The organism is Flavobacterium sp. FlaQc-30, assembly GCF_044005885.1.
Lineage (GTDB): Bacteria > Bacteroidota > Bacteroidia > Flavobacteriales > Flavobacteriaceae > Flavobacterium.
Genome location: NZ_JBIPCO010000002.1, coordinates 115,344 through 173,014, shown reverse-complemented (window position 1 = coordinate 173,014; position 57,671 = coordinate 115,344). Strand labels below are relative to the sequence as shown.

General features: G+C 32.9%; 50 protein-coding genes and 3 tRNA genes (2 of these 53 cut by a window edge). 29 read left to right on the top strand and 24 right to left on the bottom strand.

Annotation, left to right across the window (positions count from 1 at the left end; translation table 11 throughout):
• The 4 genes in view from ACHRV0_RS06110 to ACHRV0_RS06095 are tightly spaced (at most 12 nt apart) and all read left to right on the top strand, a layout consistent with a single transcriptional unit that may run on beyond the window.
• Positions 1 to 586 carry the 3' portion of a TetR/AcrR family transcriptional regulator gene (locus ACHRV0_RS06110; protein WP_089052992.1) on the top strand. The gene continues 44 nt to the left of window position 1, outside the view, so the window shows 586 of its 630 coding nt (coding positions 45-630); its start codon lies off the left edge, out of view; the stop codon is at positions 584 to 586.
• Positions 576 to 1,895, top strand: coding sequence for a TolC family protein (locus tag ACHRV0_RS06105; RefSeq protein WP_129024273.1), 1,320 nt, complete (start codon positions 576 to 578; stop codon positions 1,893 to 1,895). The genes ACHRV0_RS06110 and ACHRV0_RS06105 overlap by 11 nt, the downstream gene beginning before the upstream one ends.
• 12 nt (positions 1,896 to 1,907) lie before the next feature.
• Positions 1,908 to 2,987 (top strand): HlyD family secretion protein, encoded by a 1,080-nt coding sequence (locus tag ACHRV0_RS06100; protein ID WP_089052990.1) that lies wholly within the window; start codon positions 1,908 to 1,910, stop codon positions 2,985 to 2,987.
• A gap of 3 nt (positions 2,988 to 2,990) precedes the next feature.
• Entirely contained in the window at positions 2,991 to 4,580 is a 1,590-nt protein-coding gene (locus tag ACHRV0_RS06095; RefSeq protein WP_129024272.1) for an MDR family MFS transporter, read from the top strand.
• 243 nt (positions 4,581 to 4,823) lie between these two features.
• Here ACHRV0_RS06095 and yaaA read toward each other — a convergent pair whose 3' ends face one another.
• The gene (gene yaaA / locus ACHRV0_RS06090) at positions 4,824 to 5,582 is read right to left on the bottom strand and encodes a peroxide stress protein YaaA (protein ID WP_089056188.1); all 759 of its coding nucleotides are present in this window, start codon (positions 5,580 to 5,582) and stop codon (positions 4,824 to 4,826) included.
• A 411-nt stretch (positions 5,583 to 5,993) separates the two neighbouring features.
• Between yaaA and ACHRV0_RS06085 the strand changes: the two genes are divergently transcribed.
• Together ACHRV0_RS06085 and ACHRV0_RS06080 are read left to right on the top strand one after the other, a co-directional pair.
• Positions 5,994 to 7,451 carry a CCA tRNA nucleotidyltransferase gene (locus tag ACHRV0_RS06085; protein WP_129024270.1) on the top strand — a complete coding sequence of 486 codons (1,458 nt, stop codon included), beginning with the start codon at positions 5,994 to 5,996 and terminating at the stop codon, positions 7,449 to 7,451.
• A gap of 18 nt (positions 7,452 to 7,469) precedes the next feature.
• The gene (locus ACHRV0_RS06080) at positions 7,470 to 8,495 is read left to right on the top strand and encodes a COX15/CtaA family protein (RefSeq protein WP_089052987.1); all 1,026 of its coding nucleotides are present in this window, start codon (positions 7,470 to 7,472) and stop codon (positions 8,493 to 8,495) included.
• Positions 8,496 to 8,773: 278 nt separating this feature from the next.
• Here the strand turns inward: ACHRV0_RS06080 and ACHRV0_RS06075 are convergent, their stop codons facing one another.
• The 8 genes from ACHRV0_RS06075 to ACHRV0_RS06040 all read right to left on the bottom strand — a co-directional run bounded on the left by ACHRV0_RS06075 (position 8,774) and on the right by ACHRV0_RS06040 (position 15,473).
• Positions 8,774 to 9,541: a LytR/AlgR family response regulator transcription factor gene (locus tag ACHRV0_RS06075; protein ID WP_395440213.1), complete on the bottom strand. Its 768-nt coding sequence runs from the start codon at positions 9,539 to 9,541 to the stop codon at positions 8,774 to 8,776.
• Positions 9,542 to 9,578: 37 nt separating this feature from the next.
• The gene (locus ACHRV0_RS06070) at positions 9,579 to 9,947 is read right to left on the bottom strand and encodes a 2TM domain-containing protein (RefSeq protein ID WP_089052985.1); all 369 of its coding nucleotides are present in this window, start codon (positions 9,945 to 9,947) and stop codon (positions 9,579 to 9,581) included.
• An 18-nt stretch (positions 9,948 to 9,965) separates the two neighbouring features.
• Entirely contained in the window at positions 9,966 to 10,271 is a 306-nt protein-coding gene (locus ACHRV0_RS06065; RefSeq protein ID WP_395440212.1) for a 2TM domain-containing protein, read from the bottom strand.
• Positions 10,272 to 10,273: 2 nt separating this feature from the next.
• The gene (locus tag ACHRV0_RS06060; RefSeq protein ID WP_129024266.1) at positions 10,274 to 10,603 is read right to left on the bottom strand and encodes a 2TM domain-containing protein; all 330 of its coding nucleotides are present in this window, start codon (positions 10,601 to 10,603) and stop codon (positions 10,274 to 10,276) included.
• Positions 10,604 to 10,605: 2 nt separating this feature from the next.
• Positions 10,606 to 10,908: a 2TM domain-containing protein gene (locus tag ACHRV0_RS06055; RefSeq protein ID WP_129024265.1), complete on the bottom strand. Its 303-nt coding sequence runs from the start codon at positions 10,906 to 10,908 to the stop codon at positions 10,606 to 10,608.
• Positions 10,909 to 10,910: 2 nt separating this feature from the next.
• On the bottom strand, positions 10,911 to 12,269 hold the full coding sequence (locus tag ACHRV0_RS06050; RefSeq protein WP_129024264.1) for a histidine kinase: 1,359 nt from the start codon (positions 12,267 to 12,269) through the stop codon (positions 10,911 to 10,913).
• 28 nt (positions 12,270 to 12,297) lie between these two features.
• Positions 12,298 to 12,918 (bottom strand): hypothetical protein, encoded by a 621-nt coding sequence (locus ACHRV0_RS06045; protein ID WP_129024263.1) that lies wholly within the window; start codon positions 12,916 to 12,918, stop codon positions 12,298 to 12,300.
• A gap of 389 nt (positions 12,919 to 13,307) precedes the next feature.
• On the bottom strand, positions 13,308 to 15,473 hold the full coding sequence (locus ACHRV0_RS06040) for a TonB-dependent receptor domain-containing protein (RefSeq protein ID WP_395440211.1): 2,166 nt from the start codon (positions 15,471 to 15,473) through the stop codon (positions 13,308 to 13,310).
• Between the two features lie 138 nt (positions 15,474 to 15,611).
• Between ACHRV0_RS06040 and ACHRV0_RS06035 the strand changes: the two genes are divergently transcribed.
• The 10 genes from ACHRV0_RS06035 (at position 15,612) to ACHRV0_RS05990 (ending at position 24,639) form a co-directional block, all read left to right on the top strand.
• On the top strand, positions 15,612 to 16,070 hold the full coding sequence (locus tag ACHRV0_RS06035) for a DinB family protein (protein ID WP_129024261.1): 459 nt from the start codon (positions 15,612 to 15,614) through the stop codon (positions 16,068 to 16,070).
• Positions 16,071 to 16,080: 10 nt separating this feature from the next.
• On the top strand, positions 16,081 to 16,539 hold the full coding sequence (locus ACHRV0_RS06030) for a YciI family protein (RefSeq protein ID WP_395440210.1): 459 nt from the start codon (positions 16,081 to 16,083) through the stop codon (positions 16,537 to 16,539).
• Positions 16,540 to 16,548: 9 nt separating this feature from the next.
• Entirely contained in the window at positions 16,549 to 17,124 is a 576-nt protein-coding gene (locus ACHRV0_RS06025; RefSeq protein WP_089052976.1) for a sugar O-acetyltransferase, read from the top strand.
• Complete coding sequence (locus tag ACHRV0_RS06020; protein ID WP_129024259.1) at positions 17,124 to 17,513, top strand: VOC family protein; 390 nt, start codon at positions 17,124 to 17,126, stop codon at positions 17,511 to 17,513. The genes ACHRV0_RS06025 and ACHRV0_RS06020 overlap by 1 nt, the downstream gene beginning before the upstream one ends.
• A gap of 266 nt (positions 17,514 to 17,779) precedes the next feature.
• On the top strand, positions 17,780 to 19,057 hold the full coding sequence (locus ACHRV0_RS06015; RefSeq protein ID WP_129024258.1) for a chloride channel protein: 1,278 nt from the start codon (positions 17,780 to 17,782) through the stop codon (positions 19,055 to 19,057).
• Positions 19,058 to 19,144: 87 nt separating this feature from the next.
• Entirely contained in the window at positions 19,145 to 19,747 is a 603-nt protein-coding gene (locus tag ACHRV0_RS06010; RefSeq protein ID WP_129024257.1) for an HPP family protein, read from the top strand.
• A 213-nt stretch (positions 19,748 to 19,960) separates the two neighbouring features.
• Positions 19,961 to 20,500 carry a hypothetical protein gene (locus ACHRV0_RS06005; RefSeq protein WP_089052972.1) on the top strand — a complete coding sequence of 180 codons (540 nt, stop codon included), beginning with the start codon at positions 19,961 to 19,963 and terminating at the stop codon, positions 20,498 to 20,500.
• Positions 20,501 to 20,602: 102 nt separating this feature from the next.
• Entirely contained in the window at positions 20,603 to 20,968 is a 366-nt protein-coding gene (locus ACHRV0_RS06000; protein ID WP_395440209.1) for a four helix bundle protein, read from the top strand.
• 38 nt (positions 20,969 to 21,006) lie between these two features.
• Positions 21,007 to 22,065 (top strand): nucleoid-associated protein, encoded by a 1,059-nt coding sequence (locus ACHRV0_RS05995; protein ID WP_089056207.1) that lies wholly within the window; start codon positions 21,007 to 21,009, stop codon positions 22,063 to 22,065.
• Between the two features lie 204 nt (positions 22,066 to 22,269).
• Positions 22,270 to 24,639 (top strand): GAF domain-containing protein, encoded by a 2,370-nt coding sequence (locus ACHRV0_RS05990; protein WP_129024256.1) that lies wholly within the window; start codon positions 22,270 to 22,272, stop codon positions 24,637 to 24,639.
• 172 nt (positions 24,640 to 24,811) lie between these two features.
• On the opposite strand, the gene ACHRV0_RS05985 is transcribed toward ACHRV0_RS05990, so the two are convergent.
• Positions 24,812 to 25,990, bottom strand: coding sequence for a Pycsar system effector family protein (locus ACHRV0_RS05985; protein ID WP_395440208.1), 1,179 nt, complete (start codon positions 25,988 to 25,990; stop codon positions 24,812 to 24,814).
• Between the two features lie 26 nt (positions 25,991 to 26,016).
• On the opposite strand from ACHRV0_RS05985, the gene ACHRV0_RS05980 reads away from it, so the two are divergent.
• On the top strand, positions 26,017 to 29,751 hold the full coding sequence (locus ACHRV0_RS05980; RefSeq protein WP_395440207.1) for a metallophosphoesterase: 3,735 nt from the start codon (positions 26,017 to 26,019) through the stop codon (positions 29,749 to 29,751).
• Positions 29,752 to 29,914: 163 nt separating this feature from the next.
• On the opposite strand, the gene ACHRV0_RS05975 is transcribed toward ACHRV0_RS05980, so the two are convergent.
• Together ACHRV0_RS05975 and ACHRV0_RS05970 are read right to left on the bottom strand one after the other, a co-directional pair.
• Positions 29,915 to 30,772, bottom strand: coding sequence for an SdiA-regulated domain-containing protein (locus ACHRV0_RS05975; protein ID WP_395440206.1), 858 nt, complete (start codon positions 30,770 to 30,772; stop codon positions 29,915 to 29,917).
• Positions 30,773 to 30,851: 79 nt separating this feature from the next.
• Positions 30,852 to 31,904 (bottom strand): hypothetical protein, encoded by a 1,053-nt coding sequence (locus tag ACHRV0_RS05970; protein WP_089052965.1) that lies wholly within the window; start codon positions 31,902 to 31,904, stop codon positions 30,852 to 30,854.
• 108 nt (positions 31,905 to 32,012) lie between these two features.
• Here ACHRV0_RS05970 and ACHRV0_RS05965 point away from each other — a divergent pair, with 108 nt between their 5' ends.
• The 3 genes from ACHRV0_RS05965 to ACHRV0_RS05955 are packed head-to-tail and all read left to right on the top strand — an operon-like array spanning position 32,013 to position 36,125.
• Entirely contained in the window at positions 32,013 to 32,924 is a 912-nt protein-coding gene (locus ACHRV0_RS05965) for an ABC transporter ATP-binding protein (RefSeq protein ID WP_129025886.1), read from the top strand.
• A gap of 3 nt (positions 32,925 to 32,927) precedes the next feature.
• The gene (locus ACHRV0_RS05960; protein ID WP_395414410.1) at positions 32,928 to 33,764 is read left to right on the top strand and encodes an ABC transporter permease; all 837 of its coding nucleotides are present in this window, start codon (positions 32,928 to 32,930) and stop codon (positions 33,762 to 33,764) included.
• A 15-nt stretch (positions 33,765 to 33,779) separates the two neighbouring features.
• Positions 33,780 to 36,125 (top strand): choice-of-anchor L domain-containing protein, encoded by a 2,346-nt coding sequence (locus tag ACHRV0_RS05955; RefSeq protein ID WP_395440205.1) that lies wholly within the window; start codon positions 33,780 to 33,782, stop codon positions 36,123 to 36,125.
• A gap of 158 nt (positions 36,126 to 36,283) precedes the next feature.
• Here ACHRV0_RS05955 and typA read toward each other — a convergent pair whose 3' ends face one another.
• Positions 36,284 to 38,080: a translational GTPase TypA gene (typA, locus tag ACHRV0_RS05950; protein WP_089052960.1), complete on the bottom strand. Its 1,797-nt coding sequence runs from the start codon at positions 38,078 to 38,080 to the stop codon at positions 36,284 to 36,286.
• Between the two features lie 168 nt (positions 38,081 to 38,248).
• Between typA and ACHRV0_RS05945 the strand changes: the two genes are divergently transcribed.
• Together ACHRV0_RS05945 and ACHRV0_RS05940 are read left to right on the top strand one after the other, a co-directional pair.
• Positions 38,249 to 39,958 (top strand): PAS domain-containing protein, encoded by a 1,710-nt coding sequence (locus ACHRV0_RS05945; protein WP_395440204.1) that lies wholly within the window; start codon positions 38,249 to 38,251, stop codon positions 39,956 to 39,958.
• Positions 39,959 to 39,963: 5 nt separating this feature from the next.
• On the top strand, positions 39,964 to 40,380 hold the full coding sequence (locus ACHRV0_RS05940; protein WP_129025878.1) for a response regulator: 417 nt from the start codon (positions 39,964 to 39,966) through the stop codon (positions 40,378 to 40,380).
• A 159-nt stretch (positions 40,381 to 40,539) separates the two neighbouring features.
• Here the strand turns inward: ACHRV0_RS05940 and rpsT are convergent, their stop codons facing one another.
• The 5 genes from rpsT to proS form a co-directional block, all read right to left on the bottom strand.
• A complete protein-coding gene (gene rpsT / locus ACHRV0_RS05935; RefSeq protein ID WP_089052957.1) occupies positions 40,540 to 40,791 on the bottom strand; it encodes a 30S ribosomal protein S20 in 252 nt (83 codons plus the stop codon).
• Positions 40,792 to 40,945: 154 nt separating this feature from the next.
• A tRNA-Glu gene (locus tag ACHRV0_RS05930) sits at positions 40,946 to 41,017 on the bottom strand.
• Between the two features lie 44 nt (positions 41,018 to 41,061).
• Positions 41,062 to 41,133 (bottom strand) — tRNA-Glu (locus ACHRV0_RS05925).
• Positions 41,134 to 41,171: 38 nt separating this feature from the next.
• Positions 41,172 to 41,243 (bottom strand) — tRNA-Glu (locus tag ACHRV0_RS05920).
• A gap of 80 nt (positions 41,244 to 41,323) precedes the next feature.
• A complete protein-coding gene (gene proS, locus ACHRV0_RS05915) occupies positions 41,324 to 42,802 on the bottom strand; it encodes a proline--tRNA ligase (protein ID WP_395440203.1) in 1,479 nt (492 codons plus the stop codon).
• Positions 42,803 to 42,903: 101 nt separating this feature from the next.
• On the opposite strand from proS, the gene ACHRV0_RS05910 reads away from it, so the two are divergent.
• From ACHRV0_RS05910 to ACHRV0_RS05890, 5 genes are all read left to right on the top strand, one after another.
• The gene (locus ACHRV0_RS05910; RefSeq protein WP_395440202.1) at positions 42,904 to 43,908 is read left to right on the top strand and encodes a hypothetical protein; all 1,005 of its coding nucleotides are present in this window, start codon (positions 42,904 to 42,906) and stop codon (positions 43,906 to 43,908) included.
• 48 nt (positions 43,909 to 43,956) lie between these two features.
• Positions 43,957 to 45,459: an OmpP1/FadL family transporter gene (locus tag ACHRV0_RS05905; protein ID WP_395440201.1), complete on the top strand. Its 1,503-nt coding sequence runs from the start codon at positions 43,957 to 43,959 to the stop codon at positions 45,457 to 45,459.
• Between the two features lie 200 nt (positions 45,460 to 45,659).
• The gene (gene rimO / locus ACHRV0_RS05900; RefSeq protein WP_089056222.1) at positions 45,660 to 46,970 is read left to right on the top strand and encodes a 30S ribosomal protein S12 methylthiotransferase RimO; all 1,311 of its coding nucleotides are present in this window, start codon (positions 45,660 to 45,662) and stop codon (positions 46,968 to 46,970) included.
• Positions 46,971 to 47,013: 43 nt separating this feature from the next.
• The gene (locus ACHRV0_RS05895; protein ID WP_395440200.1) at positions 47,014 to 47,580 is read left to right on the top strand and encodes a hypothetical protein; all 567 of its coding nucleotides are present in this window, start codon (positions 47,014 to 47,016) and stop codon (positions 47,578 to 47,580) included.
• Positions 47,581 to 47,613: 33 nt separating this feature from the next.
• A complete protein-coding gene (locus tag ACHRV0_RS05890) occupies positions 47,614 to 48,519 on the top strand; it encodes an N-acetylmuramoyl-L-alanine amidase (protein ID WP_395440199.1) in 906 nt (301 codons plus the stop codon).
• Between the two features lie 330 nt (positions 48,520 to 48,849).
• Here ACHRV0_RS05890 and ACHRV0_RS05885 read toward each other — a convergent pair whose 3' ends face one another.
• From ACHRV0_RS05885 to ACHRV0_RS05870, 4 genes are all read right to left on the bottom strand, one after another.
• The gene (locus ACHRV0_RS05885; protein WP_089052950.1) at positions 48,850 to 49,920 is read right to left on the bottom strand and encodes an outer membrane beta-barrel protein; all 1,071 of its coding nucleotides are present in this window, start codon (positions 49,918 to 49,920) and stop codon (positions 48,850 to 48,852) included.
• Positions 49,921 to 50,721: 801 nt separating this feature from the next.
• Positions 50,722 to 51,678, bottom strand: coding sequence for an aldo/keto reductase (locus ACHRV0_RS05880; RefSeq protein ID WP_395440198.1), 957 nt, complete (start codon positions 51,676 to 51,678; stop codon positions 50,722 to 50,724).
• Between the two features lie 170 nt (positions 51,679 to 51,848).
• Positions 51,849 to 52,415, bottom strand: coding sequence for an HdeD family acid-resistance protein (locus ACHRV0_RS05875; protein ID WP_395440197.1), 567 nt, complete (start codon positions 52,413 to 52,415; stop codon positions 51,849 to 51,851).
• 218 nt (positions 52,416 to 52,633) lie between these two features.
• A complete protein-coding gene (locus tag ACHRV0_RS05870) occupies positions 52,634 to 53,965 on the bottom strand; it encodes a sialate O-acetylesterase (protein ID WP_395440196.1) in 1,332 nt (443 codons plus the stop codon).
• A gap of 280 nt (positions 53,966 to 54,245) precedes the next feature.
• Here ACHRV0_RS05870 and ACHRV0_RS05865 point away from each other — a divergent pair, with 280 nt between their 5' ends.
• Positions 54,246 to 54,755, top strand: a complete 510-nt coding sequence (locus ACHRV0_RS05865) for a C40 family peptidase (protein ID WP_395440195.1) — start codon at positions 54,246 to 54,248, stop codon at positions 54,753 to 54,755.
• Between the two features lie 78 nt (positions 54,756 to 54,833).
• Here the strand turns inward: ACHRV0_RS05865 and ACHRV0_RS05860 are convergent, their stop codons facing one another.
• Positions 54,834 to 56,414 (bottom strand): murein L,D-transpeptidase, encoded by a 1,581-nt coding sequence (locus ACHRV0_RS05860; RefSeq protein ID WP_395440194.1) that lies wholly within the window; start codon positions 56,412 to 56,414, stop codon positions 54,834 to 54,836.
• Between the two features lie 184 nt (positions 56,415 to 56,598).
• On the bottom strand, positions 56,599 to 57,012 hold the full coding sequence (locus tag ACHRV0_RS05855; protein WP_129022965.1) for a DUF1573 domain-containing protein: 414 nt from the start codon (positions 57,010 to 57,012) through the stop codon (positions 56,599 to 56,601).
• Between the two features lie 164 nt (positions 57,013 to 57,176).
• Between ACHRV0_RS05855 and ACHRV0_RS05850 the strand changes: the two genes are divergently transcribed.
• Positions 57,177 to 57,671: the start of a sensor histidine kinase gene (locus ACHRV0_RS05850; RefSeq protein WP_395440193.1), read on the top strand. The gene runs 768 nt beyond the window's last position; only the first 495 of its 1,263 coding nucleotides appear in the window; its start codon is at positions 57,177 to 57,179; its stop codon lies off the right edge, out of view.

Below are 57,671 nucleotides of genomic sequence, written 5' to 3'. Positions count from 1 at the left end.
CGTTGCCGAAAGGTTGTTTTCTGAAAAAGGATTTGAAGGGACGTCAATACGGGATATTTCGAAAGAAGCAAAAATCAACATTGCAATGATTTCGTATTATTTTGGGTCCAAAGAAAGATTACTAGAATCTTTAATTATTTACAAAACTTCTGATTTAAAATTACAACTCGAAAATTTATTACAAGAAAATCTGGAACCGATTGAAAAAGTCAATAAATTAATCGAAATTTACATTAACAGAATCAGTTGTAACAAAGGGATTTTCAGAGTTTTACATTTTGAAATTAACGCAAAAAAAAGAGAAAAAAGTTTTATTGCATTTACAGAATTAAAAAAAGGGAATCTAAAATCTGTTGAGAGTATTATTACTCAAGGTCAGGAAAAAGGGGTTTTTAGGAAAGATGTAATCATTCCGCTTATTACGCCAACGATCATAGGAACGTATTTTCACTTTCATATGAATAAACCTTTCTTCGTAGAGTTACTAAACTTAAACACCGAAGCATTGTACAATGATTACATTAAAACCAGTCTCACAAAGCACATTCAACAAACTATAAAAGCGCTACTTGTTTATGAAAATTAGTCAATTAATGCTCTTTGGAGTATTCTTTATCGGAATATCTTCAATAGAAGCACAAGAAAAAACAAGTTTAACCTTAGACGAAGCCGTAAAAATGGCTTGGGAAAAAAGCAACGAAGTTACGCTTGCCAATACTAAGGTAAACACAAAAAAACACGAGCTTACAGCCGTAAAAAACAATCAATATCCTGATTTAAAAGTTTCTGGTCAATATCAGCGTCTTACAAAAGCATCTATTGATATGCCTAATCAGGATAAAAGTGCTTCTTTAGCATCTCCTGATCGTGCAATGCTTGGAATGGCGAACTTGAGTTTACCTATTTTTGCAGGATTCAAAATTCAAAGCAGTATTGATGCTTACGATAACTTATACGAAGCGGAAACTGCCAATGCAGCAAAAACTAAAGAAGATGTTGCATTAAGAGTAATCACTTATTACACGGCATTATACAAAGCTCAAAAAACACTTGATGTTTTAAATGAGAATCAAAAAAGTGCGAAACAGCGTGTTACTGATTTTATTGAATTGGAGAAAAACGGAATTATTCCGAGAAACGATTTGTTGAAAGCACAGTTATTAGTTTCAAAAACACAATTATCTATTGATGAAGCTACAAACAACTTAAACAACATCAATTTTTATCTGACCACTTTATTGAAATTAGCTCCAGAAACAAAACTTCAGGTTAATGAGGATGATTTCTTTAATTTAAAAACAAACAATGCACCAACATCTGATGCAATTGCTTTGGAGAGTAGAAAAGATCTTGAGGCTGTTCGTTTGCAGCAAAAAGCTTCTGAAGCAAGTATTAGAGTAGCAAAAGCGGGATATTATCCTTCTATTTCTTTACTTGGAGGTTACACTGCTTTTGATCTTAAAGATATTATAACGGTAAAATACGCTATGAACTTTGGATTAGGTTTATCGTATGATTTATCAGGAATCTTAAAAAACAGCGCACACGTTAAGGAAGCTGAAAGCAGAGCTCTAGAAGTAAAAAATACTGAGGCAATTATGACTGATCGTATTAAGGTAGAAGTTCAAAAATCTATTGAAGATTATGATTTAGCGATCAATCAAAGTGTGGTTTATAATGAGGCATTACAGCAGGCTGCGGAAAACTACAGACTTGTAAAGGATAAGTTCGACAATGGTTTAGCAGATACCAATGATTTGGTTGAAGCTGATGTTGAGCAATTAAGTGCCAAAATTAACACCGCTGTTTCTAAAGCAGCAATTATTCAAAAATATTACGAATTACTTTCAGTATCAGGACAATTATCACAATCATTCAATCTTTCTAAAATATAATCGACAGCTCTCATGGAAAAGAAAAAGACAAATAAAAAATTCATCATCATACTAACCGTATTGGTTTTAGTGGGCGGAACGTATGGAATATCAAAATATATTCACTCACAAGCTCACGAAGAAACAGATGATGCTCAAATCGAGAAAAAAATGAACCCGATTATTCCGAGAGTTTCAGGATATATCAGCAAAGTTTATGTGAAAGATAATGATTATGTAAAAAAAGGAGATACTTTATTTACTATCGATAAGAGAGACTATCAATTAAAAATTGATGAAGCAAACGCTGCTTTGTTAGGAGCTGAAGGACAATACGAAGCTGCAAAAGCAGATATAGGAAGTGCATATGCAAGTATTTCTGTTTCTGATGCCAACATGAAATCGGCTAGCGGTTCTATCGAAAGCGCAAAAATTAGATTGAGACAACTTACAAACGATTATAACCGTTATAATAATTTGTATAAAACACATACTATTACAAAACAACAATATGAGCAAGCTTTGACTGCAAAGGAAGAAGCAGAAAATCAAGTACGTGTTTTACAACAACAACAAAGAGCAAGTTCTTACCAAAAATCGGTAATTGAATCTAAATCTAAAGCTTCTGATAAACAAACAGAAGTTGCTGCTGCAAACATTAAAAAAGCAAAAACAATGCTTGATGTTGCTCACTTGAACCTTTCTTATACAGTAGTTACTGCTGCAATTGATGGTCAGGTTTCAAAAGTTGATATTCAGCCGGGGCAATTGGTACAACCGGGACAATCTTTGTTTTACATTATCAATAATAACGAAGCTTGGGTTGTAGCAAACTTTAAAGAAACACAATTAAACAAAATGATTGTGGGTCAAAAAGTGAGTTTAAAAGTTGATGCTTACCCTAACTATGAATTTAAAGGTACAGTAACTTCTTTCTCTCCAGCAACAGGATCTCGTTTTTCATTATTACCTCCTGATAATGCTACAGGAAACTTCGTAAAAACAATTCAGAGATTACCAGTAAAAATTAGTTTAGATGAATCAAACGATCCTGAAAAAGTAAAACTTTTAAGACCAGGAATGAATGTTGACGTAGACGTACATTTAAAATAAAACATGGCAGGAGCAGTACAAGCAGACGACGATTTAGTAGAATACGGTTATAGACGTGTTATCATTACGATTACGGCAGTACTTTGTGCACTGTTGGAAATTGTTGACACGACGATTGTAAACGTAGCGCTGACAGACATGCGCGGAAGTCTTGGTGCTACCTTGACTGATGTGGCGTGGGTAATTACAGCATACGCAATTGCGAATGTTATTGTAATACCGATGACAAGCTGGCTATCACAGCAATTTGGAAGACGTAATTATTTTGTGGCTTCTATCATTATATTTACGGTCTGTTCTTTTTTGTGTGGTAATGCCACCAATATTTGGGAACTTGTAGCTTTCCGATTCGTACAAGGTATGGGCGGAGGAGCACTACTAGTAACAGCTCAAACGATTATTACCGAAAGTTATCCAGTTGCAAAACGTGGAATGGCACAAGCTATTTATGGAATGGGTGTAATTGTTGGACCTACTCTTGGACCGCCTTTGGGAGGTTATTTGGTAGATAATTATTCTTGGCCTTATATTTTCTATATCAATATTCCGTTAGGGATTATCGCTACTATTTTGGCTATAACTTTTGTGAGAAGTCCGAAGTATGGCGAAAAATTGAAAGCCAATCAGGTTGACTGGTGGGGAATTATTTTGTTGAGTGCCTTTATTGGTTCTTTACAATTCGTACTAGAACACGGACAGCAAGATGACTGGTTTAATGATCCACTTATTGTAACTTTAAGTGTTGTTACAGTTCTTGGATTAATATTATTTATTTGGAGAGAGCTAACCTATAAATATCCAATCGTAAACTTAAGTGTTTTAAAAGATGGGAATTTAAGAATTGGAACTGTAATGTGTTTTATTCTTGGTTTTGGTTTGTACGGATCAACTTTAATTATTCCTATTTATACGCAGTCGATTTTAGGATGGACAGCTACTGATGCAGGATTATTATTAATTCCAGGATCTATTACCACAGCTCTTATGATGCCATTTGTAGGTAATATGATTCAGAAAGGTGTTCCTCAAGGGTATATGGTGGGAGTAGGATTCTTTATTTTCTTCTTGTTTACCTTTATGATGTACAGCCGTATGACTCCAGACACTGGTGTTGAACATATGTACTGGCCTTTAATTTTAAGAGGAATTGGTTTAGGATTACTTTTCGTTCCTATTACCACACTTTCGCTTTCGACTTTAAAAGGAAAACATATTGGTGAAGGAGCTGCATTTACTGGGATGATGCGTCAATTGGGTGGATCTTTTGGTATTGCGATTATTACCACTTTTATCACACGTTTTAGTCAGACACACAGAGTAGATCTAATTAACAATTTAGATCCTGCAAAATATGATGTGCAGCAACGTATTGCAGGAATGCAGCACGCTTTTATGGCAAAAGGATACAGCGCAGATGTTGCTTTAAAGAAAGCGTATCAAGCTATAGAATATTCAGTAATGAAGCAAAGTACCGTAATGGCGTACATGGATATTTTCTTGTATCTTGGAGTCATGTTTTTATGTTGTATACCGATTATTCTCTTTATCAAAAAAGGGAAGAACAAAATTAGTGCAGCCGACGCAATGCATTAATAATAATAATTTTATAATACGCAGAAACGCCGAATTCATCATTTAGAATTCGGCGTTTATTTTTTTCTTTCATTTATCTTATAATCTGCAGGGATTGAAATCCCTGCCTACAATATGTTCCGAGCCTTCGGTTCTCTAGTAGAAGACCTTAGTCCCTATAGCTATTGAGATAGCTTCTTAGCTACTGAGAACCTAAAAAAACCTCTGAACCTTTGTATCTTTGAACCTTTGTCCCTATAAAACCTACCTTGTAAAAACCAAGTGATTTCCTTTTGAAAGATTAGCATCAAACTGATATCCTTCGTAATTAAACCCTTTTAAGTCATCGATAGTTTCTGCATTGGTATCAATTATATAACGTACCATCATGCCTCTCGCCTTTTTTGCAAAGAAACTGATCATTTTTAATTTCCCATCTTTATAATCTTTAAAATCTGGTGTAATTACAGGAACTTTCAAAGCTTTTACATCAACTGCCGAAAAATATTCATTACTTGCTAAATTCACGAACAATTCGTCTTTTTTCAATTCTTTATTTAAAGCTTTTGTAACCACAGGTTTCCAAAACTCATGAAGATTTTTATATTCACCAACCGGCATTTTTGTTCCCATTTCTAAACGATACGCCTGCATTAAATCAAGCGGTTTTAAAAGCCCGTAAAGTCCAGATAAGATTCTAAGTTTATCTTGAAGTACCTCTAATTTTTCTAATGGTATTGTATAAGCGTCTAAACCAGTGTAAACATCTCCGTCAAAAGTAAAAACCGCAGGACGTGCATTTTCAGGCGTAAAAGGGGTTTTCCATTCTTGATTTCGTTTCCAGTTTAAATCGGCAAGTTTGCTTGAAATTGACATTAGCTCCGATAATTCGGCAGGCTTTTTTTGTTTAACAACTTTATGAACCACTCTTGCTTCTTTTAAAAATGATGGTTCTGTATATTGAGAAGTTGGTAATTCTTTTTCAAAATTTAAAGACTTCGCTGGCGATATAACTATTTTCATTTGTGCTTTTTTGTATGATTCAAAAATACAAATTGCATTTCTAAAAATTGATTATCGCAATTGATTTGTTTTATGGAGGTATAATTTTTTTCGCCACGACCCGAGCGATAGCGAACTGGCGAAGCAATTGCACTAATTTCCACGAATTATCTTTTTTTGAGCCACAGATTACAGGATTAAAAGGATTAAAAAAATCTGTGTAAATCTTTTTAATCTGTGGCAAAAAATCTTCACAATCTGCGTAAAAGAAAAATAATTCGTGGAAATTAGTGTGATTTGTAGCAAACCTTTCCCAATTCATAAAAATCGGCACTACAAAATGTGAAATTGTTCAAAAAAGTGAGCGATAGATTGTAATAGGCATTTTCTATGTTGTAAATTTGCATGCGTTTCATTTCTTAGAAATTTGAAATGTGTTTTTATTCAAAAATTAGTGAATTCGTGGCTATACAAACAAATTATAAAACAGCTTTACAAAATAAAATTTTCGATATCATCTCGAAAGCGTCTCAGGAACTAAATGTTGACAGTTATGTTATTGGCGGTTTTGTTAGAGATTTACTTTTAAATCGAGGTTCTAAAAAAGATATTGATGTTGTAGCGGTTGGCAGCGGAATCGAATTGGCTTTAAAAGTTTCTGAATTACTTCCTAACAAACCAAAGGTTCAGGTTTTTAAAACTTATGGAACTGCAATGCTGCGTTTTGAAGATACTGATATTGAATTTGTCGGCGCCCGAAAAGAATCTTATAATTTCGACAGCCGAAATCCGATTGTAGAAAACGGAACACTTCAGGATGATCAAAACCGTCGTGATTTTACAATCAATGCATTGGCTTTATCTTTAAACGAAAACAATTTTGGAGATCTTTTAGATCCTTTTGACGGCTTAAAAGATTTAGAAAATAAAACGATAAAAACTCCCTTGGATCCGGATATTACTTATTCTGATGATCCGCTTCGAATGCTTCGCGCGATTCGTTTTGCAACACAATTGAATTTTGAGATTGAAGAAAATTCATTGAATGCAATTACCAAAAATGCTGATCGTATTAAAATTATTTCGGGCGAGAGAATTGTTGACGAATTAAATAAAATTCTTTCGACAGATAAACCTTCAACTGGATTTTTACTTTTATACAAAACGGGACTTTTAGATTTGATTTTACCTGAACTAACGGCACTGAATCAGGTTGAAGAAATAGAAGGTCATACACATAAAAACAACTTTTATCATACGCTTGAAGTAGTTGATAATATTTGTCCAAATACAGATGATGTCTGGCTGCGCTGGTCGGCATTATTACATGATATTGGAAAAGCGCCAACAAAACGTTTCAGCAAAAAGCAAGGCTGGACTTTTCATGGACATGAATTTTTGGGCGGAAAAATGGCGAAGAAAATCTTCGAACGCCTGCACATGCCTTTGAACCATAAAATGAAATTTGTTCAAAAAATGGTTATTATGAGTTCTCGTCCAATTGTTTTGGCACAGGATATTGTTACCGACAGTGCAGTTCGTCGTTTAGTTTTTGATGCCGGCGAAGATGTCGAGAATTTAATGACTTTGTGCGAGGCTGATATTACAACCAAAAACCCATCGAAATTCAAGAAATATCATAAAAACTTTGAGATCGTTCGCAAGAAAATTGTAGAAGTGGAAGAGCGCGATCATGTTCGTAATTTTCAACCGCCAATTTCCGGTGAAGAAATTATGGCAATTTTCAATTTACAGCCATCACGTGAAATTGGAGTTTTGAAAGAAGCGGTGAAAGAAGCAATTCTAGAAGGCGACATTCCGAATGAATATCAGGCGGCTTACGATTTTGTAATTAAAAGAGCCGAAAAAATGGGCTTAAAAAAAGTATAAGAATAAGTATTTAATAAAATGAAAAAAGAGAATAAATCAGTAATCATTTGGTTGCTTTCAGGCTGTGTTTTATTGTTTTTAATGGTTGTTGTAGGCGGTATCACACGTCTGACCAATTCAGGTTTATCAATGACGGATTGGCATTTGGTAACCGATACTTTCCCGCCTTTAACGGAAGCCAAATGGAATGAGGCTTTTGAGCAGTACAAGAAGTTTCCTGAATATCAAAAGATTAATATACACAATGATTTTCAGCTTTCAGACTATAAGTTTATTTATTTCTGGGAATGGTTTCACCGTTTCATCGGTCGTATTATTGGTTTAGTATTTTTTGTTCCTTTTGTTTATTTCTTAATCAAAAAGAAATTAGATACAGCAACGATTAAAAAGTGTATCGTACTTTTGGCAATGGGCGGTTTTCAAGGTTTTCTTGGATGGTTTATGGTTAGAAGCGGTTTAATCGACAATCCAGATGTAAGTCATTTTAGACTTTCGCTGCATTTAACTTTTGCTTTTATAACTTTTGCTTATACACTTTGGGTGGCGCTGGATTTGATTTATCCAGAAAGAAATATCAACAAAATATTACCGTTGCGTACTATTGCACGTTATGCTTTGGCGGCTTTATTAATTCAAATTATTTATGGCGGGTTTGTTGCTGGATTAAATGCAGGATTAATTCACAATCACTGGCCTTTAATGAGTGACGGAGAATTTATGCATGAATCTGTTCTTATTGAACAATCAAGTTTAATAAAAAATTTAATTGAAGGTAAAAGTGGTGTTCAATTTGTACACAGAACTTTTGCTTACGTAGTAGTTGCGATTATACTTTTCCTATATTTTAGAAGTAAAAAATATACGCTTACTAATACACAATCAAACGGAATTAAAACTTTGGTGGTATTTGTATTTATACAGTTTCTTCTAGGAGTTTTCACTTTATTATACAGCGTGCCTTTGGCTTTAGGATTAATTCATCAGATTATGGCATTTTTCCTTTTAAGTGCTATGACTTTTACATTGCATCGATTGAGTAAATAATGTTTTGAATAAAATAAAAAATGAGCTGAAATTGTCGGCTCTTTTTTTATTTTATGTATTTTGGTCAATATTCGTTTGAAAATTTACGTTTCGTTAAACTGGATTAAAATCTGGCCCTGCAAAATGAATCGAGCCTACGGCCCTTTATATGGAATAATCATACGTCACGAAAAGTTCCGAAGGAACGATCTATATTGTAGAGACGGATTTCAATCCGTCAGATATGTTAATCATAAACACATACGTTCTGGTGGAACATTTGATAAAATTTAAATCTATTACCCCAGCCAGCTCTTAAAATCCTGCACTTTTTCTCGGCTTACTATTACCTCATCTTCTTTGTAAGTTGGTAAAATAACTTTCAAACGAGAATTTGTATATACCTGAATTTCTTTAATTGCCTGCAGCGGTACAATAAATTTTCTGCTTACGCGAAAGAAATCCTTTTTATCTAGTTCCTGTTCTAAAATTTCTAAAGTCGAATCGATTAAGTAGTTTCGATTATCAAAAGTATGTATATAGGTTCCTTTATTTTCGCTAAAAAAACATTCAATTTCTTCTGTCATTATTACTTTTAAGTGCTGTCCTATTTTAACGGTAAATCTCTTTTTGAAACTCTTTTCAAAAGGATTTGACAGCATTTGACGTATCTGCTCAAAGTCTAGCTGCAGATTATGATTTCCCTCATCAACTTTAGGCATTCGTGCTTTATACTTTACTACTGCGGCCTCTAGATCATCTTCATCAATTGGTTTCAAAAGATAATCAATACTATTTAGTTTAAAAGCTTTCAAAGCATACTCATCATAAGCGGTGGTAAAAATTATGGCGCTTTGAATATTTATTTTTTCAAAAATCTCAAACGATAAACCATCTGATAACTGAATATCCAGAAAAATCAAATCTGGATGTTCATTATTTGTAAACCAATGAAGTGATTCTTCTACAGAATGCAGCATTGTTTTTACAGTTATATCTAATTTTTCAAGTTTTCGCTGCAATAAACGTGCAGCTGGTTTTTCGTCTTCTATAATTAATGTGGTCATTTAATACAATACAAAGTTTAAAATATACAAGTTAAAATTACTCCCATTTTTTCTTATTCTGAGCTTCTTTTTCCATATATTTTTGGATTTTTCTATCTTCCCAATCTTTATTAAAAAAAATATCCGGGCCAAAAACAGTAAAAGCATGAATGGCTAAAGCTATCCCCCAATAAAATGCGGTTGAATAAACTTCCCAATCTCGAAAGCCTCTAATTTCGATACGATTGCCTATAAAACCATTATTCAAATTTGAAATAATGATAATAATATTTACTATAATGTAAACCTTAAGATGCGAATAAAATCCTTTTATTCTTCTTACCTTTCTATAGGCAGCATTAAAGTTTTCATCTGTACTAAATTCATCTCCGTATTCTTCATACATACGTCTTCTAAATCGTCCCATTTTATTTTGATTTAAAAATTATTGCCATTTACTTTTATTCGATTTTTCCTTTTCCATAAACTCTTTGATTTTTCTTTCTTCCCAGTCTTTTCCTAAAGCTGGAAATACTTCAAAAACCCTTAATCCATGAAAAACTACTCCAATTCCCCACCACAACAAAGGCCAAAAAAACCATAAATATTCTGGTGATGTGTACAAATTAACGAAAATCAAAATTGCATTTACAAATACATAAGATGCCAAGTTTCCATAAAATCCTTTAATATCTCCGACTTTCTTTTTAGCCAAAAAATATTTATCCTCTTCACTATATTTCATTTCCATGATTACTCCCATTTTTGTTTTTTTTCTCTTTTTTCTAAAATACTTTCCATTTTACGTTTCTCCCATTTATCTCCAAAAATTTTAGCAGAGACAAATAAATCAATCGCTGAACCAAAAAATACGGTTGACCAAAGAATCATTACAACTCCATTTAAAAATTTAGCAGGAAACACATCCAAAGGCAATTTATAATACTCTTTTAAAACAAAAAGTACCAGCGCTATAATGTAAAAAATTGAATGAATATAAAATGATTTAAGCTTTACAACCTTTTTGCTGGCTAACTGCTGTAATTCATATTCTTCCTGATCACTATTATAATTCGTTTTCATCTTTAGTTTGAAGTTTTTTGATTTTTATCTTTTTCTAAAATTTCTTGAATCTTTCGCTCTTCCCATTCTTTATTAAAAAACGGCGAGTATCCAAAAACTTTCAATCCATGAAAAACCACTCCTATCCCCCAGCCTCCAATACACCAAATGAACCATAAATATTCTGGTGAAGTCACAAGGTTGATAACAACTAAAACTATGGTTACGAAAATAAAAACTGCCAAATGCTCATAAAATCCTCTAATTTCTTTTACTTTTTTCTGAGCCTGGTAATAGCGTTCCGCTTCTGTATAATTTGGCTTCATGATTATTTCCAAGTTTGCTTGTTTTTTTCTTTCTCTAAAATCTCTCTAATCTTTCTTTCCTCCCAACCTGTGCTGTAACCATATACTTTAAAAGCATGCATTACAACTCCAAATCCCCAGCCTAAAGCTGAAAACCAAAACCATTGAAATCCTGGTGAATATCTTAAATTAACAAAAGCTAATATTGGAATTACACAGCAATATGAAATTACATTTCCATAAAACCCTTTTAATTCTTCTACTCTTTTTTTAGCTCTAAAATAAGCTTTAGTTTCATCGTTATAATCTGCATTTGTTTCCATAACATTAATTTGTTTTGTTAAAATTGGAATCTTAACCGTGAAATTTTTCTCATCTTGTTCGATCATCACATTTCTGTTGGTCACGATTGCATATCGATTTACAATATTCTGTAATCCAACTCCTTGCCTGTCCTGAAGAACTTCTTTTTTCTGAAGATCATTTTGAATTGCTAAGTAATCTCCATCAATGAAAATTCGAATATGAAGTGGTTTTTGCTCACTTACAACATTATGTTTTACTGTATTTTCAAGCAAAAGCTGTAGTGAAAGCGGAACTACCTTTGCGTCTGGATTTATGTTCTCGGCTGGCAATTCGTAGAATAAACTATTCTCAAAACGCATTTTCAACAGATTCATATAGGTTTTTGCAAATGATAATTCATCTTCTACAGAAACCAATTCTTTATCTTTCTGCTCTAAAACATAGCGGTAAATTTTTGACAAAGAAGTCGTAAAACGCTGTGCATTATCAGGATTTTCTTCGATCAAGGAACTTAAAACATTTAAACTGTTGAACAGAAAATGCGGATCGATCTGATTTTTTAAACTCTCAAATTGTGCATTTGCCGTTCCTGCAATAATTTTTTGCTGCGTTATTTCAATTTTAGAAGCTTGTTTCCATTTTACCATAAAACTTCTGGCTTGCATGAAAGTAGAAACTCCAAATGATAAAACAATATAAAAAACATGATTCCAAATCATTCTATTGCCAAAAAACTGATCTATAGGAAGCTTCTGCACGACAACAAAAATGATATAATTAATTCCTAACACTGCAGGAACTGTATATAAAACAGTTACTAAAATTCCGTAATATACTCTTAAATTAGTCTGTTCCAGCCAATCCCATTTTCGATCTAAGAGAACACTGATAAACCCATTTCCAAAACCAAGTCCAAACGAATAAAGACAGCTTAAAAGAAATGTTAGTACAACATTTTTTAGATTTAAATCAGTACCTAAAAGAGCGCAGAATATTACTGTAAAGATCATAGAAATCTTGAAACACACTATGGTTCCACTTTTCAAATCAGCAAATGCATTTCTATGGTCTTTCATTATAATTAACTTAATTTATTACTATTTTTTATTTACACGTTTTTTGAATTTCCAACGCTCTTTCTAAACCCCATTTAGGAGAAAAAGGCGTTTCAGGCTTAAAAGTACCAAAAAGTTCGATAGATCTGTTAACTTGTTCGCAAAGTGGTTTTGTATCAACCCCTGTCCATTTTGCTCCTCCCAACTGATAATCAGCTTCGCCAAAAACAGCTCTCGGATTATTTGGATCTAATGCTTTAGCAGTTGCATAAGCTTCCATCACTTTAGCCGAATACTTCATTCCGTTTGTCATTGGATCAGACGCTACATAAGCCGTGTAAATTAATGCTTGCATTACGTACAACTCTGAATTGTTTAGATCTTTTAACATTTCAGCATCAACAGCATCTTGCGCTTTTGTTAACAATAAATCTATTTTAGTTTTATCTTTTTCGCTAAAAGCCGATGTCGTGTTGATTAAAGCGACATAATAATTTGGCAGATAACTATTTTTTTCGGCCGCTGCAATTCTTTCAAACAATGCCGAAGCATCAGCATTTTTTCCTTCTTTCCAAAGCCCGAAAGCTTTTGTCATTCCTTGTTCAAACTGTGTTTGCGCAGATAATAAGCTGCAGATAAATAATGTGATAATCGTAATAATCTTGGTCATGATTTCTTTTTTTTTTAGTTAATACGGTTCTAAATTTTTGTTAATGATTAAAACTCTTTTTTTTAGGTTCAAAGCTTCAGAGTTGCAAAGGCTCAAAGGTTTGATTTTCTCATTATTATATTTTAAAAACATTGAACCTTTGTCGCTTTACTTCTTTGCTTCCTTGTTCCTTTTAATTTACACTTCAAAAGTATGTTGGATTTTACTGTTTTAAAATTAAATGATACTGAGTTGTTGATTTTTGCTGCTGAATTGTTTCTTTCTTGAGGTTCAAAGGTTCATAGCAGCAAAGGGGCAAAGTTTTTCCTTTTTTGAACTCAAAGCAACAACGGTTTTTTACATTTTAGAAGACTCTGAACCTTTGATCCTTTGTAACTCTGAACCTCAAATTATAAGTTCTTCAACTGATTCTCATTTTTATTTTGGCTAATCGTCCAAAAGAAACCTAAAAAGAAAAATCGATCTGCGGTTGGCACTACGGCTTGTCTTTGATACACTCCGTTTGGATCTGGTAATTTTGCATAATCATATCCAAAAACATTCTGTGTTCCTAAAACGTTCGAAACGGAGAAATAAAGGATTTTTTGTGTTGTTAATATATAAGCCCAGTTGAAACTCAAACTATTGTATGACTTTGTTTTTCCGCTCATAAATTGTGTCTGATTCGGGTCATTATAAGGGCGTCCTGAACTGTAGTTGTTTGTAAAACCTATTTGTGATTTCCAATCTGTAATAAAATATTTTGTTACTACAGATAAAGTATGATTTGCAATAAAACTTGGCGTAGCCATTGTTGGATAATTCTTGTATTGTCGCTCAGAATCGATATAAGAATACGAAATCCAATATTCTAAGTTTTTGTACAAATTACTGTCTCTCCAATATAATTCTAAACCTTTTGCATAACCTGAACCGTTATTATTGAATACTGAATTGTATCTAATATCTTTTGTATCGTATTGAACTAAATTTCTATAATCTTTATAATAAAGATCTGCTCTAAAAATCTGTCCCGGTTTTGTAAATTGATAATTCAAAATATAATGACTTGCTTTTTCGCTTTCAAACTGATGGTATTTTGAATATTTAATATAATCTACAACTGGTGTTTGCGAAAAATCTCCGTAAGCAAATGAAAGCTGGCTGGTTTTTGAAAACTTGTAGGCAATTGAAGCTCTTGGCGCAATATTATTTTCATTTAATAAACTGTTGTTTGAATATCTTAAACCAACTTTCATTGCTAACCTTTTAGAAAATAAAATATCTCCTTCTGTATAAGCAGCAAAAATGTTTGAATCATATCCGTTTGTAACATCGATTGAAATATTGTCATTAAAATTTTCATCGAATTTTGTAATGAAATAATCCGCTCCAAAAGATACTTTAAAATAATTCGAAACTTTTTTACCAAACTTCAATTTCAATTGCGCGGCATTTTCATCTGCATCAATATCATTTATATCATATTTTGTTTTGTTTTTACTGTATCCGTAACTAATTCCTGTAGTTAGCTGCCATCCAGTTCCAAAAGTTCCTTTGTAAGAAGAATTCAAATAAAAATTATTGTTATTCAAATCTGTTCTAATAGGATTCTCGAAATTGATATTTTTCTGATTCAAATCAAATTTCTCTGAATCAAAAGCGGCATAAAGTTTAAAGATTCCGTTTGTAAAATTATATCTGTAAACCGTTTCACCTCCAAGAGACTGATACGGATTATTCCAATCTACATTTTGAGGAATTACCGCCTGATATGGAGCTAAGTTTATATAAGCCATGTTTACACTCAACGAACTCTTTTTCATTTTTTGAGTATGTCCTAAACTCAAACCTACAGTCATTAAACCAATATCTGTTTTATTATGATCTACTTCATCTTGCGTATTTAAAAGCAAAACACTTGATAATGCTTCACCATATTCTGCAGAATAACCTCCAGTCGAAAAAGAGATTCCGCTAAACAAAAAAGGAGAAAATCGGCTTCGAGTTGGCAAATTATTTGTTGTTGCGCCATAAGGCTGTGCAACCCTAATTCCGTCTACAAAAGTCTGTGTTTCGTTTGCTTCTCCACCACGAACAAACAAACGCCCGTCTTCACCCACAGATTGTGTTCCTGGTAAAGTCTGCAAAGCCGCAATGATATTTCCAGCTGAACCCGCCGTTGTTACAATATCTAAAGGCTTTAAAACTGAAACTCTTGCTTTATCTCCAGATTCTAAAGTTCCTGCTGTGATTACAACGGCATCAAGTGTATTTATATTTTCTCTAAGTTTAACCGTTTGCTCTTTATAATTAGTAACATCAATTTCTTTTTTATAGGTTTCAAAAAGCAAAAAACTCACTACAAGAAATTGATTTCCAGTCGCACTTGTTTCAAAAGAAAACTCACCCGTTGCAGAGCTAGTTGCTCCGTCATATGTTCCGTCTAGGTAAATATTAGCGCCTTGAACTGGTCTTCCTTTTTGGTCAAGCACTTTTCCAGAAATCGTATTTTGAGCAAAAATAAAAACGGTAAAAAGTAAAAAAGTAATTGTAAAAAATAACTTGGTTTTCATAACATTGGTTTTTATTGAAGCAAATGTATTTTAACATTCAGCGTTAAAAAATATATAATAACTGAACTGTAGAAATTTATGACTGAGTTGTAATTTACTTTATTTGTATATTAGCTTTGAATTGCAAAACTATCAATTATGTCAGAAAGCAAGAGAATTTCAAATCTATATCAATCCATTTATAATGGAAATCCATGGCTGGAGGTTACTTTAGCACATACTTTAGAAAATGTAAGTGCTGAACAGGCTTATAAAAAAGCAAATCCTAATTTAAACACGATTTGGGAAATTGTAAATCACCTGATACAATGGAGAAGAAACATTTTAGAACGTGTTCAGGGAGAAACGGTCGTAACGCCAGATCATAATTATTTTGTTCCCGTTTTAGATCCGTCTGAAGCCGCTTGGGAACAATCACTTCAAAATTTGGCTAAATCACAAGAATCATGGAATTCATTTTTTGAGGATTTTGACGATGCTGATCTGGCAAAAATATATGCGGCGAACAATCACACGTTCTACGAACATATACACGGCATAATTCAGCACGATGTTTATCATTTAGGGCAGATTGTTATTTTGAAAAAACTTCTTTAAAAATAGTGTTATGAAAAACTCTTTCTTTTTATTCGCTTTCTTGTTAATAAATGCAATTGAATTCGCTCAGGAAACGGAAGTTAAATTTGATGAAAATTTAGCTAAATCGTTGAATGCAGATGAATATGGAATGAAAAAATATGTTTTCTGTTTATTGAAATCTGGAACAAACAAAACAGCTTCAAAAGAAGAAACTAAAAAACTTTTTGAAGGTCATATGGCAAATATCAACAAACTAGCCAAAGAAGGAAAACTAGTTGTTGCCGGACCTTTTATGAAAAATGATCGAAATTATCGCGGTATATATATTTTTAATGTAGAAACTGTTGACGAAGCAAAAGCACTAGTTGCAACAGACCCAGCCATAAAAGCTAATTTGCTTGAAGCCGAATTAACACCGTGGTATTCGAGCGCAGCTTTGCAGGAAACAGTAAAAATACATGAGAAAATTGCCAAGAATAAAATGTAATCTCTTTATATGAAAACAGAAAAAGAAAAAATGATTGCGGGAGAATATTACTTACCAGGAGATCCTGTTTTAGTAAAAGACCGCCGAAAAGCAAAAATATTATTACATACATTAAATGTAAAAGAATACCGCTTGACCAAAAAAGCAAAAGAAATTTTAAAAGAATTAATCCCTAATTCTGGCAGCAATTTTTATATCGAACCTCCTTTTCATTGCGATTATGGATACAATATAACTTGTGGCGATAATGTTTATTTTAATGTTAACTGTGTTGTTCTTGATAGTTGTCCAGTAAATATTGGATCAAATGTTTTTTTTGCCCCAAATGTTCAAATCTACACCGCAACGCATCCGCTTGATGCTGAATTGAGAAAATCTTTAGAAAACGCAGAACCAATTACAATTGGCGACGATTGCTGGATTGGCGGAAACTCCGTTATTTGTCCTGGCGTAACAATTGGCAAAGGCTGTGTTATTGGAGCGGGATCTGTTGTAGCAAAAGATATTCCTGATAATTCACTTGCCGTTGGAAATCCTGCTAAAGTAATTCGAAAATTAAATCAAGAACCTCAACAAAAAAACTAATGCTTACCTTAAACAAAATCCATCATATTGCCATTTTATGCTCGGATTATCAAAAATCTAAAACTTTTTATACAGAAGTTTTAGGACTTACCATTATTAGAGAAATCTATCGTGAGGAACGCCAATCGTACAAACTTGATTTGGCATTAAATGGCAGTTATGTAGTAGAACTATTCTCTTTTCCAAATCCGCCGCAGCGTCCATCGAGACCTGAAGCAGTTGGTTTACGACACTTGGCATTTGAAGTAATTAATTTAGAAGAAACTATTGCTTTTTTAACTTCAAAAAATATAGAAGCGGAACCTATCAGAATAGATGAAACAACTGAAAAACGTTTTACATTTATTGCTGATCCTGATTTATTGCCAATTGAGTTTTATGAAAGATAGAAACTAAGGTTCAAAGGTACAGAGGCTCAAAGGAACAAAGATTTTTCTCATTTTTTTTATTTTATAGAACGGCTTGAAATAAGAATCTTTGAACCTTTGCTACTTTGTACCTTTGCCCCTAAATAACCGATATACAAAGAAAAACACACTGAAAGAATTTTCTTGTTTATATACATTTTAACACACTATATTGAAGATTTTCTATTAAAAACCGATTTTGATGCTTAATTTTGTAATCCGCATAAAAAAGCTGCGACTTACTTCTGATGAACAAAACGGCGAAAATCAAAAAAAATCATCAATTTATCAAATTCCGAAAATTAGTTATTGTATCTGTTTTAATTGGCTTTTTATCAGCCTTTTTGGGAATTTCACTTAAAAAAATCACTGAATATTACGAGGAAATCTTCTTTCATGAAGTATCGGTTCATCCAATATTCTATATTATTTTTCCAGTTTTCGGATTGTCTGTAATTTATTTCCTGAGACAATATCTCTTTAAGAAAAAAGAAAACAAAGGAATCAAAGAGGTTTTTGAAAGTACAAAAACAAAAAAAAATCTTCCTTCTTATAAAATCCCATCGCATTTTATAAATGGTTTAATCACAGTTATTTTTGGCGGATCAACAGGAATAGAGGTTTCTACAGTTGTAGCTACTGCAACTATTGGATCTGTTGCTCATGAAAAAGAAAATGTCTTCCGTCAATACAAAACCGAATTAATTTGTGCGGGTGTTGCTGCTGGTGTTACTGCTCTTTTCAGTAGTCCAATAGCAGGAATTCTGTTCGCTTTTGAAGTTATTTCAAGAAAAGTAACTCGTGCATTTATTATTTCAAATGTAATTGCCGTTTCTATTGCATTCGGTTTGCTTTCGATTTTAAAAGAAGAACCTTTATTTGCCGTTTCTATTACAACTTGGCATCTAAAAGCAATTCCGTATTTTATTCTTTTAGGAATTTTAGCTGGAATGAATTCTGTGTATTTAACACGATGTGTATTGTTTTTTAAATCTCAATTTGGAAAAATAGATACGCATTATTATAAAATCCTTATCGGTTCTGTGGTTTTAAGCATCTCATTATTTGCTTTCCCTCAATTGTACGGGGAAGGCTATCATGCAATAAAAGGTATTTTTGGAAATTCGGCAGAAATCCCTTTAACCCTGACATTAGCTTTTACCTTTATTGGTGTTTTAATTCTAAAACCTATCGTTACCTCAATTACATTAGCTTCTGGCGGTGATGGCGGTGTTTTTGCGCCAAGTCTTTTTATTGGTGCCTTTTTAGGATTATTGCTTGCATCAGTTTTAAATACCTTTTTCAATCTGCATGTAATTCCAGTAAACTTTATGATTATTGGTATGGCTGCGGTATTAAGCGCAAGCATTCATGCCCCATTTACTGCAATATTTTTAGTATGCGGTTTAACAAACGATTACACGTTGTTTTTACCAATTCTTGTAGTATGTTTAATTTCTAAATACACCGCAAAAATGATTTATCCGCATACCGTTTATACATATGCTCCAAGTTTAACAAAATAACAGTTCCGAAACCAACTCACAAATCTCACAGATTTAAATATTAATCTTTAACCCTTTCGCTCTAAAATACACAAATATTAAATAATTATGCCCACTCCTAGAATTAAAAGAAGCTATCGCAAAACTCGTTATATTCTTTATAAAGAAACTTTAATTGACTATAAAGAACATTTTTGGTCGTTTCTCGGATCATTTGTTGGTATTGGTATTTTAGCTTATGTACAATCTATACATTTTACAGGAAATGATGCTGTTTATTTAATTGGTTCTTTTGGAGCCTCAAGCGTTTTGGTTTACGGAATTATTCAAAGTCCATTTTCACAGCCTAGAAACTTAGTTGGCGGGCACGTAATCTCGGCTTTCATAGGCGTTACAGTTCATAAACTAGCACCGGATATTATCTGGATTGCAGCACCTTTGGCAGTTTCACTTGCGATAATTTTTATGCAGATTACTAAAACCCTGCATCCACCAGGAGGCGCAACAGCATTGATTGCTATTATTGGTTCAGATAAAATTAAAGCTTTGGGATATTTTTATGTGATTTCGCCGGTTCTTGTGGGAACTCTTATTTTACTTTTGACTGCTCTGCTTTTTAATAATATGACATCAAGCAGAAGTTATCCAAGCCACAGCACATACCACAAACATTATCATAAAATCAAAAAGAGATTAACTGGTAAGCAGTAATTGCTTCAACTGTTCCTGTACTGTTTTCATGAACTTACAGCTATAATTTTAGGAATCATTGAAAAATAAATGATTCTGAAAATTCGGCAAATTCACAAAACAGACTAAATCACAGGAAAACAATAGTTTAAAATCTTTTCAACAAATCGTAATTCACAATTCGTATTTTGTTTTTTATATTTTACCTTTGACCTCTCAATAAAAACAAAGATTATGGTTTATAAATTTAGAGTAATTCTAGACGCCGAAGAAGATATTTTTAGAGACATTGCTATTCTTGAAGAAGATACTCTTGAAGATTTACACAATGCAATCTTCAACGCTTTTGGTTTTGACGGAATGGAAGTAGCTTCGTTCTACACCTGCGATGAAACTTGGAATCAAGAAGATGAAATTCCGCTTTTTGATACTGGCGACGTTCCTGGTGAGCAAAGAACTATGGGCGATTATCCATTATCTTCTATCTTAGATAAAGAAAATACCAAAATCATTTATGTTTACGATTTCATTCATATGTGGACTTTCTTAGTTGAATTGGCTGCTATTGAAGATCAATCTGTTGGAGCTGTTTACCCAGAAACTTTATTCTCTCATGGAGAAATGCCTGATGATTCTGGCGAGAAAAATTTTGAAGCTGATATGCACGACGATATCTACGGCGAATTTGAAGATGATCTAGACGAAGACGATCTAGATATGTTTGAAGGCGATGACAGCTTTGAAGATTTTGGATTTGAGGAGAATTGGAATTAGTTTTTTTTTAGGTTCTGAGGTTCTGAGATGCTAAGGTTCTGAGTTTTTTATTTTGAAAGTTTTTTCTTATTTTTAATTTCTTAAATTAAAAATAAATTAAACATGGGTAATTTTAGAAACCTACTTATCTGGCAGAAATCAATAGCCTTGACAACCAAAATTTATTCATCAACAAACAATTTTCCAAAAGAAGAAATCTTCGGATTAACTTCACAAATTAGACGCAGTTCGGTTTCTATTCCAAGTAATATTGCAGAAGGATTTGGCAGAGAAAGTGATAAAGATCTTTTACGCTTTTTAAACATTTCTATTGGCTCTTTATTCGAAATGCAGACTCAATTAGAAATTGCAAAAAACATTTATTACTTAAAAGAAAACGATTTTAACAACTTATATGAGGACAGTCGCGAAGTAGAAAGAATGTTAGTTTCTTTTATAAAAAAAATAAAAGACAGAACTAAACCTTAGTACCTTAGCATCTCAGAACCTCAGCACCTTAAAAAAATATGATCAACTTATTCAACACCCACATCGAGACGCTTTCGATACACCGCGTAGGGAACAAAAGCCGTAACGAAGCTATTTTTTTATCAGAACAGCCATTTAATTTAAATGACGAAATTGTGCCTTTGATAAAAGAGTATTTCTTTAAACCTTTTAGAGAAAAGGAAGAAAACTATTATCAGTTTGCGCATGAAGTGGATTTGGATTACAATGATATGTTTAAATATGCAACTGAAATTTTTACAAATCCAGCTAATGTTCAGGAGATTTCAAAAAAAATTACGACGCATTTATTTGAGCAGTCTAACCATCCGCATATTAAAAACGGAGAGGTTTATGTTACGTACTTAACCAACTTAAGTATCGACAATAATGTAGTTGATGCTATCGGAATTTTTAAAAGTGAGTTACAGGCTGACTTTTTACAATTTGAAGAAAAAGACAGCAATCTTGAAATGATTTTACAACAAGGTATCAACTTGAGTAAACTAGACAAAGGATGTTTGATTTTTAATTATAAAAAAGAAGAAGGATATAAAATTCTAACTGTAGACAGCAACCGTTATGATGCACGTTATTGGTTAGAGCACTTTTTATCTGTTGATGCTTTTGAAGATGAAAACTTCATCACTAAAAAGTACTTGAAATTCTGCCAAAACTTCGCAAAAGATGTTGTTTTACCTGCAGAAGACAAAAAAGAAGAGGTTATGTTTATGAACCGTTCAGTGAATTATTTCGCTAAAAACGATCAGTTTGAAGAGCAAAATTTCTTGAATGAAGTACTTGACAATCCAGACTTAATTCCTGAATTCAAAAACTACAAAGTGGATAAAGGAGAAAAATACAGCATCGAAGATGTAACCTCATTCCCAATTGCAAATGCAGCCGTTTCTGACGCTAGAAAATCGATTAAAAACGTTATTAATCTAGATACACATATTCAGATTAAAATGGATTTTATCAATCCTGAAAGTGCAGAGAAATTTGTTGAAAAAGGCTGGGATGAAGAAAAACAAATGTATTACTACTTAGTATACTTCAATAAAGAAGAAAAAAGCTAAGAGTTATTCATTTTCTATTACTTACTTAAAACGAAAAACGGCAGTTGCAACTTGTAACTGCCGTTTTTTATTGAACGTTTCCCTCTATAAAACATTTTTATTTCAAAACATCAATTAAACTTGATAGCACTATAAGCGAAAGAAATCGCAAAATGCAAAAGATTCTTAATTTATGCTTAATTTTGCATATTAAAACCAAAACAGATGGATCGTCTTTTACACAACGAAAGTCCTTTCGAAACGATAATCTCATTTCATAAGCTGATTGAATCTTTTGAAGAAATTGCTTTATCTGATGTTGATTATCGATCTAATTATGCCAAAGCCATTTTAAAAGAGGTTGAAGCATATCCGGAATTTAGAACCGGAATTCACGACTACTCTATTATTAAAAACAACGAAGGTTTAATTAAAAATCTAGTTGCCGATTTATTTCCAACTGCACTTACACATAACGAGATAAAGGCAATTACGATTCCTTTTCAAAACGTTTCATTCAATTATACCGAACGTTTCAAGAAAATTTTGCGTAACGCCGGCGACGAATTTTATATGGAAATTCGTGATTTTGATGAACATCAATTTTACATCAACAATTGCTGTTTGATTTTAGGCGATTATTACAAACAAAATCTCGATTTCAACAGACCTTTTTTCTATGATATTCCAGACGAAAACGGCATCGAAAAGCATTATAGAATTTTGTATAATGCCGATTTTATGGAAATTACTCCAACAGAAAAAGCAATACATCTAACACAGGATGATATTGACCTTCTTATTGATAATTATAATGATATCGATTTATGGAAATCTAAATTTCCTAAAGGAAGCTGGATTCTAAAAGGCTTTGGTATTGTTTCTTTGTTTGATGCAACGACAGAAAGTGCTATTTCGAACTTAAAAAGTAATTTATTAAAACCCGAAACAACAAGAGTTGCTTCGACAGAAATAATTGAAAACATTTTTAAATCGATCTTTAAAATTTCGAATCTAAAAGTGGGATTTATAATCTATAATCCTGAAGAAGAAAAATTCATCAGACCCATAAAGTTTGACAATCAGCTTACCAGTTTTTTATTAAAATCAGATCAGGAAGTAGATTGCAAAAACGCTTTTTTTGGATGTTCTTTTGAAAATTTATTAGACAAAAAAGAACCGCTTGTTATTTCTAATGTTAAAAAATTCATCGAAGATTCTTCAAACAAAAAACTAGGTGAACATCTTTTAAAACAAGGAATTCAAAGCTGTGTTTTTGCTCCGGTTATAAAAGATGGTCATTTATTGGGTGTAGTCGAACTAGTTTCTGAAAATGCACGAGAACTAAACAGCGTAAATGCTACAAAACTAGAATTAGTTTTACCGTATTTAACAGATACTATCGATCGTTATAATACCGATATGCAGCATCAGGTTGAAGCCATTATTCAACGTGAGTATACAACAATTCACCCAAGTGTTTATTGGAAATTCAAAAAAGAATCTCAAAATTACTTTCAAAATATAAATCATACAAAAGACTATATTTTTAAAGAAATTGTGTTTAAAAATGTATTCCCTTTATACGGACAAATTGATATTAAAAGTTCATCTGAACATCGAAATGAAACTGTAAAAATAGATCTTCAAAATCAGCTTACAGCGCTATTAGAAATTTTTAATAATCAAAAACCCAACTCTAATTTGGTTCTTTTAGAGCAGAGAAAATTTGAGTTAGAATCGCTTCGAGACGAGTTAGAATTTCCTTTGAAAGCAGATACTGAACAGCATATTCAACGCTATATCGAAGAAGAAATTCATCCGATATTGAAAAATACAAAAGACAATGCTAAAAATGTAAAATTAGAAGAATTGTACTTTGAAACTCTAGACGAAAAAACAGGAATGTTTTATCAGGAAAGAAAGAAGTTTGACAATGCGATGTCGATTATCAACAAAAGATTAGCTTCTGTTCTAGATAAAAAGCAAATCGAGGCACAGCAAATTTATCCACATTATTACGAGCGTTTTAAAACGGACGGTGTTGAACATAATTTATATATTGGAGCTTCAATTGCACCAACAAAACCGTTTGATATAATGTATCTGCATAATTTACGTTTGTGGCAGCTGCAAACGTTATGCGAAATGGAATTGGCACATCATCAGTTAAAAGAATCATTGCCATACGAATTAGATGTTACTTCGTTGATTTTGGTATTTAGTTCTCCGCTTTCGATACGTTTTAGAATGGATGAAAAACGTTTTGATGTTGATGGAACTTATAATGCCAGATATGAAGTTGTTAAAAAACGAATCGACAAAGCAAATATTAAAGGAACTAACGAACGTATTACCGAAAAGGAAAAAATAACGATTGTGTATTCGCAAAACGGAGAAGAAGCGGAGTATTTAAAATATATAAAATACTTGCAGCATACTAAAGTTCTTGAACCTGCAATAGAACAATTTGAGGTCGAAGATCTTCAAGGAGTTTCAGGCTTAAGAGCGATTCGAGTAAAAGTGATTAACAATACTTCGAATTCAGAGGTAAAAAAAATAACCTATCAAGATTTATTAGACGAGCTCAACTAATTAGTTGAGCTTTTTCTTTTATTATATATTGAACGCAGATCGAGCGGATTCGCTATCGCGAAAACACAGATGAACACAGATTGAAAAGTTTTTTAATTTATTCCAAAATCCGATTTTATCAGCGTTTTCGCGATAGCGAATCCGTAAAATCAGCGTCTAAATACGTACTAAATTAAATAGACTTAAAAGCGATTACAAACGCAATTACCGTAATAATTATACCTACCATGAAAAAATTGTAGGCAATACGTAGTAAATTGTACTTTCGCTGTAAAACCAATCCTAGGTAATATAGATCTTTGATCATTGTTGAATACAAATAATCACGATCTTTCATCATTTCATTCATTGCCCAGTCATAATCTTCAAGAGGCATTTTATAGAAATTCCCAAAGAACATTAAATTCACTTTTTTCTCTTCAACATCGGCACGAGTAAAAAAACCAGAAGTTACTTTTGGCCGCGTAGAAAGTATTGCAAAAATAATGGTAACTACACTAGACATCAACATAATGAATGTTGGCAATACTAAATGTGCATTTTTGGGGCTGTCCAGTTTTGGAATAATAGACGAAAGTGCAATCGAAATAATAATAGCGTTAACAGATAACAGAATATTCGCTTTACTATCGGCAATACCGCTTAAACGTGTGTGATTTCCAAGAGTAACACGAAATAAAGTGTCAATACCACGGTCTGGTTTTTCGAGTTTTTCTTTCTTTTTATTCTCCTCCTCTATTGTTTCGGCAGCTTTTAATTCTTGTTTATCTATTTTTTTTCGAACAAGAACTAAATTTTTCTCTTTAAGCGGCTGCCATTTTCGCAAGGCATAATCTGTGTAAAAGCGGTGTTTATTCAATAAAAAGTTCAAATTCTCTTTTGCCCATTCCGCATTTGAGAACGATATTTTTCCAGTATTTTTTAATTCTAAACGCAGCAGCTCGCACGTGGTCACGTATTCCGTTCCCATAAGATGAGCATAATCTGCATCTTTAATAATTTTTTCTAAATGCGTTTTAGGAACATATTCTTTCTGTGTTGCCAAAATCAAACCGGCAACAGTGGCAATAAACTCTTCTGACTGTCCTTTTTCTTTCAAAAAAGCAGTTGCAATTTTAACGCTTTCCTTCTCATGATTATCATAACCATTAATGTAACCTGTATCGTGAAACCAAGCCGCAATTATAAGAGCCTCTTTATCGCCATCACTTACTTCCTCTTTCTTACATAGTTCTTTAACCGCAGTAACTACCGTTAATGTATGGTTAAAATTATGGTAAGAATATAAATTAGAAAGTTTATCTTTGAGTAAATTACTGACGAAATCTTCGGATTGATCTATTAGATTCATAAAGAATATTTTTATACCACTAAATTATGAAATTGTTTTTGGAAAATCATTTCATTGCTAAGATTAAAAACTATTTATTAGCAATTGCAACTCTTATATTAATTAGCTCTTGTGCTACGCATAAACCTCAATACGGAAAAAATGTAAGCGCTAATGAAACAGAAAACGCAACTGATACTATAAAAATTGCCCAAACATTCTATCTTGTTGGAGATGCTGGAAATGCTGACGAAGAACAGGCACAGCAAACTTTGGAGCTTTTACATCAAAGATTAAAAAAAGCCAGTAAAAAGTCAACTTTGCTTTTTTTAGGAGACAATATTTATCCAAAAGGTTTTCCGAGCGATAAAAACCCTAATGATAAAGCACTTGCAGAAACTAAACTTACCAATCAATTAAAATTGACTAAAGGATTTAAGGGAAAAACTATTTTTATTCCCGGCAATCACGATTGGTACAGCGGCATAAAAGGTTTAGAACGACAAGCTGATTTTGTGACTAATTATTTAAATGATAAAAAAGCTTTTTTACCAAGAAAATCATGCCCTATTGAAGGCGTAAAAATTGACAGTACAACAACTTTAGTAACAATTGACAGCGAATGGTTTCTAGAAAACTGGGACGATCACCCGACTATCAATGACAATTGTTCTATAAAAACAAGAGAAGATTTTTTTGATGAGCTGGAAAGTATTTTAAATAAAAATCAAGAAAAAACAGTTGTCTTGGCAATTCACCATCCTTTGTTGAGCAATGGAACCCATGGCGGACAATTCTCTATGGAAAAGCAATTATTCCCTCTTGAGAATAAAATTCCGCTTCCAATTATTGGATCTTTTATTAATTTACTTCGAAAAACATCTGGTGTAAGTCCGCAGGATATTCAAAATAAGCAATATACTATTTACGCCAAAAGAATTAAAACGCTGCTGCAGAAACAGAAAAATGTAATTGTTGTTTCTGGACACGATCACAATCTGCAATACATCAGCAAAGAAAATATTCAGCAGATTATTAGCGGAGCTGGATCAAAATCTGAAGCCGCCAGAGCTGTAAATCCTTACGATTTCTCGTATGGCGGAAATGGTTATGCGACTTTAACTTTGTTTAAAAGTGGTGATGCTAAAGTTTCTTTTTATGGAAATGAAAACAATAAAGAAAAACTGCTTTTTGAACGCGAAATAATCAAAGCTAAAGAAATTAACTGGGCGGCAGATATTCCGAATAACTTCCCTCCAAAAATAACAACTTCGATCTATCCGCCGAAAATGACTGAAAAAAGTATCTTTCATAAATTCTTGTTCGGACAGCATTACAGAAAATATTACAGCATGCCAATCGAAGTAAAAACGGCTACAGTTGATACTTTAATGGGAGGATTAAAACCTATTCGAGAAGGCGGCGGGCACCAATCTGTTTCACTTAGAATGTCAGATCCAAAAGGCCGTGAATATGTAATGCGCGCCATGAAAAAAAGTGCTACAGCATTTTTACAGTCAGTTGCTTTTAAAGATCAATATGTTGTAAACGATTTTGCTGATACTTATGCAGAGAATTTCTTATTAGATTTTTACACTACATCTCACCCGTATACAAGTTTTGCAGTTGGTCATCTATCAGATAAAATAGGATTATCGCACACCAATCCTGTTTTATACTATATTCCCAGACAAAATGGTTTAAAAGAATTTAATGCAAGTTTTGGTGACGGATTATACATGGTAGAAGAAAGACCTGCCGACAATCATATCGATGCTAAAAACTTTGGAAATCCTACAGACATAATAAGCACGGGCGATATGATGGCTAATCTTCATAAAGATGAAAAATATTCGGTAGATGAAAAAGAGTATATAAAAGCGCGTTTGTTTGATATGCTGATTGGCGACTGGGACAGACACAGCGACCAATGGCGTTGGGGCGAACATAAAAAAAACGGAAAAATAATTTACAAACCAATTCCGAGAGATCGTGATCAGGCGTTTGTAAAATATGACGGAACTTTACTTTCACTTTTAATGAATATTCCCGCATTGCGTCATATGCGTACTTTTAAAAGTTCAATCGATAATGTAAAATGGCTTAATCGAGAACCTTATCCTTTAGATTTGGCATTTTTAAAAACTGCCGAAGAAAAAAACTGGATTGCACAGGCAAAATTTATTCAAGAAAATTTATCTGACAGCGATATTGATAATGCTTTTAAAAGTCTGCCAAAAGAAGTTCAGGACGAAACGATTGACGAAATTAAGCAAAAGCTAAAAAGCAGAAAAAAAGAGCTTCAAAAATATGCAATACGCTATTCTGATGTTTTAAGTAAAACAATTATGATTGCGGGAACTGATAAAAAAGACAAATTTGTTTTGAACCATATTGCTAAAAACAAAATTGAACTTCAGGTTATCAGAATGAAGAAAGATGGCGACGAATTACAATACACAAAAATGATAAGTGATGCTAAAACCAAAAATTTATGGATTTATGGTTTAGATGACAATGATGTTTTTGAAGTAAAAGGCGATCATAAATCGAACGTTAAAATTCGTTTAATTGGTGGTCAAAATAATGATGTTTATAATATTGAAAATGGTCGAAAAGTTATTGTTTACGATTTTAAATCAAAAGAAAACACGTATAACTTGGACTCAAAAACCCAAACTCAGTTAACTGACAATTACGATGTTAACTTATACAATTACGAAAAACCAAAATACAATGTAGTTTCTGGTCTGCCAAATATTGGATATAATCCTGATGATGGTGTAAAATTAGGTTTTAATGTAAATTACACCGTTAACAATTTTAAACAGAATCCTTATACACAAAAACATGTATTAAATGGTTTTTACTATTTTGCTACTGGTGGTTTAGAATTTAATTATGCGGCACATTTTCCTGGATTACTGGGTAAATGGGTTATTGATGTTGAATCGCAGTATACTACTCCAAATTTTGCCATGAACTATTTTGGATATGGTAACGAAAGTCAGAACAATGACGAGGAATTTGGAATGGATTATAACAGGGTTCGTATTCGAAAATTTAATGTATCAGGCGCTATTAGACACGTTGGACGATACGGAAGTGAATTCAGTGTTCAGCCTATTTTTCAAAAAATGACAGTTGAAGAAACCGAAAACAGATATATTGATATTCCAAACATCGTAAACCCAATGGTATTTGACAGCCAAACATTTGGAGGTTTGAAAGTAAAATATCAATTTAAAAATTCTGATTTCGCTGCAAAACCCACTTTAGGAATGGCATTTATGATTGCCGCTACTTGGACGACAAATTTGAGTGACACGAAACAAAATTTCCCAACAATGGAAAGTATTTTAGGTTTTACTCATAAAATCGATCATAACGGAAAACTGGTTTTAGCCACATACTTAAAAGGAAAAGCAATCCTTAATAACAATTATGAGTTTTATCAAGGTGCTGCTTTAGGAGGCGACACTGATTTAAGAGGGTATAGAAACGATCGCTTTTTAGGTAATTCGTATTTCTCTCAAAGCTCTGATCTTCGATTAAGTCTTGGTAAAATCGAACGTACGGTTGCTCCTTTGACTTACGGAATTTTAGGTGGTTTTGATTATGGAAGAATCTGGCTTGATGGAGAAAATTCAAGAAAATGGCATCAGGATTACGGCGGAGGTCTTTGGCTGAATGCAATAAATGTTTTAACGGCTAGAATCTCTTATTTTAAATCTCCTGACGAAGTAGGAAGAGTAATTTTTGGGGCTGCATATAGTTTCTAGAAAAAGGCGCTAAGGTTCTGAGATGCTAAGGCTTTTAAGCCACGAATTGCACTAATTACCACTAATTTTTATTAAAATATAATTCTTGGCAATTAGTGCAATTCGTGGCTAACTTTTTTTTTGCTAAAGCCTCAGTTTCTTAGAATCTTAGCATCTCAGAACCTCATAGCTTAAATTCATAAACATTTCCTCCAGTCTTGTTTGCTTTTTCATCGGCAATAAGCAAAGTATTATTGTCTTTAAAAACAACGGCTTCTTTTTGAGAAAAATGATTGAGTTCAATTTCAGTCTGAGTTCCTTTGTGAAATAAATCTCCCTTAAAATCTTTAAATAGAACAATTTTGTCATGGCTTAACAAAACCACTTTTTTTCCATCAGGGCTAATTGTTGCGCTGGTTAGCACACAATGATTATAGTTATCGCAGGTTTTAAACTCCCCTATTTTAACTGCTTTTTGAGTTCCTTCTGCATTTTTTATTTTATATATAAAAGCAGTTCCGTCAAAACCTTTACTTCGATTTTTGGTAAAAAGATAAAAGTAACCGTCGTGTTCAAAAAAACCTTCAACATCATAAAACATTTCCTTTTTCTTTGGAGGAAATTCAGTTTGTTCTGGATAAGAAAATGAAATTTTATATTCGGCAGAAGCCACATCTTTATCCAATTGCGTTTTATCTACTTTATAAATGCATAAATCTTTACGTTCGTTATCGTTATTTCCAAAATCGCCAATATAAAGATTTCCTTTTTTGTCTTTTGTTATGTCTTCCCAATCCACATTTACGGCATTTGAAATCGTAATTGTTTTGGCCAATTTCCCTTCGGCATTTAATGCATAAACCGCATTTTTATTTCCGCTGTCTTCTAAAGTATAAAGCAAATTTGTCTCAGGAAAATAAGTTATTCCCGAAACTTCTTTCAACTTTTTTGGAAGTGAATAAAGTGTTTTTAAATCACTATTTGATTGTTGCTGGCATGCTAATAAAACAATAGAAGCGGCTACTAAAAAAGACTTTTTCATAAGGTTATTTTTTTTTGAACCATATAAGTAATATGAGAAAATTTAAGTTTTGCTTTGTGAACTTATCTGATTTATCCTTTTAAACTAAGTTTGTATTTTTAAAATTACGCGTTATAAATTCGAATGCTGCATGCATAATATGCCCCATTGATTTAGCATTTTTAAATTTCATATCGTTTGTATATCGATACAATTCCATTTTCAATTGATTCAAATGTTCTTCAGTCGAAATGGTATCATGACACATTATATTCAGTAATTTATGTATTCTCGTTTCGGCTGAATGTATACGTTTTGCTAAAATCGCTCTTTCTTCATCTTTGTACTGAATAATGGATCGATCTTCTAATTTCTCTTTTATGAGCTGTATCATTGGATAATTTTCTTTAAAAAACTGCGGACGATACACTTTAAAATTTCCCTCATAACACTGCTGATCAAAATCGATAGGACGAATTTTATAAACTACTTGATCAAAATCGTGAATAGGTACAATTACATAATTATAAGCACGCATATCGCCCAAAAGCCTGATCATACAACGTTCATTAAACTTTACAAACTCCTTTGCAATCTGAGATTTTTCGGTTTCAGTACAATTGTGCAGTAAAGTATCCATAAAAACATCGCCTGGAATACCTATAATATGCTCTTCGATCAACGTGTCTTTGTAGACCAAAAAGTTAATTTTATCAGGCGAAAGAATATCTTCCAATTCAAGTCCGTAAATCCTTGAAGCATCTGCTTTTTTTATATAAAAATGAACATAATTGTCGTTCAGAATATTTCGCACCTTAATTCTAAACGGTTTTGAATTTCCAAAAGTACAATAGTCAATTGCATCAATATTTAGAAACTGAATAATATCACTATTTCCATCAGAATGTAAAAGCGAATAAATTTTCTTTAGGTTCAAATCGATTTCATTTCTTTCGAACTCGCTGTAATAAACCCGAATCCACAAAGTATCTGTTTCATTTTTATCATATACATTGACCGAGCCGGAAAAACGCAATAAGTCATCATAGAACACAGATACTTTCGAAATTCGTTCGTATCGTTCTAAATAACTTAATAATGGACGTGTTAAAGGGTAAGTAGGTTTCTTTAGCACCATTAATGGTTCGCTCATTTTGAATATCTTTATTACAAATTTACACGAATAAGATGATAAAAATAAATTTGGCGTAACAATATCCCACTTGCTTCGTCTTACTAAAAAACTAAAACCACAATTAACTTGGAAACCATATTAACTATCGAGAATCTCAGCAAAAGATACGGACGCATTCATGCGCTTCAAAATGTATCTTTTAGCATAAAAAAAGGACATGTTTACGGAATTTTAGGTCCAAACGGAAGCGGAAAATCAACCACTTTAGGAATCGTTTTGAATGTTGTAAATAAAACTTCAGGCGATTACAAATGGTTTGACGGTAAAGTGCAAACGCACGAAGCTTTAAAAAAGGTTGGCGCTATTATAGAACGTCCCAACTTTTACCCGTACATGACTGCGGAAGAAAACCTGAAACTGGTTTGTAAAATAAAAAGCATTGATTATTCTAAAATAAATGAAAAACTGACTCTTGTGGGTTTAACCGAAAGAAAAGACAGTAAATTCAGTACTTTTTCTTTAGGAATGAAGCAACGCCTTGCAATTGCATCGGCACTATTAAATGATCCCGAAATTCTAATTTTAGATGAACCTACAAATGGTTTAGATCCGCAGGGAATTCATCAAATTAGAGATATTATTAAAGAAATTGCATCGCACGGAACAACCATTTTACTGGCTTCGCATTTACTAGACGAAGTCGAAAAAGTTTGCTCGCACGTTGTTGTTCTGCGCAAAGGCGAAATTTTGTATTCAGGTTCAGTTGATGGCATGTCTGCCAATGAAAGTTTCTTCGAATTACAGGCAAATGATAATTTAGCTTTAAAATCAGTTCTAACAGAGCATCCTGCTGTAGATAAAATCAAAGAATCAGATGGAAAAATTTTGGTACATCTGAAATCTGATTTATCAGCTTCTGAACTGAATTTGTACTTGTTCTCTAAAAATATTGCTTTGAGCCATTTAGTAAAACGCAAAAATAGTTTAGAAGCACAATTTTTAGAACTAACTCAAAAAGCCACCATCAAAAATAACTAAGCCATGAACAGACTTGTCTCTATAGAATTACAAAAAATCTGGAAAAATAAAGCCAGCAAGATTCTTACTTTAACCTATTTTATTCTTCTTTCATTTATTGCATTAATTGCATCTATAAAATTTGATCTCGGTGTTTTTAAATTTCATTTGGCCGAAATGGGAATCTTTAACTTTCCTTTTATCTGGCATTTCAACACTTATATCGCAGCATGGCTGAAATTTTTTCTAGCTATTGTAATTGTTTCAATGATGGCAAATGAATACAGCTACGGCACATTAAAACAAAACTTAATTGATGGTTTAAGTAAAAAAGAGTTTATTCTGTCTAAGTTTCTTACGGTTGTACTTTTTGCATTATGCTCTACCATTTTTGTTTTTGTAATGAGTTTATTACTTGGATTAAGCTTTTCTTCGTATACTGAATTTGATGTCATTTTCATGGATTTAGATTATTTGCTTGCCTTTTTTGTAAAACTAGTAGGATTCTTTTCTTTCTGTTTGTTTTTAGGAATCTTGGTAAAACGATCTGCATTTGCTTTAGGATTTTTATTAGTTTGGAGTATCCTTGAAGGTATTGCAAAAGGTTTACTAGTTTTCAAAATATTTCCTGAAAGCACGACAGGATATACTATAATGAAGTTTTTCCCGCTGGAAGCAATGTCAAATTTAATTATAGAACCCTTTTCAAGGCTTTCAGTTATCAAAAATATCGGAGCACAAATGGGTGTAAATGATGTTAAAGATTACAGCGTAAGTTATACTTCGATATTGATTGTCTTAATCTGGACTTTCTTGTTTATTTACTTTTCTTACAAACTATTAAAAAATCGAGATTTATAGTATATTTGTTATACTATGATTCCAGCAAAACGTTTTTTATTTATTCTATTTTTATGCTGTTTATCCGCAAAGATGAATGCGCAGGTCATAACTATTGACGATACAAAAACACCAACACAGCTTATTCAAGATATTTTAGTTAATAGTTCTTGCGCCAATGCATCGAATTCAACAGGTCGCGGTGATAATTTTAGACCTGGAAAACAGAGTTTTGCTTATTTTAATAGTAACGGAAGTAGTTTCCCTTTTAGAGAAGGAATCGTTTTAGCAACATCAACAGCTCAAAGCGCAGTCGGTCCCTTTGTCAGTAATCCAAATGACGGTTCTGATGATAGTGCTTCATGGGGTCGTGACACCGATCTCGATCAGACACTTGGTATTAATTCAATAAATACAACAGTGCTAGAATTTGATTTCATCGCTAACACAAGTTCCTTGAGCTTTAATTATATTTTCGCTTCTAATGAATATCAATATGATTTTCCATGCCGATATTCTGACGGATTTGCTTTCTTAATCAAAGAAGTTGGAACTGCAGACCCTTATAAAAATTTAGCAGTAATACCTAATACAAATACGCCGGTTTCTTCTGTAAATATTCATCCAAAAATTGACCCCGGATCAAGTGTTGGAGGCATTAGTTATCCTGGTTGCGCTGCTTCAAATGAAAGTTACTTTAACGGGCGAAATACAAATACAAGTCCAATAAATTTTGCTGGACAAACTATCGTAATGACCGCTAGCAGCACAGTAACTGCTGGAAAAAAATATCACGTAAAACTTGTAATCGGCGATGCTGACGTTAGATACCAAACTTCAGCAATTTTTCTTGAAGCAGGAAGTTTTGCTTCAAAAATTGCTCTTGGTGAAGATCGTACAATTGCAAATAACAATCCTGCCTGTTTTGGAGAAAGAATCACTTTAGACAGTAAACTATCAGCTGCAGAGTATACTTTTAAATGGTATAAAAAAGCTAATCCTTCTGTTACACTAAGTACAAATCCAACTTATGAAGTTACAGACGCAGGAAATTACGTAGTTGAAGCCACTGTAATAAGTACAACGTGCATATTATCAGGCGAAATAAAAATTGACTATGCTTTAGAAATCCAATCAACAGATACCTCTTTACTGCAATGTGATGATAATAGCGACGGTATTTCTATTTTTGATTTAAGCAAAGTAAACAATATTATAAAAAATAATGTTGCTTCGATTTTAAATGAAGGCTTTTATGAAACACTGACTGATGCTCAGAACAAAACAAATAAAATTGCATCTCCAAACCGATATATTAATAATGCACCAAATCAAATTGTTTATGCTCGTCTTGAAAATCAATTTGAATGCTCTAAAATTGCTCAAGTAACTTTAGAAATTGCAAATACATCTATGGCTGATCCAAATCCGATAAGCATTTGTGACCAAGATCAAATTCAAGATGGATTGTATCAATTTGATTTGAATATTGAAGTTACTCCGCAGCTTGGTCTTGCAACTGGATTAACTGTTAATTACTATGCAACCGCAAATGATGCTGTAACAGAAACAAATCAGTTACCCAATATTTTTAGAAATACAACTGCATTCAATCAAACTATTTATGGCAGAGTTGTAAATGGACCAGATTGTTACGATGTTATTCCTGTTCCTCTTGTGGTAAACACATTTGACCCGCCAAATTTCGAAAATGAATCTGTTTTTGTATGTAAAAATAGTGATGTGACACTAACTGTAGATTCAGGTTTTAGTAGTTATTCTTGGAATACTGCACCAGGAAATACCACAAATTCATTAACTGTTACTGCTCCTGGAGATTACGCTGTAACGGTAACCAATGCAAATGGTTGCAAAAAAACCAAAACCTTCAAAGTTGTTTTATCAGAACCTGCTACCTTAACAGGATCAACTGTAAAAGATTTTTCAGGAAACGATAATTCCGTTTTGTTAGAATATACTGGAGTTGGAGACTACGAATTTTCATTAGACGGCGTTACGTTTCAAGATGATCCGTTATTTACCAGGGTAGCTGCCGGCACTTATAATGCTGTTGCCAGAGACAAAAATGGCTGCGGATTATCAAATAATATTACTATATATGTACTTGATTATCCAAGATTTTTCACACCAAACGGAGACGGATATAATGATTTATGGTTTATCAATGATATCGAACATCTTCCAAATTTTAAAATCTATGTTTTTGATCGCTACGGAAAATTACTGAAAGAAATGAATCAAAACAGCATTGGCTGGAATGGAATATTTAATGGCCAGCAGCTTCCCTCTGATGATTATTGGTTTACTTTGACCTTTGTAAATGGTAAAAGTGTAAAAGGTCACTTTAGTTTAAAAAGATAGTATTTAAAATTTCAACTTTTTTTTAATTCCAAATCCCAATACTTTGTCAAAAACTAGAAGCTTTAATTAACTATAAAAAGAATTCCAATATAGCATAAAAAAAGAATCCCAAACTCCATAAAGGAATTTGGGATTTTTTATATTGAAATTTAAAATTATTAAACTTTAAATCTTTTTCTATCAGTTTCAGTCAAATAGATTTTTCTTAGACGAATAGATTTTGGTGTAACCTCTACATATTCATCTTTTTGAATGTACTCTAAAGCTTCTTCAAGAGAGAAAATAATTGGAGGGATAATTCTAGCTTTTTCATCAGCTCCAGATGAACGAACGTTAGATTGTTTTTTCTCTTTAGTTACGTTCACACACATATCATCACTACGAGAGTTTTCTCCAATTACCTGACCTTCGTAAATTTCAGCATTTGGTTCAACAAAAAACTTACCACGATCTTGTAATTTATCGATAGAATAAGGAATAGCTTTTCCTTTTTCCATAGAGATCAATGAACCTTTGTTACGTCCAGAAATTTCTCCTTTGTAAGGCTCATATCCAATGAAACGGTGTGACATAATAGCTTCACCAGCCGTAGCAGTAAGCAATTGATTTCTTAAACCAATAATTCCACGTGATGGAATATTAAATTTAATGATCATACGCTCACCTTTAGTCTCCATACTTAACATTTCACCTTTACGAACTGTTACGAATTCAACTGCTCTACCTGAAAGGTTTTCTGGTAAATCGATTGTTAATTCTTCAATTGGCTCACATTTTTTACCATCGATTTCTTTGATGATAACTTGCGGCTGACCAATTTGTAGCTCATAACCTTCTCTTCTCATTGTTTCAATAAGGACAGATAAGTGAAGTACACCACGACCAAAAACCATAAATTTATCTGCAGAATCAGTTTCACCTAACTTCATCGCTAAGTTTTTCTCTAATTCTTTTGTCAATCTTTCTCTAATATGACGAGAAGTTACAAATTTACCTTCTTTACCAAAGAAAGGTGAGTCATTAATTGTAAACAACATACTCATTGTAGGCTCATCAATAGCAATAGAAGCTAAACCTTCAGGGTTTTCGTTATCAGCAATAGTATCACCAATTTCAAAACCATCAATACCAACTACGGCACAAATATCACCAGCAATTACTTCAGCTACTTTTTTACGTCCAAGACCTTCAAAAGTATGTAATTCTTTGATTCTTGATTTCGTAACAGTACCATCTCTCTTTACTAAAGAGATTGCCATACCTTCTTTCAAAATACCTCTTTCTAAACGACCAATAGCGATACGCCCAGTAAAAGCAGAGAAATCTAAAGATGTAATCAACATTTGAGGAGTACCTTCAGAAACTTTAGGAGCTGGTACATTAGCAATAACCATGTCTAATAAAGGCTCAATGTTTTCTGTTTGGTTTTTCCAATCGTCAGACATCCAGTTGTTTTTAGCAGAACCGTAAACAGTTGGAAAATCTAACTGCTCTTCTGTAGCACCTAATTCAAACATTAAGTCAAAAACTTTTTCATGAACTTCTTCAGGAGTACAGTTTTCTTTATCAACTTTATTGATAACTACACAAGGCTTCAAACCTAAATCAATAGCTTTTTGTAATACAAAACGAGTTTGCGGCATTGGCCCTTCAAAGGCATCCACTAATAAACATACACCATCGGCCATGTTCAATACACGTTCTACTTCACCTCCAAAATCCGCGTGGCCAGGAGTATCGATAATATTGATTTTTGTTCCTTTGTATTGAACAGAAACGTTTTTAGAAGTAATAGTAATACCTCTCTCACGCTCTAAATCGTTATTATCAAGAATTAAATCACCTGTGTTTTCGTTGTCACGAAATAATTGACAGTGATACATAATTTTATCAACCAAAGTGGTCTTACCGTGATCGACGTGGGCAATAATTGCAATATTTCTAATAGATTCCATTTGTGTTTTTTAATGGGTGCAAAAGTACACTTTATTTTCTAAAAAAAAACGTTTCTGTGATAGTTTGCGTATATACAAGTAATTAGTTCTTTAAATCAATGTTAAATTAGGCATCAAAATGAACTTTACTTATTGTTTAGTTATGGTTAATTTAACTATATTTGAGTAATGAAAAGTAAAACTCTCCTAATTACTCTTGTTTACGTTATCATATCACTAATTATGGCAACAGTGTGCCATAATCTACTCATTAAATACTTTTTTCAGTCAAAATATTCTTATTTATTTTATTTAAAGGACATTTTTCTTATCCTGACTACAGGACTTATTTTCAAATACATACTCACAAAAAATGAAAATAGAAATATTTCAATTTTTAAGAAACTAAAAAAAACAAACGAAGAAATTAAAGAATCCAACGAAAAATATGACATCGTTGCAAAAGCAACAAGTGATACTATTTGGGATTGGAAAATACAAGAAGACCGAATAAATTGGAACAAAGGAATTGAGAGCGTTTTTGGATACAACCCTGAAGAAGTTGGAAAAACTTCAAAGTGGTGGTTTGACAAAATTCATCCAGAAGACAGCATTAGAATGTCTATTAAATTATACTCTTTTATTGAGCAAAAAACAGAAAAATGGCAGGATCAATACCGTTTTAGATGCGCCGATGGAAGCTACAAGTATGTTTTAGACAGAGGTTTTTTACTAAAAGATGAAAACGGAAGAGCTATCAGAATGATTGGTGCAATACAAGATATTACCAAACAAAAAGAAGAAGAACAACGATTAAAACTATTAGAAACCGTAATCACACAATCTAAAGATTCAATTTTAATTACCGAAGCCAATTCTGTCGATCGTAAAATACCAAAAATCGTTTATGTTAACCCAGCTTTTTCTCAAATGTCTGGCTATGGATCAAATGAAATAATCGGAAAATCTCCAAATATCTTCAAAGGGCCAAAATCCGACTCAGATGAACTAAAAAAACTCTTAAGAGCCATCAAAAATGAAGAAGAATGCCTAATAGAAACAATTAGTTATACTAAGAAAAAAGAAGAATACTGGGTACGCTTCTCTATGATCCCAATTTTTAATAATGAAGGCTTGATATCACACTGGATTTCTATTCAAAGAGATATTACTGACGAAAAAACATTAGAAACCGAAAAAGAGCATTTAATTCGCGAACTAACACAAAACAATAAGGATTTAAAGCAATTCTCATACATCACGTCACATAATTTACGAGCTCCCTTATCTAACTTAATTGGACTTTTAAATCTTATCGAAGATATTCCTATCGAGAATACTGAACTGCAAGAGATTTTAGGAGGTTTTACAAAATCAACTCATTTATTAAATGAAACAATTAATGATTTAGTAAAAGTCATAATCATAAAAGACAATCCTTCTATGCAAAAAGAAGAAGTTTCGCTAAAAGAAGTTTTTGAAAATGTATTCAGCCAGCTTTCTTTTCAAATTGAACTGCACAAACCAATTATTAAATTAAAATTCGAAAAAGTACCTTTACTTAATACAAACAAAGCTTATATTGAAAGTATTTTACTCAACCTGCTTACGAACTCAATAAAATACAAGTCCGAAAACCGTAAATTAAAAATATCGATAACCGCCGAACAAATTGACCAACAAGTTACATTAACCTTTAAAGACAATGGAATTGGAATCGATCTAGACCGAAATCGCGATAAGGTTTTTGGACTTTATCAAAGATTCCATAATTATCCAGACAGCAAAGGACTAGGTTTATATCTTGTAAAATCTCAAGTAGAAACCATGGGAGGAACGATCAGTATTGATAGCGAAGTCAACAAAGGCACAACATTTACGATAACATTTAAAAACTAAACACTATGCTTGAGCAAATTTTATGCATTGACGACGATCCAATTACATTAATGCTATGCAAAAAAGTAATTTCAAAATCATCATTTTCACATGAAATTATCACTGCTCAAAATGGTGAAGAAGCACTACTCCATTTCAACACCTTAAAATACACCAATAATAAAAACAAGGTAAACAAAAAACCAGAGCTGATTTTTTTAGACTTAAATATGCCGGTTATGAGTGGATGGGAATTTCTAGATCATTTCACCTCAGCTGACTACAAAGAATTCAACACAGCAAAAGTCATCGTATTGTCTTCAACAATTGATCCTGACGACTTAGCCAAAGCAAAAAAATACCCTATAATTATAGATTTTCTTTCAAAACCAATTACGCTGGCCATGTTAGAATATCTCAAAAAGAAAATAGACATCGACTAAAAACCAGACATTACTAACTCTTGAAATCCAACAAAAGCTATAATTAAAAAATATTAAATTCAACACTAATCAAAAAACTGAATTTAAGATTTTCATTTTTAAACAACAAAAAAGTCCTCTAAAAGAGGACTTTTCTAATATTTAGGAAATTGCAATTAATTACAATTTAGCAACATGTTTCGTTAATTTAGACTTCAAGTTAGAAGCTTTATTATCATGAATGATGTTCTTTTTAGCTAATTTATCAATCATAGAAATTACAGTTGATAATTTTGCAGTAGCATCAGATTTATCAGTAGCTAATCTTAATGCTTTAATAGCGTTACGAGTAGTTTTGTGTTGATATCTGTTAAGAACTCTTCTTTTTTCGTTACTTCTGATTCTTTTTAATGCTGACTTATGATTTGCCATTTTTTTTTAATTTTAGATGTAATAATTATTATAAATACTAGTTAAAAAAGAAAAACCTCCCACAATTGCAAAACAATCACTTTGGTTTTAACTAATAAAACAAAAACCGAGACACCAATTTTCATTTTACAAAACTTATTTACAACTAATTTTGTAGTCTGTAAGGGAATCGAACCCCTGTTACCAGGACGAAAGCCTGGAGTCCTAACCCCTAGACGAACAGACCAGTTCTCTTCTAAGTTTTCTTCAATTTAAAACAAATTGAAATTGTAGTCCGTGGGGGAATCGAACCCCCCTTACCAGGATGAAAACCTGGCGTCCTAACCGATAGACGAACGGACCAATACATCAAGTTAAATAACTTATTCGCAGAAAAAAAGTAGTCCGTGGGGGAATCGAACCCCCCTTACCAGGATGAAAACCTGGCGTCCTAACCGATAGACGAACGGACCATGTATTTCTCTAATGCGGATGCAAAGATACATCTATTTTTTAGTTGCACAATAGCTGATGCAAAAATTTTTATTTTTTTTTAATACGCCTTAGCAAAAAGCACTCTTTTCGAAGACGGATTACCTGTAAACACACAGCTTCCAGCCTCTTCAACAGCATCTAAAGGAATACAACGAATCGTCGCTTTTGTCAAATCTTTTATCTTTTCTTCGGTCGCTGCAGTGCCATCCCAATGAGCAGAAATAAACCCTCCTTTTCCTTCTAAAACTTCTTTAAATTCCTCAAAACTATTTACTTCCGTAACATGAGTATTACGATACTCTAATGCCTTATTAAATAAATCCGTTTGAATCTGCTCAAGTAAGTCATTTACATACTCAACAATTTTTTCGCCAGCAACAACCTCTTTTGTCAAGTTATCACGTCTCGCAACTTCAAAAGTTCCGTTTTCTAAATCTTTAGGACCAACTGCAATTCTTACCGGAACACCTTTCAACTCCCACTCTGCAAATTTAAATCCAGGTTTTTGAGTAGTTCTGTCATCATATTTCACAGAAATCTTAAGCTTTCTTAATTTAGCCGTTAACTCATTAACCGCTGCTGTAATTTCAGCCAGCTGCTCATCTGTTTTGTGAATTGGAACAATCACCACTTGTATTGGCGCCAAATTAGGAGGAAGCACTAATCCTTGATCATCTGAATGCGTCATAACCAAAGCTCCCATCAAACGAGTAGAAACACCCCAAGAAGTTCCCCAAACATGTTCTTGCTTTCCTTCGGCATTTGCAAATTTCACATCAAAAGCTTTTGCAAAATTCTGTCCCAAAAAGTGAGAGGTTCCAGCTTGCAAGGCTTTTCCGTCCTGCATCAATGCTTCAATACAATACGTTTCATCTGCGCCAGCAAAACGCTCTGTTTCGGTTTTAAAACCTTTCACAACTGGAATTGCCATGAAATTTTCAGCAAAATCAGCATAAACATTCATCATTTTTTCAGATTCTTCCAAAGCTTCTGCCTTTGTTGCATGAGCCGTATGCCCTTCTTGCCACAAAAACTCTGCAGTTCTCAAGAATAAACGTGTACGCATTTCCCAGCGAACTACATTTGCCCACTGATTAATTAACAATGGTAAATCTCTATAAGATTGCACCCATCCTTTATATGTAGACCAAATAATTGCCTCACTAGTAGGTCGAACAATAAGTTCTTCCTCCAGTTTAGCATTTGGATCAACCATTAATTTACCCGGTTTATCAGGATCATTCTTTAATCTATAGTGCGTAACAATAGCACATTCTTTTGCAAATCCTTCTGCATTTTTTTCCTCAGCCTCAAACATGCTTTTAGGAACAAACAGAGGAAAATAAGCATTCTGATGTCCAGTTTCCTTAAACATTCGATCTAACTCAGCTTGCATTTTTTCCCAAATCGCATAACCATATGGCTTAATTACCATACAGCCTCTAACTCCTGAATTTTCAGCTAGATCCGCTTTCACAACCAGCTCGTTATACCATTTCGAATAATCTTCTGATCTTGTAGTGAGGTTCTTACTCATATTATATAGTTTGGCACAAATTTTGTTTTAATTATTTTAACTAAATAGTTTGACAAAACTAACTATTTTTGTAATGTGCAACAATAAAAAACACCACAGATATGAAAACTTATATTACTCTACGTCAAAACTCAAGTCATTTTTACTTAATTGGACTATTGAGTTTTCTGCTTGCATCGTGTGGTTCTTACCAAAACACATCTTATAATGATAATGACGGAGTCTATGGTAATTCCACTACTAGATACGTTCAGACAAACACATCTAACGCAAACAACCAATACAAAGATTATTTCAGATCTCTTCAAGACGACAACCAGCCTACGGAAATTTTTACAGATGTAGACAGCTACGGCAACTACTCTCAAAACGACAGTACGCAAGTAGCATCAACTGCTTATCCAGCTTGGGGAAGCAGTCCATCTGAAGTTTCTGTAAATATATATTCTAACCCAACATGGTCAATGGGATTTGGTTTTGGTTTCGGATACCCATATTACGGATGGGGCTACGGCGGATACTGGGGATACCCTGGTTACGCTTGGGGATATCCTGGATACTGGGGACCTGGATGGGGTTATCCTGGATATTGGGGACCAGGTTATTACGGAAACTATTCTTATAACTATGGAAGACGAGGTTCTGCAGCATACTATGGAAGCGGAAGAAACTATAGCTCAAATAGAAATTTTGCCTCTGGAAGAAACTACTCTTCAAACAGAAATTATACTGACAGAAGCTTCAACAACAGAAGCTATAGCAACAGAAACTATACAACAGATAGAAACTATACCAACAGAACAAACAGCTATTCTGACTATAGAAGAACTTCCACAACAAACGGCGGCAGAAACTACACAACAAGCCCAACGTTCACAAACAGAAGAAGCACAACACAAGGACAAAGTAACAGCTACGATTATTCAAACAGAAGATCAAGCTCTACAACTAATAGAAGCTACAACAACACCAATAGCAGCCCGTCTAGAACTTACTCTCCTAGCCCATCGCGTTCAATGAACAGCGGCGGCGGAAGCATGAGATCATCTGGCGGCGGTGGCGGTAGCGGAAGATCTTACGGTGGAGGCGGAGGAGGAAGAAGATAACCTTCCTCTCCCTTTTACCAATCTAAAATCACACAAAAACATACCAAAATGAAAAAAATACTCTTCCTATTAATTACAGGACTAACTGTCAGCATCTCACATTCTCAGGAAGTTTCTGATGCTTTACGCTTTTCGCAAGACAACTTAACAGGAACGGCGAGATTTAGAGCAATGAGCGGAGCATTTGGTGCTTTAGGCGGGGATTTATCCTCAATTAGCGTAAATCCTGCAGGATCTGCGATTTTCATAAACAACCAGATGGGAGTAACTTTTAGTAATCAGAACATCAAAAACAACTCTAATTACTTTGGAACTCAAACTTCAGACAAAGACAATTCATTCATCCTAAATCAAGTGGGAGCAATCTTTGTCTTTAATGACAGGAATCCAAACAACAATTGGAAAAAAATTGCGATTGGAGCAACCTACGAAAACACCAACAACTTCAACAACAATGTTTTCTCAGCTGGAACAAATCCAACTAATTCTATAGACAACTATTTCCTTACTTATGCAAACGGAATTCCGTTAGGAGACATTACTGGAATACCATATAAAAATCAGTTTTATGATGAGCAGCAAGCCTATTTTGGCTACTACGGCTTTGTCATAAACCCAGTAAGTCCATTAGACAAAAACACTCAATACACGTCTAATGTTCCTGCAGGTGGAAACTACTATCACGAAAACGAAATTTACACCAGAGGATATAACAGTAAATTAAGTTTTAACATTTCAACCTCATATAAAGATCGCATCTATTTTGGAGCAAATTTAAACGCACATATTACTGATTACAGAAGATCAAGCAGTTTTTATGAAGATAATTCAAACCCATTAGAACCTACTGAAACCATTTCTAATCTGCGTTTTAACAACGAACTTTACACTTATGGAAATGGATTCTCTTTTCAACTTGGCGCAATTGCTAAAGTAACAGACTCTTTCAGACTTGGATTAGCTTACGAATCAAATACTTGGTATGAACTTTATGACGAAGTCTCTCAAAGCCTTCACACTACTACGCAAGCCGCAAATGGACCTGAGAAATATGCAGACATAAACCCTAACGTTATTAATGTTTACGAATCATACACTTTGCAAACTCCTGGAAAAACAACTTTTAGTGCGGCGTATATATTCGGAAAATCAGGTTTAATCAGCGTTGATTACGCTATTAAAGATTATGGAAACACAAAATACAAACCTACTAACGATCCAGGATTTAGAGGTGTAAATAACGACATCAGTAATCAGCTGACTAATAATGGAGAATTAAGAATTGGAGCAGAATACAAAATAAACCAATTAAGCTTAAGAGGCGGATACAGATATGAAGGAAGCCCGTATAAAAACAAAACTACTATTGGAGATTTAAACAGTTATTCTGGTGGATTAGGTTATAATTTTGGAGGCACAAAACTAGACTTAGCTTATTCTTATGCTGAAAGAAAATCAAACCAAGGTTTCTTTACTAAAGGATTTACCGATGGTGCCAATATCACATCAAAACTCAACAATGTTACATTGACTTTATTATTTGAATTGTAATTTAAAAATAAACAGAATAATAAAACTTCCGTCAGGTTCTTGCTTGACGGATTTTTTTTTACTCCTAACAAAAGAAGTCTAATTCGACAGAAAAAACACAGCATACAGTACAATTTACATCACAAAAAACACCTAAATAGAATCGAAACAAGCGCTGTTTGAATAAAAAAGTGTAATTTTGCACTCCAATTTATAAAAGTATGAGAACCAAGTCTTTAAAAAAGAACAAAATTAACGTAATCACTCTTGGGTGTTCAAAAAATGTATATGATAGTGAAGTGCTTATGGGACAACTTCGTGCAAACGGTAAAGAAGTTACTCATGAAGCCACTAAGGATGAAGGAAACATTATTGTAATTAACACTTGCGGGTTTATTGATAATGCAAAAGCAGAATCAGTTAATATGATTTTGGAATATGCTGATAAAAAAGACAAAGGTTTAGTTGATAAAGTTTTTGTAACTGGATGTTTATCTGAACGCTATAGACCAGACTTAGAAAAAGAAATCCCGAATGTAGATCAATATTTTGGTACAACTGAATTACCTCAGCTGTTAAAAGCTTTAGGAGCCGATTATAAACATGAATTATTAGGGGAAAGACTAACAACAACTCCTAAAAATTATGCTTATTTAAAAATTGCTGAAGGCTGCGACAGACCTTGCAGTTTTTGTGCTATTCCGTTGATGCGTGGATCACATATTTCACAACCAATTGAAAAATTAGTTAAAGAAGCACAAGGTTTAGCAAAAAACGGCGTTAAAGAATTAATACTAATCGCTCAAGACTTAACCTATTACGGTTTAGACCTTTATAAAAAAAGAAATCTTGCCGAATTATTAGAAGAATTGGCGAAAGTTGAAGGCATTGAATGGATTCGTCTGCATTATGCTTATCCTACCGGTTTCCCGATGGATGTTTTGGAATTAATGAAACGCGAACCTAAAATTTGTAATTACATTGATATTCCATTACAGCATATTTCAGATTCTATTTTAAAATCAATGCGTCGTGGTACAACACAAGCTAAAACAACACAATTATTAAAAGATTTCCGCGCTGCAGTTCCGGGAATGGCAATTAGAACAACTTTAATCGTTGGATATCCAGGTGAAACTCAGGAGGATTTTGAAATTTTGAAAGATTTTGTTCAGGAAATGAAATTTGACAGAATGGGATGTTTTGCTTATTCTCATGAAGAAAACACGCATGCCTATTTACTAGAAGATGATGTTCCAGACGACGTGAAACAAGCAAGAGCTAATGAAATTATGGAATTACAGTCTCAAATTTCATGGGATTTAAATCAAGAAAAAGTAGGACAAGTTTATAAATGTATTATCGACAGAAAAGAAGGCGCACATTTTGTAGGAAGAACAGAATTTGACAGCCCTGATGTTGACAATGAAGTTTTAATAGACGCTTCTAAACATTATGTAAAAACAGGAGAATTTGTTAATATACGCATAATTGAAGCTACAGAATTTGATTTATACGGAGAACCTGCTTAAATTTACCTAAATAATTATCAATTTTAGATAAAAAACTTTTTATATGAAAGCTACACAATCTTTATTTCTTTTGGTTTTCACCATATTCTGCTTCAATTCTGTTTCTGCTCAATACGGAAACGGATATAATAATGGCTATGGAAATGGTTACGGGAACGGTTATGGAAATGGCTACGGACGAGGCGGCGGAATGGGAATGGACAGAAGCATGATGCAAGGACCACAAAGTACTCCAAGTAAACCTAAAGAAGTTCCTGTAGAAGAAACTGCTTCATTAATTGTTGAACAAATGAAACCAGCTGTTAATTTAGACGAATTACAGGTAATTGCAATAACAAATGTTTTGGCTGACAGTATGAGAGAGCAAGGTATTCTTTTAAAAAATGAAAGCAGCAGCCAAGAAGTAAAAATTGAACAAATAAAAGCTCTAAGAGAAAGTACAAATAAAAAAATAGGTGCTTTTTTAAATCCTGATCAAGTTGCAAAGTACACTACTTTCATGGAGAACTTTAAAGAAATCAAAAAACCTTCTAAATCAAAAAAGAAAAAAGATTCAAAAGATAACAAAGAAAAAGAAGAAGACAAACCTGTAGAAAAAGCGCAAGAATAATTGCTCAAACTTCACCATAAAATGCAACTAACCATGGCAAAAAAACATTTTTGTTATCTATTTTTAGCAATTATAATTACTTCTTGCTCAACAAATCCTTACAAGAATACCGAAAAAGCTTACGATCAACAGCTTAAAACTCTGGAGAATCAAATTACAAGCAAAGAACCTCAATCTATTCCGCCAATAACACCAGTAATCATTGATACTTCGTATGCTGCTCAACTGGGCATTATTAAAGATACTTTATCAAAAACTGGATCTACAGCTTTACAAAATGGAATAAATACAGAATGGGTTGGTACGGTAAACTTTAACTTAAGGAAACCTAGCTTTATTATTATTCATCACACCGCTCAAGATTCACTTCAGCAAACGATTAATACTTTTACCAAAGTTAAAACACAAGTAAGCGCGCACTATATTATTTCTGAAAACGGAAAAGTAGTTCAAATGCTAAACGATTATCTAAGAGCTTGGCACGCAGGAAATGCTACTTGGGGAAAAAATACTGATTTGAATTCTACTTCAATCGGGATTGAACTTGACAACAATGGATTCAAACCGTTTACAGAAGCTCAAATTAGCAGTTTAGTTGCTCTTTTAACCAAGCTTAAAAAAGATTACAATATTCCAGCTCAAAACATATTAGGGCATGCTGATATTGCTCCTGGCAGAAAACAAGACCCAAGTGCACTGTTCCCTTGGAAAACTTTAGCGGAGAAAGGTTTTGGAATTTGGCCGGATGTTGTACTAGAAGAAGCTCCTTTTGACTTTAAAATAGAGCCTGCACTAAGAATAATAGGATATAACACTAAAAATCTTTCAGCAGCTATTATGGCTTTTAAACTGCATTATATTCAAACTGATGTAACTGCCACTTTAGACCGAAAAACAATAGACACTATTTATTCGATTTATAAGAAACAAGTTCAATAAATAGTATTCACAAAATACAAAAGCGCATTTCTACAATTTTAGAAATGCGCTTTTTTTGTTCCTTTTAGTTCCCACAATTTGCCAGCACGAACACCAATTATCAAAAATTAAAAAACGAGTTTAAATACAGATTAGAAATCGTCATACTATGCATTTCGTTAATTTCTCATAATTAACGTACTACGGTAAAACATCAAACAAAGCACATAAATCTTTTTTCATTTTTTTAATCTGCAGCAAAAGAGAAAGACATTCTAATAAAAAAGCTGCCAAAACATTAATATGTTTCGACAGCTCCAAAAAAAAAAAAAAAAATATCAATCTTTATCTCTAGAAAGAGTATGTTGTAGCAAGGAGAGCATAGAATGATCCGCCGGTTGGAGCAGCATCTTTATCTAAAAAGATGTCCTCTGATGCGGCATCGTATCTTATCTCTGGAATAATAGTCAGTTTTCCAACTTTATAATTTAAAGAAGCTGTATTAGCAAAAACATTTGATCCAGTTAAAGTTCCTAAACTTGGAGCAGCACTTTTTGCATCAAAATATTCCATTCTATAAGCTAAAAGTAATGATGGAGAAAATGCATAATTTGCATAACCTACTAAAGAAAACCACTCACCATCATCTACACTTGAAATATCATTTTTGGTTTTAGCATAAGTTGCATTAAATCCAAGTCCAAAGCTGTCGCTTATTGTTTTTGACGCAACAAAATCAAACTGTGTTTTATTCTCTAAAGAAGATGGATTACTGCTGCCTGAAGTAAAATTTAAATAAGCGCTTCCAGTTTCACCAATATATCCTAACTGACCTATATATGTTTTTTGAGTAGAACCCGCGTCCATTGCCGATTTAAAATCAGTAGGATTAGTTATACCAAACATCGCAGTAAACTTTCCTGAAGTATATTGTGCTTTTACACCGGTATTAAAAAATGGACCATAAGAAAAAGCATAAGACATGCTGTAGTTTTTATTATCGACAGCATCTAAAACTTCATATCCAATATGAGTTCCAAAACTACCTGCTACAACTTTAAATTTATCAGTAATTTGGTAAGTAAAAAACAATTGTTTGATCAAAAATTTTGCTGTTATATCTTTATCAGTCGTTTCATTATAGGAGAACTCTCCTGCTCTTTTTCCAAAGCCTAAGTCTACAAAAACAGAAGCTTTTCCAAATGTATGTCCCGCCTCTATCGACGCCATTCCTAATTCAAACGAATCTTGCGAGTTGGTAAAGCTCGTTAATCCGTTCATTTGTTTCGAAAAATCATATTTATAGTAAGCATCTGCAGACCCTCCCCAAGTTGTTGCCGGCGAAGTTTTCGTTTCATCATCTTGGGCAAAAGCAAAAGAACTCGTTAACGTCGCGGCTAAAATGTAAAATACTTTTTTCATGTGTTAATTGGTTTTTAGTTATTAATTGATTTTGGTTAGTTAATCTTTTATATATCTATTTAATAGTATAAGTCATTTTTAAAACCTTGAATCTGCCTGTAAAACCTCCTCATTTTCATTAGCGAATTTATTAACTTTTGCATGAGTAGAATAATTGAAAACTACTTTTTTGGCTTTTTAAACGAAGAATTACGGATTACAAAAATTAAAACATCAATAATCATTATTTGACATTTATAAGGTTTTGTTTTTAAAAATTCAATAACCGAGTTTCATAAATTACAACGCAAAAACAATAGCAAAAACCAAAAACAACAGAAATTAAACACTAAAAACAACAATTTTAAACATCAAAAAACAATTATACCCATTAAAAAATGGGGGTATACAAAAAATAATTAAAAGCAAGGATAAAAAGTCATTTTTATAAAACACCACAATAGGTTAAAAACAAATCGTAAAAATTCCTACAAAAATAACAACTATGAATACTTTAAAAAAGGTCGCTTTTTACACGACCAATTACCCTTTAAAAACAAAAAACCTGTCCGAAATTTGAACAGGTTTCCAAACCGCAAAAATGACTTTATTCTTAACTATTATACTTATTTAAATTTCACGCACTTTTATTCTATACTCTTTATCTCTCCAAAAAACAGAAACAACTTTAAAACGAATAGTATTCAAAAACTTTTACAGTAACAATGTAGACACAATTAAGTATCACAGATTATACTATATATAACCAAAAACGCACTGCTATTGCAGTGCGTTTTATTTTTATCTAAATTAGATATTATTCTATGCTAATATCCTTTTAATTGCATTCAATTCATCAGGGGTAAACTCTAATTTTTGCAAACAATCTATATTATTATTTAATTGCTTTACAGAACTCGCACCAATCAAAACAGACGTAATTCGTTTATCTTTTTGCAGCCAAGCCAATGCCATCTGCGCCAAAGATTGATTTCTGTTTTTAGCAATTTCATTTAATTGAATCAATTTCTGAATGCGTTCTTGTGTAACCTCATCCTCCTTCAAGTGTCCGTTTGGATTATGCGCTCTAGAATTTTCTGGGATTCCGTTTAAATATTTATCCGTTAAAAGTCCTTGTGCCAAAGGCGAAAATGCAATACAGCCTACTCCTTTCTCTTCTAAAACATCCAACAATCCATTTTCTACCCAGCGTTCTAACATAGAGTATTTTGCTTGATGAATTAAACATGGTGTACCTAATTGCTTTAAAACATCAACCGCTGCACGAGTTTGCTCCGCCGAATAATTACTGATTCCAACATAAAGTGCTTTACCGCTTCTTACTGCATAATCCAACGCCATCATTGTTTCTTCAATTGGCGTTTCAGGATCAGGACGATGCGAATAAAAAATATCTACATAATCTACCTTCATTCTTTTTAGACTTTGATCTAAACTTGACAGCAAATATTTTCTAGACCCCCAATCGCCATAAGGTCCATCCCACATTGTATAACCTGCTTTTGTTGAAATGATAATTTCATCACGTAAATTTCCCTGAAAATTATGCCATAAAATTTTACCAAAATTTGTTTCAGCAGAACCCGGAACCGGGCCATAATTATTAGCTAAATCATAATGTGTAATTCCTTTATCAAAAGCTTCTACAGCAATACTTTCTGCATTTTCAAAATTATCTACTGACCCAAAGTTATGCCATAATCCTAAGGAAATTTCAGGCAGTAATAAACCGCTTTTTCCGCATCTGTTGTATTTCATTATCTAAAATTGAGATTAAATATTCTACCAAATAACCCTAAAAAGATTTAATAGCCTTTTCTAGGTTTAACCATCGAAAGATACTTATTTTTTTATTTCGACTCAAAAAACAAACCCGACAGATTTATAAAAAACTATCGGGTTTGTGTTATCTAAGAATTAAAATCATCTTAATGCATATCATGTATTCTCTTTAATTTGAAAGAAAAATAAATATAAAAAAATCCAAGAGCAATAAAAGCAAAAGCAGTCCAATATACTAATGAAAGTCCTGCAAAAACTGGATTCCATAATAATACAAACGAAAATATAGTTCCCAGTATTCCTAGAATCAAAAGATTTCCCCAATCAGAAACGGCATAACTCTTTAAATTAAAGGCAATAACTATAGCCATTATAGAGCGAAATAGAATTACAAAACCTACATAAAGCGGCAGCAGAGTAATTGAGATTAGCGGATTAATAACCAGCAATATTCCCACTACTAAACCTATAATCCCTGATGCTAATGTCCATCCCCAATTGTCGATTTTCTTTCTGTTTGAAAGAGCAAAAATGATTTCAAAAATTCCGCTTCCTAAAAACGAAACACTAAAGAGAAACGCAAGAGTTAAATAAGCTGCCAACGGCGTCATATAAGACCAAATTCCGATTCCAACAAACAGTAATCCAACTAATAAAGGAATATACCAGTAATCAATAGCTTTTTTTACTTTTTTAAATAAAGAATTTTCCATAAGTATACTTTTAAAATCGTGCCTACTCTATAAAGTTTTCAGCTTACCTTTAAAATCAACGTCATAAAAACCACTTCTCAGATCTTCTTACATCGCTGTCTTTCAAAGATATAAATAAAAACTTACACTTAAGTATTATTCATTGTCCGTTTCAACTTGATCTTGTCGAGTAAAAAACAAAACAAATTAAAGCTGTAAAAGAACTTTAAAAATTCCTTCTACCCTGTAATAAAACAAGAAGCTGGCAGATTTGCTTCATTAAACAAGTCGGATTGTATTGTATTTCCCCAAGCAAATCTGACTTTTTGAGGATTATCTACTTTTTTGCATATCAAAACAACTTGACTATTTTTAATTGATGCTTCGGCAAAATAGAAAACCCCATCAGCTCCAGCGACTTCAAATTGTTTAGAATTTTTATTCTTGAAATGCAATCCTTCAGCATAGTCAAAAGAAACTTCTACTGTATTTTTCTCTATTTTAATTTCTTTAAAAAGCGGCCCATTAACTAAACTTAAATTGATTTTATAGGTTTCAGCCAAAGCTAAATTTGCCAAACGTATTCCAACTTCTTTTTTATTTTTTGGATGAATATCAATCGTATCCGAAATGTCCGAAGTCAAAACCATTCCAGTTTTCGAGACTTCTTTCAAAATTTTTCTTTGTGAATTTCTAACTATAACATTCGAAAAATTATTTGCTCCTGCTTTAAAAGGAGCGATTTGAACGAAGTAAAAAGGAAATTCGTCATTCCATTCCTTTCTCCATGAAGCGATCAAAGCGGATAATGTCTTATCATAAACCAACGAACCAACATTTGATTCTCCTTGATACCAAAGCGTGCCCGCTATTTTAAATCCTGCAAAAGGATGAATCATTGCATTATAAGCGCGTCCAGGCAAATGTGGATCGTATTCTTGCTTATTTAATTTCTTGGCACTTTCCAACAAAACAGGATTATTTTGTACAACTTCTTCTGGCATCCAAATCTCTGCGGGAGTTCCTCCCCAATTTGAAGAAATCAATCCAATTGGAACATTTTTTAAATCTTCTTCCTGCAGGCGCTTAGCAAAGAAATAGCCAATGGCGCTAAAATTTCTCATGGTTTCTGGAGTCGATTCTGCCCAATTCCCATATAAATTATGCTGCGGAGTTAGGGCTGTCAATTTTGGAACGGTATAAAAGCGGATATTTGAATTTGAGGCATTCTTTGCCTCTTCTTCACCATCATCAATTCCCCAGTCAACAGACATTTCCATATTTGATTGTCCTGCACAAAGCCAAACTTCTCCAATCAAAATATTTTTTAAAACAACTTCATTAAAGCCTTTTATTACGATTGTAAAAGGTCCTCCAGCTTCAGGTGTTTTAATGTAAAACTCCCATTTTGCCTCATTATCAGCAACACTTCTATACTCTTGATTATTCCAACTCGAAACCAATTTGATTTCCTCATTCGGATTTGCCCAACCCCACATTTTCACTTTTGAGCTGCGCTGTAAAACCATATTATCACCAAAAAAATTTGGAAGTGTAATGTTTGCCATCATAGTATTGGAAATCAACAGAAAGAAAACAAACTTAAATATATTATTTTTTATTAGCCCCCTTTTTTGCTAAACATAATTTATTTGTTAAAACACAAATGCGATTCCTAAAATTTTTTGAAACAATCTATCTAAAATATCCAAAAGTAATAAAAACAGATACTTTAACACACTAAAGAAGGTCTTTAAAACAGTTAATTCTTACAAATAATAAACGCCATTCTTTTGATTTACAATTTTTAGAACCTATCTTTATCGTTTAAATATTTTCTTCTTATAAAAAATGAAATCGTATCTCCTTATAGCTTTACTATCTTTTACTATATTTTCTTCTTTTACTTTAAAAAAGAGCGAACAACAAACTGCTTTTTCTAATCCAAAAATACAAACCGAAATTAACCGAGATTCTATTATCGAATATGCTAAGAAAAGCTTAGGCATACCATACAAATATGCCAGCAATGATCCCAAAAAAGGATTTGATTGTTCTGGTTTTGTAGGTTATGTTTTTAAAAACTTCGGCATGAATTTACCGAGAAGTTCCGGTGGTTACAAAAATCTTGGAACCGCTTTAAAACCTGAAGAATTTAAAGTTGGTGATGTTTTAGTTTTTTATGGATACAAGAACAGAAATGTAGTTGGCCATGTTGGAATAATATGTGAAGCAAATGGAATGCAGTCTAAATTTATTCACGCTTCATCTGGAAAAGCACAAAAAGTTACCATTACAGCTTTGGATACGGAACATTATACAAAACGTTTCTACAAGTGTATTGATGTCTTGAATAAATAATTTTCACTGCAAATTACACGAATTTATAAGCAGAAATTTAGTTTAAAATCGTGTAATTCACAGCTAAAACTTTTATATTTATTCTTCTGTCAGTAGTTTTATCAAACTTTCATCTCTTTGATAAATATCTTTGTAAAAATTCATGTTTCCTTCTCGATCAACCCAAGCTGTAAAATAACCAATATAAACAGGTATTTTGTTTTTTAACGTGTACCAGCTTTCTTTACCTGCGTGCATGGCTTTGTCGATTCTTGCGGGTGTCCATGAGGGATCTTGTTTTAATAATTCAATTGCCAGTTCACGAGGTTTAGCCACACGCACACATCCATGGCTGAAAGCTCTGCTTTCCCTTTCAAATAAACTTTTTGACGGTGTATCATGCAGATAAATATTACTGGAATTTGGAAATAAAAACTTCACTAAACCTAATGAGTTATTTTTTCCCGGAAGTTGACGAACAGCGCCATTATTCCATTCTAAATTTTTCTGTTTTAAATAATTTTTGTTTTTAGCCATTCCCGGTTTTATCTCTTTATTGATAATACTCGTTGGAACATTCCAATATGGACTAAAAACAATATTGTTCATCATTCCGCTAAAAACAACTGTTTTTGTCATTGCCTTACCTACCACAACCGCCGATGTAAATGCAATTTCACGATCTCGAATTAAATACAATTTAAACTCAGGAATATTTACCTCCAGATATTCCTTGCCTTTTTCTAATTCGGGATCAATCCAGCGGCAGCGCTCCATGTTGGCAATTATAGTTTTAATTCTATCTGATACGGGAACATTCATTTCGTCTATATGCTCTCGCAAGATTATATTTTTGGGAGATAAACCATGATGCAATTCGTAGTTTTTAATCGATTTCATTAAAACAGAATCACATACGGCACTTTTCGTATCCTCTTTAATGTCTTTTGTAATATAAAGTCTTTCTCTAATTTGGGCTATAACTTTTGACGAATCTCCTAATTTTAGATTTTTATAATTATCATCTATTTCAATAGTTTTCCAGCCGCCTTTTTTTTCAATTTCTCTGTATTCACGAAGAACATCGCGCAGTTTATAATACTGACTGAACATTTTACTCTTTCGATCGTCGTTTATAGTAGATTTTTGAAAAATAGAATCAGAGAAAACCTGATAATTCATTTTTTTTCGAGGAAGAAGCCATTCTAAAGATCTAGTCGTTTTTTCATCAAAACCACGATATACCTTTTCTCCGTAATAAAAATACAAATTGGTTATCATCAAGTCAGTATTTACTTGCGACAATTTGTTATCTGCATTACCTTCAAAAATAAAGTTGATTTCTTTGTATGGAAAATTGGCTTTTAAACCTTCATTATCTAAACCTTTATATTTGTTATAAAGTGTATTTCCAAACTCGACCACACCTTTGTTATCAAGCCACAATTGTGTCGATTCCTTCTTTTTATATAAAGAAAAAACCTCCTCTTGAAAATTCTTTAATTTAGGATAGGTTTCGTAAAAACTAGCAATAGCAATGCTGTCGATAGTAAGTTTAAGTTCAGGAACAACTGCTTTTGCCGTTTTGGTTTGATTTTCTTCTTTTTTATCCGCTTTAGAATTACAAGAAACTACAACTGCAAGAAGCACAACAGCAATAAAAGAACACCAAATTTTCATACTATTTTTTGTATAAAAATAGAAAAGTTTTACTGAAAACAAACCAATTATAAAAAAATAAATTTGTTCTTATTTATCCCTGTTTTATTCAAAAAAAACAATAGAAATAACAACAAAAAAACTCCAAATACATAACGCATTTGGAGTATCCACTTTATATAACTAACCTCTAAAAATAAACTTATTAAATAACAGTTCCTTTTAATGTAAGTACTTTTGGAGTTGTTTCAGCACTTGTTGTTACGGTAACTGTTTTTGTAAATCCTCCTTTGTTTGCTGCATTGTAAGTTGCAGTAACTTTTGCAGATTTACCAGGTAAAATTGGTTCTTTTGTATAATCAGTTGCTGTACAACCGCATGATCCTTTTACATCTGTAATTACTACAGCTGTTTTTCCTGTATTTTTAAATTCATAAACAATCGCTTTTGGAGTACCTTGAGGTATCTGTCCAACATCAATTGTTTCGGCTTTCCAAACAATTGTTGAAGCTGCTTCAATTACTGTTGTTTCAGAAACTAATGATTGTACTGGTGCTATTGCTGAAAAAGACATTAAGCCTAAAGCCAAAGCAAGCATAGAAATTTTAATGATTCTCATAGTCAAATATTTTAAATGGTTTATAGTTCTAATTTTATATTTCAAAAGTAATACAGACAAAAACAAATCGCTGTTAACCAGTTTCAAATCTTTGTTAATGACTTGTTAATCCCTTATTTTAGTCTTAAAAATGATTAATATTACACTTTTAAAATGCCTTTTTCTTGAAAATTAATAGACTTAACAGTATCATCCTCCTCGGATTAATTGCCATTATAAGCATTTTGGTAGCGCAATTGCTTTGGACAAAAGAAGCTTTTACATTAGAACAAAAAAAGCTTAGCCAGAAAGCCCATATTGCACTTCTTGAAGTTGCCAGAAAATTATATGAAGGAAAAGATCGCGAGCCATCTTGTCAAAATCCTGTTCGAAAAGTTTCAAACGATTATTACATTGTAAACATCGACAATGAGTTTGAACCCGATATTTTAGAATTTTATTTAAGATCAGAATTCAAAAAGATGAACATTACAACCGATTTTGAATATGCGATGTACAATTGTCAAAGCGACGAAATGGTGTATGGAAATTATATTTCTTTGTCTCAAAAAGCAAAAGCAAAAAAAACAGTTTCTTTTCCTAAACATAAAAATCTTGTTTACTACTTTGCAGTTCGTTTTCCTAACGAAACGACCTATTTATTCAGTTCAATGCGTTTT

What these genes read in the sequence shown, in the direction of transcription:
- ACHRV0_RS06105 (WP_129024273.1), top strand. Translation starts at nt 576, where the DNA reads ATGAAAATTAGTCAATTAATGCTCTTTGGAGTATTCTTTATCGGAATA.
- ACHRV0_RS06100 (WP_089052990.1), top strand. Translation starts at nt 1,908, where the DNA reads ATGGAAAAGAAAAAGACAAATAAAAAATTCATCATCATACTAACCGTA.
- ACHRV0_RS06095 (WP_129024272.1), top strand. Translation starts at nt 2,991, where the DNA reads ATGGCAGGAGCAGTACAAGCAGACGACGATTTAGTAGAATACGGTTAT.
- yaaA (WP_089056188.1), bottom strand. Translation starts at nt 5,582, where the DNA reads ATGAAAATAGTTATATCGCCAGCGAAGTCTTTAAATTTTGAAAAAGAA.
- ACHRV0_RS06085 (WP_129024270.1), top strand. Translation starts at nt 5,994, where the DNA reads ATGTGTTTTTATTCAAAAATTAGTGAATTCGTGGCTATACAAACAAAT.
- ACHRV0_RS06080 (WP_089052987.1), top strand. Translation starts at nt 7,470, where the DNA reads ATGAAAAAAGAGAATAAATCAGTAATCATTTGGTTGCTTTCAGGCTGT.
- ACHRV0_RS06075 (WP_395440213.1), bottom strand. Translation starts at nt 9,541, where the DNA reads ATGACCACATTAATTATAGAAGACGAAAAACCAGCTGCACGTTTATTG.
- ACHRV0_RS06070 (WP_089052985.1), bottom strand. Translation starts at nt 9,947, where the DNA reads ATGGGACGATTTAGAAGACGTATGTATGAAGAATACGGAGATGAATTT.
- ACHRV0_RS06065 (WP_395440212.1), bottom strand. Translation starts at nt 10,271, where the DNA reads ATGGAAATGAAATATAGTGAAGAGGATAAATATTTTTTGGCTAAAAAG.
- ACHRV0_RS06060 (WP_129024266.1), bottom strand. Translation starts at nt 10,603, where the DNA reads ATGAAAACGAATTATAATAGTGATCAGGAAGAATATGAATTACAGCAG.
- ACHRV0_RS06055 (WP_129024265.1), bottom strand. Translation starts at nt 10,908, where the DNA reads ATGAAGCCAAATTATACAGAAGCGGAACGCTATTACCAGGCTCAGAAA.
- ACHRV0_RS06050 (WP_129024264.1), bottom strand. Translation starts at nt 12,269, where the DNA reads ATGAAAGACCATAGAAATGCATTTGCTGATTTGAAAAGTGGAACCATA.
- ACHRV0_RS06045 (WP_129024263.1), bottom strand. Translation starts at nt 12,918, where the DNA reads ATGACCAAGATTATTACGATTATCACATTATTTATCTGCAGCTTATTA.
- ACHRV0_RS06040 (WP_395440211.1), bottom strand. Translation starts at nt 15,473, where the DNA reads ATGAAAACCAAGTTATTTTTTACAATTACTTTTTTACTTTTTACCGTT.
- ACHRV0_RS06035 (WP_129024261.1), top strand. Translation starts at nt 15,612, where the DNA reads ATGTCAGAAAGCAAGAGAATTTCAAATCTATATCAATCCATTTATAAT.
- ACHRV0_RS06030 (WP_395440210.1), top strand. Translation starts at nt 16,081, where the DNA reads ATGAAAAACTCTTTCTTTTTATTCGCTTTCTTGTTAATAAATGCAATT.
- ACHRV0_RS06025 (WP_089052976.1), top strand. Translation starts at nt 16,549, where the DNA reads ATGAAAACAGAAAAAGAAAAAATGATTGCGGGAGAATATTACTTACCA.
- ACHRV0_RS06020 (WP_129024259.1), top strand. Translation starts at nt 17,124, where the DNA reads ATGCTTACCTTAAACAAAATCCATCATATTGCCATTTTATGCTCGGAT.
- ACHRV0_RS06015 (WP_129024258.1), top strand. Translation starts at nt 17,780, where the DNA reads ATGAACAAAACGGCGAAAATCAAAAAAAATCATCAATTTATCAAATTC.
- ACHRV0_RS06010 (WP_129024257.1), top strand. Translation starts at nt 19,145, where the DNA reads ATGCCCACTCCTAGAATTAAAAGAAGCTATCGCAAAACTCGTTATATT.
- ACHRV0_RS06005 (WP_089052972.1), top strand. Translation starts at nt 19,961, where the DNA reads ATGGTTTATAAATTTAGAGTAATTCTAGACGCCGAAGAAGATATTTTT.
- ACHRV0_RS06000 (WP_395440209.1), top strand. Translation starts at nt 20,603, where the DNA reads ATGGGTAATTTTAGAAACCTACTTATCTGGCAGAAATCAATAGCCTTG.
- ACHRV0_RS05995 (WP_089056207.1), top strand. Translation starts at nt 21,007, where the DNA reads ATGATCAACTTATTCAACACCCACATCGAGACGCTTTCGATACACCGC.
- ACHRV0_RS05990 (WP_129024256.1), top strand. Translation starts at nt 22,270, where the DNA reads ATGGATCGTCTTTTACACAACGAAAGTCCTTTCGAAACGATAATCTCA.
- ACHRV0_RS05985 (WP_395440208.1), bottom strand. Translation starts at nt 25,990, where the DNA reads ATGAATCTAATAGATCAATCCGAAGATTTCGTCAGTAATTTACTCAAA.
- ACHRV0_RS05980 (WP_395440207.1), top strand. Translation starts at nt 26,017, where the DNA reads ATGAAATTGTTTTTGGAAAATCATTTCATTGCTAAGATTAAAAACTAT.
- ACHRV0_RS05975 (WP_395440206.1), bottom strand. Translation starts at nt 30,772, where the DNA reads ATGAAAAAGTCTTTTTTAGTAGCCGCTTCTATTGTTTTATTAGCATGC.
- ACHRV0_RS05970 (WP_089052965.1), bottom strand. Translation starts at nt 31,904, where the DNA reads ATGAGCGAACCATTAATGGTGCTAAAGAAACCTACTTACCCTTTAACA.
- ACHRV0_RS05960 (WP_395414410.1), top strand. Translation starts at nt 32,928, where the DNA reads ATGAACAGACTTGTCTCTATAGAATTACAAAAAATCTGGAAAAATAAA.
- ACHRV0_RS05955 (WP_395440205.1), top strand. Translation starts at nt 33,780, where the DNA reads ATGATTCCAGCAAAACGTTTTTTATTTATTCTATTTTTATGCTGTTTA.
- typA (WP_089052960.1), bottom strand. Translation starts at nt 38,080, where the DNA reads ATGGAATCTATTAGAAATATTGCAATTATTGCCCACGTCGATCACGGT.
- ACHRV0_RS05945 (WP_395440204.1), top strand. Translation starts at nt 38,249, where the DNA reads ATGAAAAGTAAAACTCTCCTAATTACTCTTGTTTACGTTATCATATCA.
- ACHRV0_RS05940 (WP_129025878.1), top strand. Translation starts at nt 39,964, where the DNA reads ATGCTTGAGCAAATTTTATGCATTGACGACGATCCAATTACATTAATG.
- rpsT (WP_089052957.1), bottom strand. Translation starts at nt 40,791, where the DNA reads ATGGCAAATCATAAGTCAGCATTAAAAAGAATCAGAAGTAACGAAAAA.
- proS (WP_395440203.1), bottom strand. Translation starts at nt 42,802, where the DNA reads ATGAGTAAGAACCTCACTACAAGATCAGAAGATTATTCGAAATGGTAT.
- ACHRV0_RS05910 (WP_395440202.1), top strand. Translation starts at nt 42,904, where the DNA reads ATGAAAACTTATATTACTCTACGTCAAAACTCAAGTCATTTTTACTTA.
- ACHRV0_RS05905 (WP_395440201.1), top strand. Translation starts at nt 43,957, where the DNA reads ATGAAAAAAATACTCTTCCTATTAATTACAGGACTAACTGTCAGCATC.
- rimO (WP_089056222.1), top strand. Translation starts at nt 45,660, where the DNA reads ATGAGAACCAAGTCTTTAAAAAAGAACAAAATTAACGTAATCACTCTT.
- ACHRV0_RS05895 (WP_395440200.1), top strand. Translation starts at nt 47,014, where the DNA reads ATGAAAGCTACACAATCTTTATTTCTTTTGGTTTTCACCATATTCTGC.
- ACHRV0_RS05890 (WP_395440199.1), top strand. Translation starts at nt 47,614, where the DNA reads ATGGCAAAAAAACATTTTTGTTATCTATTTTTAGCAATTATAATTACT.
- ACHRV0_RS05885 (WP_089052950.1), bottom strand. Translation starts at nt 49,920, where the DNA reads ATGAAAAAAGTATTTTACATTTTAGCCGCGACGTTAACGAGTTCTTTT.
- ACHRV0_RS05880 (WP_395440198.1), bottom strand. Translation starts at nt 51,678, where the DNA reads ATGAAATACAACAGATGCGGAAAAAGCGGTTTATTACTGCCTGAAATT.
- ACHRV0_RS05875 (WP_395440197.1), bottom strand. Translation starts at nt 52,415, where the DNA reads ATGGAAAATTCTTTATTTAAAAAAGTAAAAAAAGCTATTGATTACTGG.
- ACHRV0_RS05870 (WP_395440196.1), bottom strand. Translation starts at nt 53,965, where the DNA reads ATGATGGCAAACATTACACTTCCAAATTTTTTTGGTGATAATATGGTT.
- ACHRV0_RS05865 (WP_395440195.1), top strand. Translation starts at nt 54,246, where the DNA reads ATGAAATCGTATCTCCTTATAGCTTTACTATCTTTTACTATATTTTCT.
- ACHRV0_RS05860 (WP_395440194.1), bottom strand. Translation starts at nt 56,414, where the DNA reads ATGAAAATTTGGTGTTCTTTTATTGCTGTTGTGCTTCTTGCAGTTGTA.
- ACHRV0_RS05855 (WP_129022965.1), bottom strand. Translation starts at nt 57,012, where the DNA reads ATGAGAATCATTAAAATTTCTATGCTTGCTTTGGCTTTAGGCTTAATG.